Consider the following 57671-nt stretch of genomic DNA (forward strand, 5'->3'; position numbering starts at 1 on the left):
ATCTGCACAGGTTTTCCATCCACTAAGACAAAATTTGTCCGTAAAATTTCATGACGCTGAATAATTTCTTGCAGGCTTTGGGTGAGGGCTGCAATATTTACTTGCCCTGTCAAATTAATCACAATTGGAATATTATAAGCAGGCGTATCTGGTGCTAACTGATGAATAAACCACAATCCCTGCTGAGAAAAAGATAAAGGATGATAATTAGTATTTCTGGCAATTTTAGTGACAGTTACTAATGGCAACTCACCCGCAGTAATTTCGGCAATTATCTTGGTTGCTAATCCTTTGATGCTCAAACCTGCAAAAAAATCGGCGACAGATACAGCAACTTCTACATGATTTTCAATGCGATTTTTTAACTCAAATACTCTTAAAGAATCTAATCCTAAACTACTGACAGGCTGCTGAATATCAATTTGTGCGGGTGAAATTTTCAATACTTGTGCTACTTGCTCAAGTAAATAAGTCTCTAATAATATTTGTGATTCCTGCGGAGTCAAAGACAAAATAGTTGCCCGATTTAACTGAAGATGATATTCTGTTTCATCAACATTCACACTATCAAAAATACTACTATTGACTATTTGTAATTCTCCAGCTAAGAACTCCGCTTTAGTGGCACGGCGTTGAATTTTTCCACTAGAAGTTTTAGGAATAGTACCGGGTTTAATCAGAACTACCCCATATACTTGTACTTCATGTTCTTGGGCTATGGCTTGGCGAATTGCAGCTATGACTTCTTTGCAGTTTGGTTTGGCGCGAAACTCTAATTCTTGCACCACAATCAGTTGTTCTTGATTTTCAACCTCTAGACAAAAAGCTGCATTCCCACCAGCACGCAAGGATGGATGAGCGCGTTCTGTGGTGAGTTCAATATCTTGCGGGTAAAGATTGCGCCCCCGAATAATAATTAAATCTTTGGCTCTACCTGTAATAAAAACTTCGCCTTTGTCTAAAAAGCCTAAATCTCCTGTACGCAGAAATGTTGTTTCTTGTGTATCTGTCAAACAAGCATAAAAAGTTTGTTTTGTTTCAGTTGGACGATGCCAATAGCCTTTACCAACACTGGGGCCAGATACCCAAATTTCGCCTACTTCTCTATCTTGACAACGAGTTAAGGTGTCTGGGTTAACAATCACGACTTGCTGTTGTGGGACACTGCGTCCACAGCCAACTAAGGTGATGGAATTATCGGCGTTAGCATCTGCATCTATCACATAGTTGCGTTCTAAAGCGTTTTTCTGCACCGATAATTTACTCACTAATGCAGATTTGATGCTACCAGATACCATCAAAGTAGCTTCTGCCATACCATAACAAGGATAAAAAGCTTCGGGACGAAAACCGCATTCAGCAAAAGTAGCGGCAAATTTCTCGAGAGTTGCATAACGAATGGGTTCCGCACCATTGAAAGCCACACTCCAACTGCTTAAATCTAAGCTTGAGCGTTGGGCGGGGGTGATTTTTTCAATGCAGAGTTCATAGGCAAAGTTAGGCGCGCCACTGGTGGTTCCTTGGTAATGAGAAATAGCTTGTAACCAACGATAAGGACGCTGGAGAAAGGCGGCTGGCGGCATCATAATACAAGGAAATCCGCCATACAAAGGTTGTATTATGCCACCAATCAGCCCCATATCATGATATGCAGGTAGCCAAGTGACAAATTTACTCTTAGGGCTATGTTCCATATACTGGCGTGTCACTTCTGCATTGTGTAGCAAGTTGCCATGAGTGAGCATTACACCTTTGGGTGTGCCAGTAGAACCAGAAGTATATTGGAGAAATGCCAGGCTATCTATATTAATTAAAGGCTCTTGCCAAGCTGTTTCTATACCTGGTGCGAGGTTATCTGTGGTAAGCCAGTGAAGATGATTTATCTCAAATTTATCGGCAAGTAAGGACTGCAACTGCGCTTTAATTGCGGTTGTTGTCAAAATGACAGCTGTTTGTGCATCGTGTAAGATGGCTAAGATTCTCGGGGTGTTGCGTTGGTTGCGCGGTGGGTAAGCTGGGACTGCTACTACGCCTGCATAGAGACAGCCAAAGAAGGCTCCTAAATAATCAATCCCTGGTGGATAAAGCAATAAAGCACGCTCACCACTTAAACCTAATGTTTGCAGTTGAGAGGCGATCGCTTTACTTTGGCGATCTAATTCTTGATAATTTAAAGTTGCGCTGGGCGTTTCACCATCTGCCAAAAAGGTAAAAGCCTCTATGTTTGCTTGTTCTATCGACCTGTAACGCAGCAGTTCTACCACTGTCGCACACTTACCGAGCATTTCGTCTAGATCGTTGACATCTTGATTCATCGCACTTTCACAGCCCTGATGCACAGAACAAATCCTTAAAATTGACTAGCAATAATCAACTTGCTTGTAGGCAATATTTAGCGACAAGCAGCTTTGCATTGACGCACGCGTTTATGCCCTTTTATTGCGATCGCACTCATCTTTGATTTTCACTTAAGTTATTGCTATTAATTTTCAATTATTTTGTAGCATAGAACAACTTAACTCAGATGGCAAGCACCTATTTATTGTTATCAACAAGACTTATCAGTGTTTTACTACCATCAAAACGACAGCATACATCAAATATACTGCTATAGGAGCAGGAGAAATTTTATTTTTGGCAAATTACAAACAAAAAATTTCTCCTAAAGGTGCTACAAAGGCTGTGATATAAGCATTCGCGGACACGGCGAGAAATTAACATCAGCAATAGACAAGTTTCAATAAATACTTGCCTGCTAAAAAGGTTTATGATAATGTTTCCTAATAGTTCAGGAAGCCTAGCTGCAAATAATTTGCAGCTAAATCTGGAAAAACCTGAAAGAGATAATGGCAAAGTTATCGATAAAATATTGCGTCAATCATATTCAATAAGAATATTTTGCTTAGGTGTGAGGATAAGTATCAAGATGCAAGAACCATTAGTGAAGAGTCTGTTATTTAAAAGTTTAGTTGCAGGTGCAGTACGAATTCAGTCTGGATGGATGAGTGATATCCGCTCGCTCGGACTAACATTAGCGATAATTAGTAGTTTGATACAACCATCTCATGCCAAAGAACTAGATACTATTAATCGTCAAAAATCCTATTCGAGGAATGCCGCACCATTACTTGTGCAAAACAGTAATAATTCAATTACTAAAGTCACAGGCGTTAAACTCAATTCTACAGATAAAGGCATCGAAGTTATTTTAGAAAGTGCTAACACAGAAGCACTTAAACCAGTCAATCACAATCAAGGCAACAGTTACGTAGTTGATATACCCAATGCAGTATTAGCACTACCTGACGGTGGCAATTTTACTCAAAATAATCCGAAATCAGGCATTGTCTCTGTCAGCGTTACGCAAATTGATCCCAATACTGTTCGCGTTACAGTCATCGGCGAAACCAGCTTACCCACAGCAGAGTTATTTGATAGCGATGAAGGTTTGATTTTTGCTGTTACACCAGTTTTATCTGCTACTCAAGTACCACAGCCAACACCAACTGAATCTACCCCTACCAAGATTGCAGAAGTTACAGGAGTCCAACTTAATTCCACTAATAAAGGTATTGAGATTATCTTGGCAACTCCAGATGGCGAAAAATTACAAGTAACGCCTCAAACTGAAGGCAACACATATATTGTGAATATAAATGCGGCGCAACTGCGCTTACCCAACGGTAATACATTCCGCCAAGCGCAACCTATTGCGGGAGTAAGTGAAGTCACAGTCACTAACTCTGATGCCAACACTATCAGAGTGGCCGTCACAGGAGTAGATAGTATTCCTCAAGTAGAGTTATTTGATAGTGACCAAGGTTTAATTTTTGGTATAGCCTCAGCTGCATCCTCTAACCAAGCCAACGCCCAACCCCAAACACCTACAGAATCAACCGCACCAGAACAGCCAGCGACTGAAGAACCAATTGAATTAGTAGTTACCGGAGATCAAGATAGCTATCGTGTCCAAGAGTCATCCACGGCTACAAAAATAGACGCACCACTACGCGACATTCCGGCCTCTGTACAAGTGATCCCTAAAGAAGTAATAGAAGACCGTCAAGTAGTGCGTCTGAGTGAGTTAGCAAACAACGTCAGTGGCGTACAACAACAAGCAGGTTACGGTGGACTTTCTTCTTCCGGCTACTATATTCGCGGTTTTGAATCTGGTTTTGAAGGACTCCGCAACGGATTTAAAGATTTTGGCTTTACTAGCCCGCGCGATGTAGCTAATATTGAGCGAGTCGAGTTTCTCAAAGGCCCAGCATCAGTACTTTATGGTAGTGCCAATAATCCTGGCGGTGTTGTTAATACAATCACCAAAAAACCTTTAGCAGAACCATTTTATGGAGTCAGTTTTACTGCGGGTAGTTATGACTTTTATCGCTCTACTCTAGATTTGACTGGGCCTTTAACCGACGATAAATCTGTATTGTATCGTCTGAATATTGCCTACGAAAATTCTGGTAGTTTCCGAGACTTCATTGACAACGACAGCTTTTTTATATCTCCTGTCGTGACCGTGAATATTGGCCCAAGAACCAATATGACGTTTGAATACGAATATCAAAAGTATAACTATACCTTTGATCGAGGCTTTCCGCCGGGAAGTGTATTTTTACAACTACCAATTAGTAGATTTTTAGGAGAGCCTGATTTTAATAATGCTGAATTTAGATCCAACGTTTTTACCTATAAATTAGAACACGAATTTAGCGATAATTGGAAATTCCGCCAAGGATTTAATGTTACTAGTGTCAATGGCTATACTCGCACAGCACGCAACGCCACTTTTTCTGAACCATTTTTAGAAGATGGTCGGATACTTCCTCGAGTAGCTGAGACATCTGACGAAAAACAAGACAACATTTCGCTGCAAACTGAAGTAAGTGGCAAATTTAATACAGGTTCTATTCGTCATAATGTGTTATTTGGCGTAGAACTAGCAAACTATCGATTTACTTACGATTTTTCTAGCGCGCCCATTGCTGGGATAGATATTTTTAATCCGGTGTATGGTGCAAGACCAGGAACTTTTGAGCGGTCTTTTGCTGACAAATATGGTGGCGAGAGTGTAGCAGTTTATTTTCAGAATCTGATTGAATTAACACCTAATCTCAAATTATTAGCTGGTGGTCGCTTTGATTGGGTAGATTCTTTTTATACAGACTTAGTAGCGAATGCTGACGCTCTTAGAACTTCTGATTCGGCATTTTCGCCAAGAGTTGGTCTGGTTTATCAACCTACTGACACAACTTCAGTTTATGCCAGTTGGACAAACGCATTTAGTCCACAATTTTTTGGACGTAGCCGAACCAATGAACCGTTTGAGCCTGAAACTTCAGAACAGTTTGAAGTTGGGATTAAACAGGAATTTTTTGACAAGCGTCTTTCAGCGACTTTGGCTTATTTTGATATTACAAAAAATAATGTACTCACTACAGATCCTCAAGATTTCAACTTCAGTGTTCAAACTGGCGAGCAAAAAAGTCGGGGTATTGAATTAGATATTGCAGGTGAAATTCTCCCAGGATGGAAAATTATTGCTACCTATGCCTATATCGATGCTTTTGTCAGTGAAGACAACGACCCCACATTGCTTAACAATAGGTTACAAGCTGTGCCATATAACAGTGCCAGTCTCTGGACAACCTATGAATTTCAAAACAACAATTTACAAGGTTTGGGATTTGGTTTGGGACTGGTTTATGTTGATGAAAGAGAAGCAACTTTGCCAAATACTATCAAAATACCGTCTTATGTCAGAACTGATGCCAGTGTTTTTTATCGTCGGGACAATTGGCGAGCCGCTATTAATATCAAGAACCTCTTTGATACTAAATATTATGAGTCTCAAGGTTCTTATATCGTGACAGGTGCGCCGTTGACTATTTTAGGAACGGTTTCTTTTGATTTTTGATGTTAGGTAATTATCAATATAACTGATATCGTATCTGGTGATTCACCAGATACGATATTGTTTTACTTACAGGTAGCTTTGTAGGAGCGGAAAAGGTCTGTCGAATTCACGTTGTTTTAATTAACTAGCTCTCCATCATGGTCTGGGACAATAGTTTCTACATTCCGCAGAATAGGTACAAAAAACCCAATTAGACCAACTAGTAACATACACAAGGAACAAATCACGTATAAAAGAGCTAATCCTGCACCAGGGCTAGTACCAAATAATCCTCCGAGGCTACCCACGAGGAAACCTCCTGGTTGCAAAGCTGGTGTGAAAACTCGATCTGCTAAAGGCCCGGCCATTAAATAGCCTATAGCCGAGGCTGCCTGAACAACTAGCGATCGCGTAGCAAAAACTCTACCTTGAATATGGGGAGGTACTTTAGCTAACCAAATAGTATCTTCTGAACTGCCATTTAACGGGAAATGGAAAGATGAGCAAAATTGTGCTGGAATCCATACCCAAGGAGTTCTACTTAACCCAAAGATAGTTTTACTTAATCCTGCACCCATCATCCCCAATAAAACGCCGTGAATTTTGCGTCTAAAACTACCCCAGGTGCTAATAATTACTGCTCCTGTCACACCACCCAAACCAGCCGCAGAAGCTAAACTACCTAACACCAAACTATTACTATTTGTCCGTGACAAAATCATAGGTGCGTATAAGGCATCACCAACATCATGGGGAAACCAAAATAATAAATTGGCGATTAATAGCGCGAGTAAACTTTTGCGCTGATTAATGTAACGCCAACCCAACCCTAAATCTCGCCAGAGATGAGGAATTTTTTCGGTTTCGCTTGTTGGCTGTGGTTGAGGAATATTTACTAATAGTAAGCTGCTAATGGCGATCGCAAAAGTAAATATATCAATTAACCAAATTCCTAAAAAACCAATAACTGTGTAAAGATATCCAGCCAAAGCGGGTGCAATAATATTGCTGCCGTAACTAGATAAAAACTCTAAACTACTAGCACGGGTATAGTGCTTTTTCGGAATCATCAGCGATATTGATGATGAATATGCCAACTTCTGAAATTGATTGAATGTCCCAACAATCGCACCTGTCAGATAAAAGTGCCAAATTTGTAAATTATTAGTCAGATACAGCAGCAAAATTATGACAGTAGTTAAAACTGCTACTGTATCACCTACCATCATCAATAATTTGCGGTTAAAGCGGTCTACAATCACACCACTAATGGGGGTAATAATAATACTAGGCAATAAACTAAAAAAACTCACTAAAGCAAGAGTCGTTGCCTTACCTGTAATTTCCCATGACCAAATTTCAATCGCAAAACTGGTCATACTACTACCCATAGTAGATACTAGCTGACCAAGCCAGACGATCATAAAATTACGCATACTGGCAGGGGTTGATTGTTGTGACATTTGTAGTAGTTAAATGAGTGTGATTTTAGCTATCTTCAGCCAAGTCGGCTTTCATTAGGGCAATTCTTTCGGGCGTTTCTATCAAAGGACAATTAGAACATTTGCCATCGTATGGAGGAATATAAGCATATAAACAACAAGTGAGTCTAACTGTTACTTGATTAGGTAAACCTGGCTCATTGAGTTGTTCTGTACGTACTAAGTTATAAAGAGGGTTACGACCTGGTAAGACTAAACTCTCAGGCTGTTCATACAAAGCTGAATAATCGGCTTGTCTTGCTTCTTTTGTAGTACATTGACTAAGTTCAAAAAACTGTCCTTCAGAGGCGTTAACCGCATTACCCCACATAGTTTTTTTCGAGAGTTTAGTTAACCTCTGAACCAGGTCAATGATTGGTGCTAAATTGCGTTGAAACAACCCAGTAAATACGAACTGATGTAAATCATCAACACTATTAACTATTTTTCCTGGATAGTTTGCGGGGATATCAATAGCCTTTAGTGAAGCTGACTGAAGATAGCGCTGCGGATAAATAACACTACGACTTAAATCGTGAAACCATAAAGCTTTAGGTTGACTATCTTCTAAAACCAAACTCACATTATCAATAGAAGCATCTAGACCCACACCAGCCCAAGTCATCAGTGCTAAAACACCTGGTAATGTAGCCCAACTATAAACTTTATTCCAGATAGATGCTGCAATACGAATATCTTGGGTTTTTTCGTATTCTGGAGTTGCTTGGATAACAGATAAAAGTCTTTCTGGTTGCAAATAATCTTGGAGTAGGATGACCTCGCTTCCCTCCGGTGGAGGAGTCAAGATGATGCAGTCAGTGTAGAGACTTTCTAAATTATGTTGAGCAGATATGAATACTTGTTCTATAAAATCACACATATAAATGACATTTTCTCGATAATTTTAATGTCGCTATAAGTTTACGCATCTGGCAATAAATATTTAACTAGGTCATCCAAAACTGCATTTGCTGACAAAATAGTGCCAAAAATCCAGTAGCCAGAATCAACAGTATATACCCGATTTTGTTTAACTACATTTAGCGTCTGCCATAAAGGATTATTCTGATATTTTTGTAAATTTGCTTCTGCACCTGGATCTACTGCGATAAACATTGCATATGCTTCTAACAAATCTACTCGTTCTAAGCTAACATTATCGTAACTTACCCGTGAATTACTAACTTGCATTTGTGCCAGGGGAATAGATAAATTTAGTTCATCTAAAATGCTGACGGGAAATGATAATTTATTCAAAAATTGCGTAAATTTTAGGTCTGTATAAAATCGCATTATACAAATTTCTGGCTTACCAAGTTTTTGCGCAAATTCTAGTTTTAATTTTTCGACTCTTTGTTGATATTGCTCTATTAATTTTTCTGCATCTTGCCTTTTATCTAATACTTGAGCAATCTGTTGAAAAATTATTTTCCAGCCAGTTTCGCTAAAACTGAATGAAACTGTTGGAGCTATTTGAGAAAATAATTGATAATCTTGAGGACTAATCCATAAACCTAAAATTAAATCAGGATTTAATTGGACAACTTTTTCAAGATTTATCTGGCTTTCGCTGCCTAAATAAGTAATACCGTCTATTTTACCTTTGAATATACTTTCTTTATGTCCTACCCGATTAGGAACTGTTGTTGCTATTGGTTTTAAACCCAAAGCAACTAAAGATTCTAAACTATCGATGTCAGTGACAACTATCCGTTGAGGATGCAAAGGAATACAAGTTTCCCCTAATTCATGTTTAATATAGCGGCATTCTGACTTTATTGGTTGGACATTTTTAGAATAAATTTGTTGAGGTACAAAGTTATAACATCCTTGAATCAAAATAAGACCCAGAGTGATGAGGAAGAATAATTTGATGTGCTGATAACAGCGTTTATAGAGCATTGTTTAGTGTAGTAAGTATTCGCAAATTCAACAGTTATCCAATTTCAAATTGGTCAGCAACAGGGTGTAGTGAAGACGGTACTGGAGGGACGAGGATGCCCCAGATTGTACAATTGTCTTGACTCATACAGAGCTTGTAACGAAGGCGGTTGTTCGATGCTCTTTATTCCCCTACACCCCACACCCCGCCCCAATGTGGCTTGGTAACTGTTGTCTGTATCAGTTGATCGCATATGGAAAATAACCCGCTTAAACACTCTCCATCGTGAAGGCGATCGCTACACCGAAGCCCAGCAGCAGTAATATGACTATGCCACTATCGCTAAATATTTTGCTGATTTCCATCTGCTAGCCCCTAAAAGTTCAAATGCTCTGTCAAATCCAAAATTTGATGCAATAGATTTGCAATAAACACTAAAATAAAATAGAAACTATGTCAAGTTGAATCATCCAGAAATTCGGATAACTTACTCTTGCAGGCAATAATTTTGTTTGTCAATATCCGTTGTGTGAGGATTTACAGCTATTATTCCCAATTAACTGTAAAAATTTATGGCGCAATTTTGCCCTAAATCATCTCAAGACTAACGCAAAATACTTTCAATAAAATTTTCAGGTATGCTAAAATGTACGTTCATAAAAAAATTCCCAGTAATTCACAGCTGCGAATTACTAGGAATAACAATAGACTATCTCTGGAAGTTAAGCAGAAAAACTATTAGTGGCTTGACGTAAATCGAGGATAATTTGCACAGCACTCACTCCAGCGATGATCCCAATCAACTCCATAGCTGATAAATCTCGACCAGCTACAGCCAGAGCCAAAATTATTGCAGCTGCCACAAACCGATAACCTGCGCGGACTTTGCAGCGTAGTCTAGGGTCTGTACTCAGACCAGTTAAATAGATAATTCCCAAGGTAAAAAAACACAGTGCCAAACTAGCACAAATCAGCCAGCGTTCAGCAATTGCCAACCCAAGACCTAGATCATTGGCAATAGCGTGTTCTACCCCAACCCCAGTAGCTGTAATTCCAATTACTAAGGGTAAGTGCATATAGACCCAAGTTTGATAAGCTCCTATGTGACGACACGCACGCGCAGCTTGAATCGCAGAACCACCAAGGTTGTCAAAATATAACCACCACAAACTAAAAGCAATACTCAGTCCAAACACCGCCGTATAAACCGATGAGAAATGCCACTCTTGTTGAGCCACTCCATTGACTACGGCCAAGACTGCTTCGCCTAACACAATTAAGGTAAATAAACCAAACCGTTCCGGTAAGTGTGAAGCATGGGGAGCTAGTTCTACATGGACAGACTTGCCTGCTGTGGTGACTATGGCAAATTCTAGAGTCAACGCCAAAATCCAAAAACCAAATCGCAGTGGTAAAGGTACAAACACCGACATCAACCAAATTAATGCACCAAGTCCAGAACTAAAGGCAATTCGGTTTGTTAATGGTCGTGCTGTTGTTATGTGCTTTCCAGCCCGGAGAAACTCAATGACTAACAACAGACGAATCACGACATAACAAAGGGCAAAACCAACTGAACTTTTACTCATCCCATCGTGGACATTGACTGCTAAGGCAGCTACCGCCAGCATTTGTAAGCCAATTAAAAGACGATGCCCTAAATCATCGGTGTCAAATAAGTTAGCGTAGAATGTCGCACCAATCCAAGACCACCAAATTGGGACAAAAAGCATCAAAAAGCTCAAAAAACCGGATAATGATACATCCCGACTGAGATTATGAGCCAGTTCGGAAATCACAACCACAAAAAATAGATCAAAAAATAGTTCTAACCAAGTTGCGTGTCGTTCGGCTTCTAAATCTTCACTAATACGTAACTCCGGTGATTTCAACCATTTTCTCATCCGTCCCCTCCTTAACTAACTGTGTACAAATTGCATAACCTGATCTAGTGGTATAAACTGGCACTCCTGACATTCGGATGTTGTTTCAGTTAAAGAGATAGGCAAAATTACCTGAAAGCGGGTATTTCCTGGCTCGGAGAACAAACGGATTTCGCCTTTATGCTTTTCTATAATTCGGTAACTAATGACTAGACCTAAACCTGTTCCTTGACCGACTCCTTTGGTGGTAAAGAATGGCTCAAAGATGCGTTGTTGAATCTCTGGGGGAATGGCTGGGCCATTGTTAGCAATTTCTACGAGGACGCATTTGTTTTCCCGTGCGGTGCGAATCTTAATTTGCCCTTGTCCATTCATGGCATCGATCGCATTATCAATCAAGTTTGTCCAGACTTGGTTAAGCTCGCTACCATACACTGAAACCAGGGGCAAACTTTGGTCATAATCGCGGATAATCGCAATACCGTTTTTCAGCTTATGACCAAGAATTGTCAGGGTGCTTTCAATTCCCTGGTGAATATCTACCTCCTGCATGGGAGCCTGATCCATATAGGAGTATTCTTTAATCGCTTTGACTAATTCGGAAATGCGCCCTGAACTTTGTTCAATTTCGTCTAAAAGCTCAATTCCTGAGAGTGTAGATTCTAGCAAAGCCAAAACTTCAGCGAGGGATTCAGGTGGTAAATTTTCGACAATTCTATCTAGAGAAGAAGTATCTAGGCCTCCCCGAACCAGAGCAGAAACAATTTTCCAACCGTCAGGAACATTGTTTAAATCTAGCCAAGTCATGATTTCTTGTTCACGATCGCTTTGTGCGAGCAAGTCGTCTAATTCACAAGGTGATGCGGCGTGTAAAGTGACTGTTTGCAACAAATTTTCCACAAACATTAGCTGTTGCTGGGTCATTTGCCAATGATTGAGTTTCAGTCCTAAAGCTGGTAATTGATGAAAAACCTGATGTAAATACTTGGCTCCGCGAACAACGGCCGTTGCTGGGTTGTTTAATTCGTGAGCCAAACCAGCCGCTAATGTACCCAAAGCAATCAGCTTTTGGTGGTGTTGGGACATGGACTCTAAAATCTGTACTCGTTGGGCGGCAATGATTAAAAGGTCGCGTGTAATGGAGGGACAGGTTGTGAGCATTTGCCAAAATGTCGTTGTGTCCCACTTCAACATATAGCTAGGCTTAACAGCACGCACGTTAACCAGGTGGTGCGGTGCTTCTAACAAAATCAACTCATGACCTGTATATGTTCCCGCACCAAAAGTCATGATCTGTCTTTCAACATTGCCAACTGTTTTGGTGAACTCTATTTCGCCTGCGATCAAGACGTAGAAATTATCTACAGGTTCGCCCTCTAGAGCGATGTATTCTTCAGGAATCAGACATAATTCCTGACCGTGGTCAGACAACCATTGCAACTGCTCATTTGTCAATTGTGCAAACAGTGACACTTGACGCAAAGCATCTAACATAAACTACACCTTGCTGAGATATTGATGGATAAACTGAATAGCGATCGCACCCTCTCCGACACCGGAAGCCACGCGTTTGACAGAGCCACAACGCACATCCCCAGCGACAAAAATACCTGGGACACTCGATTCCAACAAAAAAGGTGGGCGCTCGAGTTGCCACATTTTGGAATGTTTTTTATTGAGCATCAAGCTTGGCCCACTTAAGATAAATCCTTGTTCGTCCCGTTCGACAATTCCATCAAGCCAATCTGTATGTGGTTTGGCTCCGATTAAAATAAATAGTAACTTTGTGGGAACAGTTTGTTTTTCATGGGTTTTTGTATTAGCGATCGTAATTGCTTCTAAATGCGTCTGGCCATGAGCCTCAACGATATGGGAATGAAATCGGACAGTAATATTTTCTGTTGCTAAAATTCGATCTATTAAATATTTCGACATACTGGTAGCTAAAGAGTGACCGCGTACCAATATCGTTACGTGGCGAGCGTACTTAGAAAGGTACACAGCCGCTTGTCCAGCTGAATTGGCTCCACCTACGACATAAACCTCTTCATTTTGGCAAGAGAGGGCTTCGGTCATGGCCGCGCCGTAGTACACACCAGCCCCAGTCAGATGCTCCATCCCCGGCACATCTAGCTTGCGATAAGACACCCCGGTGGCAATTAACAAGGCATAACAATTTAATTGTGTTCCGTCTTTGAGCTTGACCGTCCGATAACATTCGGAAGAGCGTAAATCCACTACCTCTTGCGGGGAGAGAATCTCTACGCCAAATCGTTTAGCTTGAATCACGGCGCGGCGAGCTAATTCTGAACCAGTAATCCCTTGGGGAAAGCCTAGATAATTTTCGATGCGGGAACTTGTTCCTGCTTGCCCACCTGGAGCTTCTTTTTCAATCAAAACTGTGCGTAAACCTTCTGATGCACCATAGACTGCGGCGGCTAAACCAGATGGGCCACCTCCAACAATCACCAAATCATAAAAGGGCATTTGAGCCTGCATCTTCAAGCCAATTTTTTCTGCCAGTTCGGCGTGGCTGGGTTGGGTCAAATAAGAACCATCCGGACAAACTACCACTGGCAAATGCCGGGGATTGCATTTAATTGAACTGATCCACTGAATAGCTTCTTCTTCACTCTCAATATCCAACCACTGATAAGGCGTGTGGTTGCGAGCTAAGAAGTCTTTAATGTGATGCGTTTTAGGCGACCACCGAGAGCCAATAATCCGAATTCCTTCAAAGGGCGGGCGGTATGAAGAATTCCAATCTTCGAGTAAATCGTTGAGAACTGGGTAGAGTAAATCTTGGGGTGGCTCCCAAGGTTTGAGCAAATAGTAATCAATCTTGGCTGTATTGATAGCAGAGATGGCTGCATCAGTGTCTGCATAAGCTGTTAATAAAACTCGTTTGGCAGATGGAAAAACCTGCATCGCCTGTTCGAGAAATTGAATACCGGACATTTGCGGCATTCGTTGGTCTACTAAACACAACGCAACTGTCTGATTGCGTAATTTTAGCTGTTGCAAAATTTTTAAAGCATTTGCACCTGAGTCGGCTCGGATTACCCGAAAGCGATCGCCATACTCATATCGGAGGTCTCGCTCGATGACTCGAAGAACTCCCGGATCGTCGTCAACAGTCAGTAGTACAGGATTAACCAAGATAGCTCCTTGATAGAAATGAGGTTTGTAATAATTGAACTAGCGATCAAGACTAAGGTTTTGTCAGTCTAGAAAAGTCCAGGAGGCTAGGATGCTGGAAAATAGGACTTACGCAAAATATCTCTCAAACTCTCATTTCTCCGTGAACTCTGCGCCTCTGTGGTTCGATTTTCCGTAGCTTGTGCGTAAGTCCTGGAAAAGAAAAAGCTTTCCTAGCTTGATTGACTCCTTTCAAAAATAGGACTTACGCCATCCATAACCTATTCAAAGTTAGGTGTAGGTTGGGTGGAGGAACGGAACCCAACATTCACGCATACTTTGTTGGGTTACGCTATCGCTACACCCAACCTACTGTTCTCTGAATTCTCCTTCAACAGTGCGTAAGTCCTAAATAAGTCACTTTTTTAACCGAGTTTGATTGAGCTTAGTCCTAATAGCTTTGCATAAACCGCAGTTTCTTGGTTATCACCATGTATTTGCGAGCCAATTTTTAGGACTAGCAAAACGTCTGGGATGACAATTTACACATTTGCCAATTCCAGAGTTTCATACTCATCTAAAACGGTTACACTATCGCAAAATGCACTTTTTAACAAAAATTCTTTGACGTTTTCTGGCGCTCCAACAATGTAGAGTTCAACTTGAGAACCCAGTTTTTGTTTAGTAAAAATCAAAGAGCGCAGACCCGCAGTTGTAATACATTCTAGTTCATGCAAGAGTAAGATTAAACGATTGATTGGCTGTTCTGTAGCTGTGGTAATTGCTTGTTGAAAACGTGTCACACCATTAGCATCTAATAAGCCAGTTAAAGCAATTTTGGCAGTACCATGATTGACTTCTAACAAAGTGGCATCAAAAGATACTTGCGTTGGCAGTATTCTCACTCTGACTTTGATATCTTCTTGGGTCACTGGCAATTTGACTGTCAGATTTGCCGCATCAAAATCTGCATATCTTTGTCCATTGATCCAAACATCCCCAATTCGCACACTACCTGGTGGTAAAATATCTGGCGCAACTCGCAAAATATTATCTTTAAAGCCACCTGGCTTGGGTTTGAAATACAAATCCATTGGCTGTTTAGTAATCAGCAAATTCGTATACACGCAAGCTAGGTAAGCCAATTCAAAAGAGTGATAACCACTCATCGAGTGACTTCCTTTGCCGCGCTCTGTACCTAATAAGTAGGGAATACCGTTAGCCAGAACGTTGAAGTAAATACCACCAGCTACATAATCGAGGAACCAAGCATTATAAAAAGCAGCAGCTTCGCGGGCTTGGCGTTGATACTCTGGCTTATCCAGGGAACCACTGAGAATGAGGTAGGCTAAAATTGCTTGTTCTTGTTGCCACCAAGCTTTGCGGTTATGCCAAACAAAACGATGTGTTTCTTGACCTGGTTTTAAAGTGCGTTCTACGACATCATACCACCCCCCACGCTGTTGGTCGCTACCTACTTTGGGCATAATTTCGGCAATCTTTTCTGCCAAAGCTAGATAATTTTCTTTGGGTTTGAGGTGGTTCATCCGCATTAAATTCCAGGCAATTTTCAGATTGTGACCGACAACTGCGCGATTTTGCTGCCATCCCCAAGTTGTATCGTGACTCCAATCTTCATAAAAGCGTTCTTGGACAAATGGGCTATTGTCATAATCTGGGAACCGCTTTTCAATGGTGTCGAAGGTGTACTCTAAGAAATTGGCGTATTCTTCTTTACCTGTAGCTAGCCAAAGATTAATTAAATAAGCTGGCGCATGGTCGCCGACTGAGTTCCAGTTTTTCTTAGCACGATTGTGTCCTAAAGTCTGGGAGTGGGGGCTAAGAGTAATCGGATCGATATGTGAGAAAAATCCACCTTTTTCGGTTTTGTCTAAGAAATACTTATTAAACAGATTAATTGTTAATTCGATATCTTCGAGGATGCGTGGATCGCCTGTAATGCGATAAGTTTGGGTGGGGCCAGCCAGGGCGTAAATTTGCTCATAGGCGGGAATCGCATCATAATCATCGCCAAATTCTGAGGAAAAGATTTTTTGTTCGTTACCACCTGGGTTAATATCAACGGCATGATACCAATAGCAAATTCCTTCACCTTCATCGAGAAAACGCAAATGTTGGCGCAGATATTCAGTGCCTTTTTCGGCTGCTTCTAGATAGCGATCGTCACCAGTCAACATATAGGCTGTAGCAAAACCATAAACTAGGCGAGAGATAGTGTCTGTTTCTTGCCGATTACTATCTTCTTTAGAACCTACTAAACCGATACCAGTACGATATTTGCGATAGTCAATTTCGCCATCTTCAAACTGAGCTTTGAGATAAAAATTGCCCAAACTGCGTATTTGTTTAACCCACCAATCTGGTCTTTCAAATAAATATTCGTTTTCTGTCCGTCCTAGAAAAACTAAGTGTTTGGCTTCAAATTTATGCTCTCCAGCTTCAGGATAAAAAATGCCATAGACAAACACATAGCGATGCGGCACAAGCATATTACCGATTTGACTAGTGCAATCAAAGAAAGGCTCATCTAAATTGCGGACTAGTTCGGCATAGGTCATAGAAGTCAATGCGACTTCAAAGGTTCTACCATCTGATGTTTTGAGATTAAAACTACCAGCATCTCCTTTACTGGAATTAAAATTGACAACATAACCAGCAATCAAATCTGCAAATGAAAAGTCTATCTTACTCATTGAATTAACTCCTTATGGAAAATTTGGGAGCGGAAATTATTTAGAAATTAAAACCACAATGCTACGCTCACTAACAGGATAAACATGACCAGAAACTAAAGTTTCTGCGCCAGCTTCCACAATATCTATACCCGAAGGAAGAGCAGTATCTACGACTCTAAACCATTGTCTATCTTTGATAGGCGGGATTTCAAAATCGAGATCCTCCCAGTACATATTGAGCATGACGTGAATATCTGCTTCTCCTTGAAAACCACCAAGGGTAAAAGCTAAAACTCTGGCATGAGAGTCGTGCCAACCTGGTTTAAACAATTTGCAACCATGCCAAGCGATGTCTGCTAAACCTCGTTCATTCACTTCACCTGTGAAAAAATAACTCCGGCGTAAAGCAGAATGGCAATAGCATTTGCGGAAATTAATCATCAATTTGAAGAATCGGAAAATATCAGCATTCTTCTCTAAAAGATGCCAATCAAACCAACTAATTTCGTTATCTTGACAGTAAGCGTTGTTATTACCTTGTTGAGTGCGTCTGACTTCATCTCCTGCTACAAGCATGGGTACACCTTGAGAGAGCATGAGAATGGCAGCGAAATTTTTGATTTGTCGGCGACGTAAGGCATCAATTTCGAGATTATCAGTTTCGCCTTCAAACCCACAATTCCAACTTAAATTGTCGTTGATGCCATCTCGATTATGTTCGCCATTTGCTTCATTGTGCTTGTGGTTGTAAGAAACTAAATCGTTGAGGGTAAAACCATCATGGCAACAAATAAAGTTAATACTGTTAATTGGTAAATGTCTACTAGATTGATAAAGGTCAGCACTACCAGCAATCCGCCAAGCAACTGCTCCCACTATTCCTGGGTCTCCTTTGACAAAGCGTCGGATGTCATCTCGAAACCGTCCGTTCCATTCTGCCCAGCGATAGCCGGGAAATTCACCAATTTGATAAAGTCCACCTGCGTCCCAAGCTTCAGCGATAATTTTGGTATCAGCTAAAGTTTCCGAGGTTTCAATGTGCCAAATTACGGGCGGATGAACCATTGGTACTCCGTCTTGGTTGCGAGATAAGATGGAAGCTTCATCAAAGCGAAAGCCATCGACGTGCATCTCTTTGACCCAGAATTCTAGGCAATCTACAATTAATTTTTCTACTATTGGATGGTTGCAGTTAACGGTGTTACCACAACCTGAGTAGTCCATGTAGTATTGCTTATCCCAGGGTACTAGATGATAAAAAATACTGTTAAATAAACCTTTGAAGCTGATGGTGGGCCCTTCATGATTGCCTTCATCGGTGTGGTTGAAAACTACATCCAAAATGACTTCAATTCCGGCTTTGTGTAGTGCTTTGACTAAATCTCGAAATTCTCTAATATGATTGCCGACATCAGGAAAAGCACAATATGAAGCTTCTGGTGCAAAGTAACTGTGTGGGTTGTAACCCCAGTAGTCTTTGAGTTGTTTACCGTTGACTTCTCGAAGAATATTTCTTTCGTCAAAGTCAAATATTGGTAGCAGTTCAACAGCTGTAATGCCTAACTCTTTGAGATAGGGGATTTTTTCAATAATTGCCGAAAAAGTGCCGGGATGTTTGCAACCGGAAGAAGATGATCTAGTAAATCCGCCAACGTGTAACTCGTAAATGATGGTATCACTCATGGGATGATTGAGGGGGCGATCGCCTTCCCAATCATAATTAGATATATCAATAACTACACTCCGCATAGATGTAGTTAAATTGTCTTTGTGACCCAAAGCATCATTGCGCTGCCAAAGAGTGTTGGTGTTTCCTCTAGCGTAAGGATCGAGTAGCACTTTGTTTTTATTAAAGCGGTGTCCTCCCCGATGTAAGTCAGAATTACCATTCACTCGATAAGCGTAGTGAGCGCCTGGTTTTAGCCCTTTCACATAAACGTGCCAAAAGTGAAAGGTTTTATGGAACTTTGGGTTTAATTGAATAATTTTTGTGGGATGGGGGGAATCATCTCGATCAAATAACAAAAGTTCAACAGAGGTGGCGTGTTCGGAAAAGATAGAAAAATTTACTCCATCTTTATCTGGAACTGCACCAAAAGGATGAGAACATCCCGATTCTAATTGATAATCTTGTATGGCTAGTTCAACCTGATGCCTATCTGTAATTACAGTCATTATTGCTCTTTATCCTTCTAGTAATTTGTGGTTTATGTAGCACACTTTTAGCCATCACAAATTCTTGATTGTTGTTCATTAGGATGCTTTGAAAAATTCAGGAATGGCTAAATTTGTTTGAAATTAACTGCAATTTTTGACTACAATCTTGCGACTTATCTGCAAGTCAGACTTATATATTTATCAGTATTTTTGATTAATTGCCGAGTCAAAAATTCGTGAATAAGCTGATAAAATTTGAGTTACTCATTCTGGTAATTAATTGACTGTCAAGTGAATTGTATAAATAAATTGTAATATTTTTTTGAAAATGTTAGTAGGGTGAAATTTTTGGATAGAGTTTGTATTATTTTGATGATGATAGTGAATTAATAGCTGGGAAAATTAAAATATATTATAATAGTTTGTCATGCCCTAAAAGAGTAAAAAAGAGAGCTTTTGATTTTTCTACAGATAAACTAAAACTCTCTTGCTGTGTTTTTGATTACTACTATAAATTTAATTGCCAAATGTGGAAATTATTCTGACAACACTTGTTCTGCACATTGTTGAATTAATTTGGCAATTAAACCTGTCCAGCCAGTTTGATGACTAGCGCCAATTCCAGCACCATTGTCTCCATGAAAATATTCATGAAATAGAATTAAGTCGCGCCAATTTGGGTCAGTTTGGAATTTGTCTACGCCACCATAAAAAGGTCTTTTAGTAGCATCATCTGTGAGAAAAATGGCAATTAGTCTTTGAGATAATTCAATTGACACTTCTTTGAGTGTCATCATTTGACCAGAACCTGTGGGACATTCTACTTTAAAATCATCGCCAAAGTAGTGATAAAACTTTTGTAATGATTCTAGGAGTAAATAATTAATGGGAAACCAAATTGGCCCGCGCCAATTAGAATTACCACCAAACATCGCGGTAGTAGATTCAGCAGGTTCGTAATCAACTCGATATTCCTGACCATCTACTTTTAAAATGTAAGGATGGGAAGCATGAACTTTAGAAACAGAGCGAATACCATAGGGACTAAAAAATTCCGTTGTATCTAACATTTTTTCTAAGATACGGCGGAGTTTTTCTGGATGGGCGATCGCTAATAGCCGACGTTCCCCCACGCCTTGTTTCTGCATACAAGCAATATTGCGGGTTAAGTCTGGGCGATTTTTGAGAAACCATTGCGTTCTTTGCTTAAAGCCTGGGAGTCGCTCTAAAGCCTTTGATTCTAAAATGCTGACAGCACATAGGGGAATTAGCCCAACTAGCGATCGCACTTTCATCGGGAATTGATGATTATCTGGTAAATGTAGTGCGTCGTAATAAAAGCCATCAATTTCATCCCACAAGGATATTTCTGTATCACCAACACCATTCATCGCATCAGCAATGTATAAAAAATGCTCAAAAAATTTGCTGGCGATGTCTTCATAGGTAGAGTTTTCCTGAGCTAATTCTAGGGCAATAGTCAGCATATTTAAACAATACATTGCCATCCAACTTGTACCATCTGCTTGTTGCAAATAGCCACCAGTTGGTAATTGTACGCTCCGGTCAAATACACCGATATTATCCATGCCTAAAAAGCCACCCTGAAAGATATTTTTGCCTTCAAAATCTTTCCGGTTAACCCACCAAGTAAAGTTTAATAATAACTTCTGAAAAACACTTTCTAAAAATTTCTGATCTCCACGACCATAGATTTTTTTCTCAATCTGATAAACTTGCCACGTAGCCCAAGCATGAACAGGCGGATTGACATCACCAAAAGCCCATTCATAAGCAGGTAACTGACCATTAGGATGCATATACCATTCTCTGGTCAAACGGCTTAGTTGCAGCTTGGCAAAATCTGGGTCAATCATCGACAGTGGAATGACATGAAAAGCTAAATCCCAAGCTGCAAACCAAGGATATTCCCATTTATCGGGCATGGAAATTACATCATCGCTAAATAAATGAAACCATTCATGATTTCTGCCATTGAGCCTTGATGCTGGTGGTGGCGGCCCAGCCGGATCACCTTTTAACCATTGTTCAGCAACATAGTAATAAAACTGTTTGCTCCACAACATCCCGGCAAAAGCTTGGCGTTGCACATTTCGTCTATCTTCTAATATGGGAAATGGACAAATTCGCTGATAAAATTCATCCGCTTCTTGCTGACGTTGTTGATAAATAGTATCAAATTCATTTCCAAATGGGGCAACTAAATTTTGTACGTCACTTAAGCGCAATCTAATTGTTTGAGTTTCGCCTGCCCCAATTTGTAATTCGTAACGAGCGGCAAATTTAGTACCAATTCGACTGGGATTAATAGCAGTTTTTTGCCCATTCACTACATAATTATCAATGCCATCTTTAACATAGGGTGACGCATTACTCACGCCAAATAATTTTTGATTATTTGTTTCGTTTTCTGTAAATAGTAATTCTGGCGTTCCCTGACAATACAACCATCGAGTGTCTAAAGTAGGATGATAGGCTTCGATGGTGCTGAGGTCAGAGTTAGATTGACTAATTTTTAACCAAGGTTTTTCTACTAACTCACCACTCCAAGACCAGGTGTTACGAAACCAAAGAGTTGGTAATAAATGTAGAGTTTTTGTTTCTGGGCCGCGATTAATGATATTGATTTCAATTAATATGTCTTCGGGCGTGGCTTTGGCATATTCCACAAAGACATCAAAATAGCGGTCTTGATCAAATATACCTGTGTTAATTAATTCAAACTCTGGACTGTAGCGATTTCTGCGGCGATTTTCTTCTACTAACTGAGTATAAGGAAAAGCCGCTTGGGGATATTTATAAAGATATTTCATGTAGGAATGAGTAGGGGTGTTATCGAGGTAGAAGTAATATTCTTTAACATCTTCCCCGTGATTACCTTCATTCCCTGTCAAGCCAAAAAGTCGTTCTTTGAGAATTGTATCTTCACCATTCCAAAGAGCGATCGCAAAACATAACCTTTGATGATTATCAGAAATTCCCGCAATGCCATCTTCACCCCAACGATAGGCGCGGGAACGCGCATGATCGTGGGGAAAGAAATCCCAAGCGGTTCCGTCGGGACTGTAATCTTCGCGCACTGTTCCCCACTGTCTTTCGCTCAGATAAGAACCCCATCGTTTCCAGTATGCAGTGCGATCGCGGTCTGCGGCTAATCTTGCTTCTTCTTGAGTCATAGCGTTTCCGATTTTGGATGAATGCAAAACTTAAAAATGTTCTGTTGCTATTCACTCGCCCAGCACTAAGTAGGTCGGCGTAAATAATCAATGTTGGGATAAGGCAGGGGGCAGGGGGCAGGGAGCAGGGGGAGAAAGAGTTTGAGCATTATTTACTTTTCTTCACACAGTTTGGTTTTATTGCACCGACTTACTTACTGCTACTTTATATAGACTGGAAAAATTTCACCTTCTCGGCTAATTAATTCAACTCCAGATTTGCAAAAACGATAGAACAACAGAGCCAAAATAAATCATCTATTGTTCATGATAGTTCCGACTCAATCCCCCATCTACATAAAAAGTTGCGCCTGTAATATAATCAGCATCGGCTGAAGCTAAAAAGCCAACTATAGGTGCAATATCTTCTGGTTTGCCTAAGCGACCCAAGGGAATATTTTTTAACAACGCCCCTAATTTCTCTGGGTCATTTAACAGCTTACTATTTATTGGTGTCTCAATAGCTCCAGGAGCGACGTTATTAATTGTAATTCCTAAAGGCCCAAGCTCAACTGCCAGATTACGCATCATCATTTTGACACCGCCTTTGCTCGCACAATAGGCAGTAAAATGAGGAAACGCCATCTCCTCATGGGTAGAGCTAATATTAATGATTTTGCCAGTTCTTTTAGTTGCGATTAAATGTTGTGCGATCGCTTGTGTAGCAAAAAATGTGCCTTTTAAGTTGAGATCAATAACTGCATCATAATCAGCTTCAGTGATATTCCAAAAATCAGCATTACGCCCATCAATACCAGCATTATTGACAAGAATGTCTAACTTACCAAAATATTCAATACTTTGGTCTATAAGTTGACGAATGTCACTAATGACACTCAAATCTGCTTTCACAGTTATGCCTCTACTACCAACCGCTTCTACCTTTGATAGAGTTTCTTGCGCTCCTTCTGGATGAGAGCGGTAGTCAATCACCACATCTGCACCTTGTTCAGCTAAATATATAGCAATAGCTTGACCAATTCCCCCGCTACTACCAGTGACTAAAGCTACTTTACCTTCTAGTTTCTTCATGATTCTTTCCTTCTAGAGTGTTGGATATAAGTGAGAACTAAGACAAAAATTTCTCAAACTCATATTTCTTTGTGACCAAACAAGACAAGGTTAAAAAGCAATACAGTTCAGTTAAGGCAACAACTTATACCAATTCGCAATTCGCAATTCACAATGACGGGACGCTCGTTCCGACGCTCAAAGATTCGCTAACGCTGCGCTATCGCTATCGCAGGCTCGCTAACGCAATTAAGAAATCTAGCTCCAGTAAGAATTTCCTGATTTCTATCTGTCGCATTCTTTTCTTAAATTGGTATTAGACTGGTGTAGGTTGGGTGAAGAAACGGAACCCAACATTCGCGCATACTTTGTTGGGTTACGCTATCGCTACACCCAACCTACTATTCTCTTAACTGAACTAACGCAAAAATCTTTCAAACTTTTATTTCTTTGCTTTTTACTTTTTACTTCTTAACTCCGCTCCTTATTTTTGCCTATTTGTATAACTATTAATGCTTGGGCAAATGTGGTACTTTAACGTTCTTAAAAATACAACGATAATTAGGAACATGAAAAAGTTTGCCTGTTAAAACTTCGCGTTCACCCATAGATATGAGTTGAAAAACTCCCACAGCGATTAATGCACCGAGGGGAGATGCTAGGCAATAAACCCATTGATTTTGCCAAGACCACGCTACAAAAGCTGGCCCAATACTGCGTGCTGTATTTAAACTAGTACCGGAAATAGGCGCGCCTAACCAAACCATAGTTGCCACTAAAAGCCACACCATCACAGGTGTCCAGCGTAAAAGTTGCCGATGGCTTAAAAAAATAAATATAGACAGCACTAACATAAATGTCATAAAAACTTCAGTCAGAAATACATACCACAAGGGATAGCCATTTCCTGGTGAAGTGATGCAATAATTAACGCTAATTAAATAGTTTCTCCAGAAAAACAATGCTAAAAATGCGCCAACAATTGCACCAATAAATTGAGCTAAAATATATCCCACTAAATCTTGCTTATGCATTTTACCTTGTAACCAAAATGCCAAAGATAGGCAAGGGTTAAGGTGTGAACCACTGAGTTTTCCTAATGGAGAAATACTAATTAATGCACCACTGCCAGCAAAAACTAACCCATTAATTAATAACCGTGGACTGACTGCCGGAATCAGATGCTCCATTGGCAAGCCCTTGCCAAAATTGAAGGTGATAATACTAAATCCAACTAAGATATTAAAAGCAGTTCCTACTAACTCTGCACCATATTCAAGCCAATTTAATTTTTTCCAATTTGTGATAACTTGCATCATTTTTTGGCTCAGAAATTTTCCTCTACAAATTGGTTGATAGAGACGCGAAATTTTGCGTTTCTACAAGGGTAATCTGATGAGGGCGTATCACCCCTCATCAGATTACTCTCAATTATTTTCTAGTGGTGGTGGATTATCTTGATCAACGTATCCTTGGCTAATTTCAATGATATTGCCATCTGGATCGGATACCCAAACTGTCCGCCATCCAGGGATAAAGCTGTCAAAGTTGAGTGGCCCTAAAGTTACTTTGGCATCTTGGCCTATTTCCGCTAATTTAGCATCAACATCATCAACCTGAAAACCAAAATGTCTCCAAGCTGGATAAGTAGGCCCGTCATCTGTAGCTAAAGGAACCGGAGTATTTCCTTTGGCTTGAAAAAGTTCAAGATACATATCACCCAATTTGAGAAAAACAATTTGTTCATTGTTACCAATGGGTGCAACTCGCGCGCGTTTAAAGCCGAAATATTTTGTGTAGAATTTTTCAGTTGCTATTGGATCTTTGCAACTAATTGCCATTTGAGAAACTTTGAGCAAAGTCATTACTTTAGTCCTGACTAAAAAAGTAAATTGAATTAGGCGTATGAGCCATCGGGATACTGAACTACACCAGCAAAGTGAACAGCAATTTTGCGATCGCGCAGTACCCAGTTATCATAAAAACTGACTTCGCCTACATCACCATTGATAGTTCTGGTTTTTAAGCTTTCAACTATCATCAGCGTGTTCTCAGTCTCCGCCCACTGGTCAAGTTTGACCTCAAAATCTTCTAAGCTAAAGATGCGACTTTCAAAAAACTCTCTGAGTGCTTGACGGCCGCGCACATAAAGTGGTTTGCGGTTTTCGGTCAAGGTACTAATCAACAACACATCTTCTGTATATTGATTAAGTAAACCATCAACATTTTTGGCTTTAATAAAGCCGATATGCTCTTTATAAAACTTGCCTAATGGTGATGCGGGTGGCTCAGTTTTTGCTGTGCCATTATTGACATAAGTTTTATCAGGGTATTGAATTACACCAGCAAAGTGAATCGCAATTTTGCCATTTTGTAAAAACCAGTTATCATAAAACTCCACACTACCGACTTCACCAGTCTTACTTGTAGTTGTGAGTTCTTCTACCATCATCAATGTGTTTTCAGTTTCCGCCCACTGGTTAAGCCGAATTTCAAAATCTTCTAAACCAAAAATCCGGCTTTCAAAAAATTCTTTGAGTGCTTGGCGACCTTGCACATAAAGTGGTTGACGGTCTTCGGTTAAGGTACTAATGAGTAGAGCATCATCAGCATATTGATTTAACAAACCATCAACATTTTTGGCTTTAATAAAACCGATATGTTCTTTATAAAGCTTGCTGATAGGAGATACGACTAATTGTTCTATGGGTGTACTCATATTCGTCCTCGATTTAGGGTATGAAGGCTCAATAAATTTATAGTTAGCACTAACTTCTATGTTTGATATTTAAAGTTAGTTGCTAACTACAAAGCAGAAATATCACCAGAAATTCGCGCTACTTTAAGAAACCCAAAAACCAAAGTGATAAGCAATTTGTCCATTACGCAAAGTCCAAGCATCTCCAACTGAAACCAAGCCAAGTTTACAGGTGAATTGAGCTTGGAAGAAAATAGCATCTTCGGCTTCTGTAAAATCTAAAGATTTAATATCAATATATTCTATTGTTCTGAGATAATCGTGAAAGAAGGTTTTGATATTTTCCTTTCCTGTAACTGTGATGGGTGCAGGTGTATTTTCAAAACCGTTAAAAAAGGTAATTAATACAGCATCTTCCGCATAATCTCTATCAACCATTTCGTCGATTTTGCCAGCAGAAATAGTTTCTATATGTTTATCAAAAAATTGCCGTCCAGGTGAAATTGTAGAAACTGTCATTTTTTTCTCTCCTGTAATTACGATGGAACTGATGAGTAAGGAGTGCTAATAATTACAGATGATTGTGTTGTTGTAATTATCTGCACTCGCAAACAGAATTGCTGTGAAGATGTCTGCAATTTTAAAGACGAGCAGATCCTTCGTAGTAACTTAGGGAATCAACAATATAGGTAGCAATAACTGGTTTACCAGTATTGGCCGATCGCTTGACTATCCAAGTTTGATAAGCATCTAAAACAATGCGATCGCTTTTCGCGGCTGGAGGATTCCACACGCTTGCTTCCCATTTCACAATCACTTGCACAGTTGCTTCATCTCCTGAGCCGGAAGGCTGAACGTTAACTTGCTTTAAGGTATGAACTTCATCAAAGAAAATCCGAATGACGCGATCGTACCAACCTTGAAATCCTTCAAAACCGTAAACTGTAGCTTCAGGAAAGCGCATTTCTAGCCCTTGTTCTGCCAGAAAAGGAATATACTCTTCTAGCGGCGCGTGAACATCTAATTTTAAATACCACTCTGCTGCTAGCTGCTTAATTTCTGAAGCTGTCAAAGGTGCTAAATTCGCTACGGTCATGATTTTTCTCCTTGTGAATCAGTCAAAATTTCCACCTACTATTGACCACACTTGACACCAATTTTTGTACCGACAATTTCGTTTGTCAGTACTAAATCAATTAAAAACGGGCCATTGTGATTCAATGCTTTTTGAATAGCTGGTGCAATCTGGTCTGGTGTCTCGACTCGCACCGCTTCTACTCCCAAAGACTTTGCTAACTCGGCAAAGTTAATCTCGGGATTGCACAGATGGAAAGAAGCTGGATAATCGTGTTCTGGGATTTCCTGCTCGCGCCAATAGTGCAAAATGTTGAGCTTCAGAATTTGATAACTGTGATTATTACAGATCACAAATTTGGCATCTATGTTGTGGTGAGCAGCAGTCCAAAGAGCTTGGATAGTATACATACTACCGCCATCACCCGTAAAAGCAACCACAGTTTTATCAGGATGAGCCAACTTAATCCCGATCGCACCTGGAATACCTACACCCAACGAACCGCCGCGTGTTTGAAAATACTGTCCGAGTTTGATTGGTGGGATATACCGACAAAGTTCAGGAGAATTGGTAATGGCTTCATCAAAAATAATCGCGTCTGCTGGCAAATAAGCAGCTAATTCCTCGGCAAATCGAGTCATGTGCAGAGGGACTGCATCTCGTACTGCTTTGTCAGCTGCAAGTTGCGCCGTCAATTCTCGTTTTTTACCCTCAGCTATTTTCGTCGCTCTTGCGGTGGCTGCTTGCTTTTGTGCATCTGTCATCGTTGACTGGAGGACAGTGCTTAATTTGCTCAGAGTAATTTTCGGATCGCCCAGCAACCCCAAATCCACCGGGAAATTCTTCGCTATTTCATAGGTATTCAAATCAATGTGAATGACTTTTGCTGAGGGTGCAAAAACACCAGACAACGCAGGAAATACCTCGGGAAAAACGTAGGTTCCAGTAATCAAGATTACGTCTGCTTGCGAAGTCACACGGCGGCTATCATCGCCAAACATGTGACCCAACAACCCACCGAATAGAGGATGGGTAGCACTCATATTGGCTTCTGATGAGTCAGAACCCCAGACTTGTGCGCCAATAGTTTCAGCTACCTCTGTCAATTCAGCCTGAGCATCTGCAAAAGCTACCCCATCACCCATAATAATCAAAGGATGTTCAGCTGCTGCCAATAAATTTGCGGCTGTGGCTAATTCATTGGCTTCTGGGGAAACCCTGGTTATGGGAATCGAAGTCGGAATAACCTCTTCATCGTTAGGAGCATCCAGAATATCCATCGGTAGAGAGACGAATACTGGCCCCATCGGTGGTGTCGCGGCTATTTTGATGGCTCGACGCAAAACACGCAGCAAAGAAGTAGGATCAATTACTCTAGTCGCCCATTTAGTCACAGGCTTGGCCATACTGACCAAATCTGCTGCCATTTGAGCATCCATCGCATCATATCTGACACCAGCTTCGCCAGCTAGCACTACCAATGGTGCATGACCGCGCATAGCTTGGTAAATCATACCTATGCCATTGCCTAAACCAACACCACTATGAAGTTGTACGATAGTCGGCTTTTTGGTAGCGCGAGCATAGCCATCGCCTGCGCCCACTGCGATTGTTTCTTGCAGTGCAAAGATATATTTAAATTCTGGATAATAGTCTTTTAACGCATCTAAGAAGCCCTGTTCCACGGTTCCAGGGTTGCCAAACATATAGTCGATTCCATCAGCTAGAAGTTGTTCGATGATGGCAAAGCGACCATTTCTGTCAGCGACCACAGCTTTGTTGCTGTTCTGTTTGGTCAAACTTACCATCCGTACCGCCTTAGTCCTTTATCGAGAACTTCTACTAATTTCTGACCAGTTGTGTAAGAGTCTGCGGTAGAACGACCTGTGACAAACGGATAATCGACAATTACGGAGATTTCTCTGCCAAAATTACCGTGATAGCCACCATCGGGGCCTGTAGCATCTTTGAGAATATACTCTAGAGGATAGGGAGGTGGCCCCATATTGAGGTCACTACCGACAAATCCTGTACCGTCTTTGTAATCGTATTCTTTGCAATGGCCTGTGACGTGCTTACCCCAAATAATACTTTTACGTTCAATTAAATCGCGCGCAAAGGCGAGGCAAGTTACACCATAGCATTCTGCGGCGATCGCTTTACCTTGTTTGTAAAAGCTGAGAATCAAGTCGTGAACGCGATGGTTGTTGACTAAATCAACAATGGGGCCACTACCACCCACAATCAATAAAGCATCGTATTGTTCTAAATCCTGCTGTATATCGTCGAGTGCATTGTTGTATGCTTCCATTTCCCGGAGAAATTTTTCAGCACTCCAGTAGGGGCGATCGGGCAACCATTGTGACAGAATAATGGGATTATCTAGTCGGGGATTTTTTGGATCATCCAACCGCTTGACTTTTTCCGCCATCTCTTGCGATACAACCGTCCGTCCTAGAGGTGGGTCAATATAAGTAGGGTCTGTGCTGGGAGGAAGGGCTACAGGTCTTTTTCCTGTTGGAGTGGCAAAATCCACCTGATATCCCGCAGCATCGAAAGTTTCTAAAGGGCCTACCAGTTCTTCGCCCCAATAACCATATTCCGATAAAATCACGAGAATTTTCTTCACCAGATTTTCTCCTAGTCATGAACTTGTTTTGAGATAACTAACTTGCGACTTTCAATCGGGAAACAGGCAGAGTTCGTCTACCTGAAAAACGATTTGTAGCAATAGATAACTGCTGAATTTGTTCAGTAATCGCATCAATAAATGGTTCAACCTCATGTTTTGAGCGACCAGTCACCAAGTCGCCATCGACAACAACACCTGTATGTGATGTTGTATAAATTGCACCAGCATTGATAATATCTGCGAGGACAACTTCATGACAGATAACTTGTCGTCCTTTGAGTAACTCAGGCATAGGTGTCAATATCCATAGGCCGTGACAAAGTGCGCCTTTAATAATTCGCGGATTTGCCATAGCTTGGGCATAAAACTGTACAGCCGGTGAACTACGAACTTGTTCAGCACTAATTGGCTGACCTGTTGGTGGCTCAAAATAACGCAAACGTACACTAGTGTAGTTAGCAGACATAATCACAGCTGCATAGTCGTTAACATCTACGTTTTGAAAATCAATGTCTACGTCTATTGTTCGAGGTGTGTTGCCTGTATCTTCATCACTGAAAAAGCGAACACTGGGCTGATTCCAGAGTCTAGACATCAGATGTACTGTTGCTTTGAGTTCTGAGAAACGCTTTTGATATGCTTCAATTTCTTCAGGGATGAATTCACTTTCTACAAGAATTGCAATTTTTTTTCCACCCAGGGATCTAGGTATCATATTGATTCAATATTTTGAGGGTCACTAGATTCTTATTTTGGAATGTATGTGACTTATTATGAAGTCTTTATAAGTAAGTTTAAAGAAACTAAAACCTCACTACAAGGGTGAATATTTGGCAGCAAGGTGACTTTTTTTAGAGGTTATTTATAAAATAAAAATTTTCCTTATTTAGGAGTCACAAGCTAAAATTGCATAAGTTGATTTACATATATTTCAACTTCTTTACCTGCTTGTAAAAACCAAATATTGCTGCGTTGCCGATTAATTTGTGAGATAGCCTGTTGATTACGTTGCGAAATTTGGGGCGAGACATTGCTAATTCCACCTTCTAATAACCCTGCTAATATGTTCCCTCTAGAGTTGTCGCTGGTATATTGGGTGTCATTACGAACAATCGTAATTTGAGAATCAGCACGATTAGATAATTCCCCTGCTTTACCCGCAGCCCCTAAAACAAATTGTCCTACGTCTATTCCAGTAATGGCAGACGCTTGATTGGAGAATCTGTTTGCTATTAAAGGTTTACCGTGGGGAGCGCGGATGATTACAGCATTTCGCGGTAAGCTTTTTTGTATGAGAGTGTGATTATTTTCTAAAATAACGTTGACTATATCTAACTTGAGTAAACCTTGTTGAGAAATCGAAGAAATTTCAGTTAACAATTGTGTGTTAGCGGGTAAAGCAATTTCACCATCTACAGATTTCAACGGTTCTTTCAGTTGTACAACAAATAAATTTTTATTGCTGTCTTGATTTTTGTTAATTTTTGCTTGAGTAGTTTCACCAAATACAGCTGTGGCTAATACGGCTTTAGCACTAGTCCCCACCGCTACAAATTTTGGTTTTGATAATTGTCTTTGGTTGACTATCGCAGTTGCTGGTGATTGACTTTGCTGAGATTGATAGTTTGGTATAGCTTGTACTACCTGAGTATTTTTGATGGGAAAATCTACCTGTCCATAACTACCTAATTTAGCTAATCTCATCCATTCTGTAATTGGGTCTGGTGTGGGTGAAGGAGTTAGATTAACGCTAGGTTGAGTATTTGGTTTTACCGTTGTTGTTGGCAAACTTTGAGGTAGTGTTTTAATTATAGCTATCCTCAAATGAGAAACTTTATGTCTAGATGGTGGTCTAGTTTGCAGTTTTTGATAATTATCTGAGATTGTTAAATTAGGAGTAGATATAATCTGAGGCGACTTTGATTTTTGATTTTGGGATTTTTGTTGTGTGCTTTCTATTTCTTGTGCTTGTTCGGTCAGAGATAATTTCGTTTTGAGAGTTTCTATTTCTGCTTCTAAATCTTGAGAATTGGATGTATTATTTAATTGCGATCGCCTATTTAATCCAATATTACTGCTGGCACTTTGACTACTATTATTTGCCAACAAAAAGAAATAAATAGACGATAAAGTAACTGTCGCTAAAATAGCCGTTCCCACCAAACTTAACTTAACAAATATGTTAGATGAGTGTGGTTGCTGAATCTCAGTTTCTTTTGCTGTAAAAACTGTTGAATCTAAAGAAATATCATCTTCTAAATCTGGTATTTCAATAATAGGTTTGTGTTCTTCAAACCCAACTAAATTCGCTATTTTTAATTCCCACTCTGAAGATTCAGAATATAAAGCTGATACGTTTTTATTAACTGAATTCTTATCCATTGGAAAAATAGGTTGGATTCCATAAAAATATTTATGTTAAAGTCCATAGTTGATAATTTTTGTTTAAAACAATATCAAGCATTAATAAATTAATTGTTTTAAAATTCATCTATAAAATCAACAAAGCCTGCCAAAGCAGACTTTGTTGGTAAAAATGCAAGCCTAAGGATACAACTAAAATTCTCAAATCTGATACCACTCATGCTTGATTGCAAGTAACCATAGGACTAATATTGGATTTGATAAAAAATCAGTATCCTTCCACAAAAGGCTTCTTTCCTACTCCCCACTCCCCACTCCTTGACTACACAACTAGATGTGGAAATCAAACCGAATTCCTATATTACCAAGGTAAAGGAAATGGCCCGCCAAATTTTCTGATTTCTGCAAAAAAGCCACCTTGAGAACCACCATCTGGTAGTGTAGCTAAATAAACTGCTGTTTCTGCGCCTTCTTCTGCTGTTAAAGGTGCGTGTTCTCCGCCAATATCTGTTTTCATCCATCCAGGAGAATAGCTATTGACTAAAATATTTGTGCCTTTTAACTCCTTGGCTAATAAAGCGGCTAGTCCATTTAAAGCAATTTTTGATAGCCGATAGGAGGGCGCAAGAGGATAAAAATCATCACTAATAAAATTTAGTGATGCCATCTCAGTGGACACATTTACAATACGCCCATAATTATGCTCTTTCATGAGTGGAATCAGAGCTTGAGAGACACGTAAAGGGCCAAGGGTATTTACATGAAATGTTGAGAGAACTGTATCTAATTTAGCAGTCAACAAACTACTTTCTTCAGGCTCTCTTCCAGGGTTAACGCCAGCGTTATTCACTAAAATATCTGCTCTGCCATACTGTTTGCGTAATGCAACTACAAACTCTTCAACGCTTTGATTATCTGTGACATCAAGAGGTATGTAATCTACTTCTTGACCTTGTTGGGCTAACTTTTCCCGAGCTTCTAATCCTTTGGCTGTGTCACGACCAGTGATAATCACTTGGATATTATCGAAATTAGCTAATTTTTTAGCAATTTCAAAACCAAGCCCTTTATAGCTTCCGGTAATTACGGCAACTCTTTTTTCTGTACTCATGATTGTATCCTTTGGATATTTGTAAGGTGTAAATTAAAACGTAATCACCAGAGCTTTATACTGGTTCAGCTGCGGGAACAACCAAAAGCCTGGGGATCAGAACATTACCTGGTTGTTCTAAGATGAAACGAACGCAACGAGCAATGTCTTCTGATTGCAGTACACCACCAGAATAGATGAAATTTTTTTGCTCTTCATCCCATTTCTCGTATAAGCCAGTATCTACAGTCCCAGGAGCAATGCTAGAGACACGAATATCAGTTCCTGCCAGTTCAACTCTGAGAGAATCTGTAAAGGCTTCAATGGCAAATTTAGTACCGCAGTAAGCTGCTATTTGTGGGGTGGTTTTTAGCCCAGCAATACTCGAAGTATTGATTAAAAATCCACTGCCAGATTGTTTAAAGTATTTTAATGCTGTGTAAGCTACTCTATAAGCAGATTCAACATTGACGCGAACCATCTGACAAATTGCTTCGATATCAACAGTTTCAATTGCCCCTACAGTCATCACACCTGCATTATTAAAAACTACGTCAAGTTGACCAAAGGTTTGAATGGCAATATCCACTAATTTTTGTGGTAGTTCAGGGTTAGTGATTTCACCAGGTACGACTTTGGCATTTTGTAGTTGAGCAGCGATATTTTCAAGTTTATCTTGCGATCGCGCAGTCAGTACTAAATTCATGCCTGCTGTATCTAATTCCTTAGCCACTGCTTCACCGATTCCACCACTAGCTCCAGTGATAATCACAACTTTATTTTGCAAATTCATAGATCACTCCTGGGAATTTTTTATGTTAATTTTACGGTTAGTGTTTTCTCCCTAGTAGCTAAATTAAAAGTGGGGAAAGAGGTTAGACTGGAGTTGCTGGCTACTTAAAAATTCAAAGCCACGGTGATAATTGAGTAACTTTTGCAATTCGCTATCCTCAATTTTGCAAAACACAGCCATAAAAACAATGGTGAAAATTTTGACGGAAGTTTGTATTTTTTCGGTTCTACTGGGGACGGATATCTAATCCTAAAGTGCCAATATCTAAACGAAATATCCCCCCGGAACCATCTTCTGTATTTATCCCGCCAGTCACAAATAGTTGGTCGAGCTTTGTACCTGCAAAAGCACAATTGCTAGTAGTGAGATTACCAGTTGCATATCGGCGGATTAACTTCCCTTCTGGATTAAGAACCTGCACTTGACCCATACCATAGTGAGCAACATAAAGGTTGCCCTTTGCATCGAGGCAAATGCCATCGGGTTTGTTGTCGATTTGCTCTTTCTCTTTCGTAGGTAGTTGAGCAAATACTTTCTGTGCGCCTACTTTTCCTGGTGATAATATGTCATAAACTAAAACTTGATTTTTATTGCTTTCACTGACAAACAACCTTTGGTGATTGGGACTCAAGACAATCCCATTAGCAAAAGCTAATCCACTCACAACTAAGTTGATTTTTCCGGCGGAATCTACATAGTAAATTGCGCCGTTTGGCGTTTGTGGATTGGAGCTACCAGAGTCTGTGAAATAAAAACTGCCTGTGGGTGAATCAATAGTTATGTCGTTGGGATATACCAAGGGTTGACCATTAAAATCTCTGGCGATAACCTTCAAGAGTTTGCCGTTAGCATCGAGTTTTACTATAGAATTTTTAGCAGCTACAATATGAGTGCGATCGCGCATAATTTTGTGACCGTTAGCACCAGGAACTTTCGCCCAGATTTTAGTCAAGCCTTCAGGAGTAATAACTGTAATTGTCCCAGCTTTAGTTTGAGAAAAGTAGAGATTGCCTGCACTGTCTAAAACAATTCCTTCAGAATATTGATCGCTTTGCAACACCTTAATTGGTGAAATTAAATATGCTGGAGGTAGTGTAACTTCCGATGAATTGACAGCTACAGGTGTTTCGGTAATTTGGATTGCTGCTTGTGCAGATGTGTCATGATAAGAGGTATAACGGCAAGCACTCAATAACAATATTTGTACGCAATTTAAAGCCAATAAAGAAAATTTCCACATAATCAGAAAGCTATTTTTATGGTAATTTTGTTAATTAATTCCGGGTAAATATTAGAATTAAACTCTTGTTCAAGAATGTATTTAATTAAACAAAAAAACAGTATACACATATCTTGCACCAAGCGACTGAAGTCGCAGCTACACAGACAAAACCCGCCTGCGCGGGTTCCAAACCCTTGATATTGCGTTAGTCCGCGTAGGCGGACTTCGTTTGTATAGCCGCGAATTCCATTCGCTGGGGCTAGGTGCAAGATGTGAATATATAAATTCTCACTTTAAGTGAGGTACAAAATCAATATTTAAAACGCAGAGTAACGCTGAGGAAAGCGGCAGAGGCACACTGAGTTTTGCCCAATTCTATGAGCGATGTTCTTAGTAAATCAGCAAATTAAGAAACGCTATATAAGATGATTTAACATCAAAGTTAAACTTTTAATTACTGAATAAATGTGTATGGCGATCGCTACATATCCAAAAGAGTTTTTGTGAAATGGCTGAAAAGCAGTACTCACAATTCAAGTATTTGGTACAAAAAATTTGTGCAACGCCAACCCAGCCATTTAAGATTAATATTTTTATCGAGGATGTAATGTCATTTGAATGCCGTAGCGAGGTGTAAACGACTTTTGAGGATATGGTTCAAGATGTTGATCAGGCACTAGTCGCGCTTGCCACTGCTGTGCTAGGGTTGCCAATACTAGTGCGTCTTTTGTGGGCGCAAAGTCTCGACCAGCGCATTGTCGAGGGCCAGCACTAAAAGGAAAATAAGAATATTCTGGGCGAGCGCCTTCTGCTTCTTTTGTCCAGCGCATTGGATCAAAACGATCAGGCTCGGGAAAGTAACGGCGATCGCGGTGCATTATTCTTTGGCTAAACAGTAAAATTGAACCAGATGGGACGCGATAATCACCAAACGACACATCATCCCGAACAAAACGTCCCACACTCCATACAGAAGGATACAGCCTTCGTACTTCTTTAAGTACCATCTCTGTGTAAGGAAGGTTGGGCAAATCTTCAAAGCTAGGTGTACGTCCATTTAACACCCTTGTTAGCTCGGTGTGTAACCGTGCATCAACCTCAGGATATTGTGAGAGTAAATACCATGCCCACGACAAAGTTGTGGCCGTCACCTCATGCATGGAAAACATGATTGTCAATGCCTGATTAGCGACTTGTTCATCACTAATAGCTTGACCATTAACTTGTTGTTTTAACAACCAAGACAACAAAGACCGCGAATCACCTGAATTAGCACGCTGAGTCTGTACCAGTTCCAACATCAATTTCAACATATAGGAACGGGCGGCCTCTGCTTTTGGTGTCAAAAACACTGGTGTAGTAGGTACTAAGTCATTGATCAATGCCGCAATGGGGTCAAAGCCGTAGCCAACATCCATTGTGAGAATTGCATCCACAATTTGTCCCGCTTCAGCTTGCACATCCGCTTGAAACAGTGTCTGAAACACAATCTCCAGCGTAATCCGCATCACTTCCTTATAAATATCTACTCTCAAATGGCCATGTTCTTGGTAAATAGCTTCCCAACGATTACGTGTATGTAAGGCAGCATCAACCATAATTGGGGCATAGGTAGTACCTAATTGACCCTCAAATAGTGGTAATATCCCACTGATTTGATGTAAGTAATTTCCTTCTGCATTTGTATCTTTGCGTTTAGCAAAATAGCTAGATTTATTTACGAATACATCGTGAATAAAGTCAGGATGATTTAGCAAATAAATATCTTGAGTCCCAAAAGGTAAACGTACAATATCGCCATAAGTATCTACAAGCTCGGCAACAAAAGAGACTGGATCATAGTTGCGTAAACCTTGTAAGGTACTCTCAAAAGTTGCACCTGTCGGACTTGGCACAGTTGCGTATGTGACTGGCATAGAATTATCCTAAAATTTTCAATTACATAGTCAAGCTAGGGGGTTTTATCTAACCGAAGTCTTTGTCTGAAATCAGACTTCGGTTGAGGCTTTAGCTTCAAACTTTGTCAGCCATAGCCACTACTCGTGATTCTTTTTCAACCTGCTGAGACAGCCCAAGCCCCAAGGAAGCAGCAGATAGTTCATTACTGTAGCGTTGCGCTCTCACATCTGAGCCTTGGGAAATCATATCTGCGGCTTTTTCACCAATCATCAAGCAAGCAGCGTTTGTGTTACCACTCACAACGGCAGGCATGATAGAAGCATCTGCAACTCGCAGCCCCTCAATACCGTACACTCGCAGTTGAGGATCGACTACGGCCATTTCATCACGTCCCATTTTGCAAGTACATGAAGGATGCCACTCAGTTCTACACAATTGACGAATACTTTCACGTATTTGCTGTTTTGTTTTGACCTCTGGCCCTGGTGATAATTCTTTAATTCCTATTTTCTCAAAGGGAGCCGTATTCATAATTTCACGGCTAAGTTCAATTCCCTTGAGCATAGTTTCCATATCAATATCAAACTGCATATAGTTCGTTCTCACAACTGCCAAATCCCTTGGATTGTTAGAACGCAGTGTGACGCTACCCTTACTCTGTGGTCGTAAAAGAGTTGGTACACAATTAAAATGAGTACCTCCAATAAAGAGTTCTTGTTGACCAAACATAAAAGGACTGAACTCAAACTGTAAATCTGGTGCAGTATTTTCTAGACCACTACGACTATGAGTAAATAAACCAACTTCGGTGATTACAGGTGGTATAGGCTGTGCTTGTTTGCATTCATATCCTATGTCAAGCAGCACATGATCTTGTAAATTTTGTCCAACCCCAGGTAAATCTACAACAACAGGAATAGCATGGGCTTTTAAGTGTTCAGCTGGGCCAATTCCCGCTAGCATCAACAATTTGGGTGAGACAAATGGCCCAGCACTCAAAATAACTTCACGCTCTACCACAGCTGTATGCAAAATACCTTCTTGAAGATATTCAACTCCAATAGCGCGTGTACCTTGCAACAAAATACGAGTGACATAAGCCTTTGTCTGGAGTGTTAAGTTCGGACGCTCTAGAGCAGGGTCTAAGTATGCTACAGAAGCACTGCATCGCTGACCATCTTTGGTGTGGGCATATTGATACATACCTACACCACCTACTTGTTCTGCACCGTTAAAGTCCCAAGGTGGAGATTTAAATCCTAGTTGCACTGCTCCTTCTATGAAGGCTTGAGAGACAGGCGATGGATTTGTATAGTCAACAATCCGAATCGGCCCACCCACACCATGATATTCTGAAGCTCCGCCTGCATAGTCTTCCATTTTTTTGAAGTAAGGCAAAACTTGACGATAGCTCCAGCCTTCACAGCCAAGGTAGTTCCAGTAATCGTAATCATGTCGGCTACCCCGTACATGAATCATGCCATTAATGGAACTGCCACCGCCGACAACTTTACCCTGAGAAATGGGTAATTTGCGTCCACCAATATACTTTTCTTCCTCAGTGATATATTGCCAGTCAGCTTCTGTATTCCACGCCTCGGTAAAAAAAGAGCGTAAGTCTGAATTACGGAAAGCTGGTTTTCTATCTGTGTCTCCAGCTTCCAATAGCAAAACGTTAATAGCTGGATTTTCACTGAGGCGACTGGCAATAACACAGCCTGTTGTACCAGCCCCAACGATGATATAGTCAAACGTTTGATTGCTCATAGGATTCAATTTTAATTCTCAGATTTGCTTGTTTAAGTTCTAAAAAACTCTCAGTATTATCTAACTTGGAGAGCTATTTTACCGCGCACATGACCGCTTTGACTCAATTCATGAGCTTGACGCACTTGCGAAAGGGGTAAAACTTTATCCACCAAAGGCTTGAGCTTGCCAGTATCAATTAAAGTGGCAATTGCTTTTAATTGCTCGGCGTTGGGTTGGACAGCAATTCCTTTGCCGTAGACACTATAATTAGCTCCATCTTTGTCAGATGGAAAAGGTGGCACAGTAGAGACTAAACTACCGCCTTTTTTGATCACTTGCCAAGAACGTTCTCGTGTTTCGCCACCAATTAAGTCCAGTACAATATCTACATCTTTGACTACATCTTCAAAGCGTGTTGTCTTGTAATCAATTACTTCATCAGCACCAAGTCCACGTAAAAACTCGTGATTGTTTGCTGAGGCTGTACCAATTACTTGAGATCCTTTAGTCTTAGCTAATTGAACAGCCATCGAACCGACTCCACCAGCTGCTCCGTGAATCAGAACAGTTTGTCCGGGAGCTAAATTACCTACCTCAAACAAAGATTGCCAAGCTGTTAGTGCTGCTACTGGCACGGAAGCGGCGGCAATAAAATCTAAAGAGTTAGGCTTTGCTGCAACATCAGACTCACTAACTACGGCATATTCCGCATACATCCCAATTTCGGCTTGGGGCATACCATAGATAGCATCTCCAACTTTGAACTTTGTTACACCCGTTCCTACAGATTCGACAATGCCAGCTAAATCACATCCTAAAGTGATTGGCATAGGAAAATCCATAAAAGAGCGCATATATCCAGCACGCAGTTTCCAATCTATAGGATTAACAGTAGTAGCATACACACGAACTAGTAATTCACCCGCATTTGGGTTAGGACGAGGTGCATCTTCATAAACAAGTACATCTGACTCTCCATATGAATGTATGCGTGCTGCTTTCATTGTTTCCATAGGTTGTCTCCTGGTGTGATTATTCAAGTCAAAGAATTTGTACGGATTTAACTTTATGTTCTGTTGCTAACTCTTTGTTTGTAGTTAAAGGATATTTCCTTGAACCATCTCGATAAGTTCACCATCAAGACCTTGACAGTAGGCAAGTCGAACTGTGATATTTGCTTGACCATTTATATCCCCGCTCAAGATGAAGTTAGCGGGTTCACCATTCCAAGTTTTGCCATTAAAGACAAAATTGAAGGGTTTTGCACCAGCATTGATGGCACGTTGGTAATAAAAATCGGTGTTATCAGCTCGCAGTGCCAGATGATTCCAGATGTCATATCCGACTCGTTGGTTAGCTGGTGTTCCTCCAGCAACGATTTCTACATAGTTACCATCGCCTATATCCATCAGTTGGACGCGTCTGACGACATCAAACAATTCTCCATTGGGCAGAATAGTTTGTGCTGAATTCCAACCATATCTTTTGCGCGCATTAAAACCTTTTTCATAAAAGCGAATTGTTGCGTCAATATCGTAAGCAAGTAGGGCAGAGTGATGTAAACCAGGGCCTTCTATGCGATGTATTTTCTTTTTTTTCCATTTTCCTGACAATTCTAGGGAGTCATCCTCATCTTTATCTTTCCCTAATGCTGGCTTAGAGTCTAATGTCGAAAAGCCTGTAGTGCTAGCGACTAATCCTGCTAAAAATGACCCACCCATCAGTAATTGCCGACGACGCGTGAATGGATTTTTTTTACTGCCTTGGATTGTTTGTTCTGAGTTTTCCATGTAGGTTAATTTTTAAGTATCTTGTGGAAAAATTGAAATAATCAGAAGTTAAGTAAGTCAGGGATAATAATTCTTCTCAACCTCTTGGACTAATTTTTTTGATGTTACTTACTCTGTGGCTTAATCAAGCATTAACTCATAAGTTAGACTTGGTTAATATGGATATTCTGGCTTAGTTAAAGTAAGTTGCCCTGAATTAGTTCAATTAGTTCGCCATCAATGCCTCGACAATAGGCAAGACGGACGTTAATAGTTGGTTGGCCATAGAGACTGCCAGTTACTTCAAAGTCAGCAGGTCTACCATCCCAAACTTGGTCTTTGTAGACAAAATTGTAAGGTTTAGCACCAGCATTTATGGCACGTTCGTAATAACGGTCGGTGTTGTCGCAACGTAGGGCGATGTGATTCCACACATCATATCCGACACGCTCGCTAGCAGGTTTACCGCCGGAAATGAGTTCTACATAGTTACCGTCGCCCATATCCATTAGCTGAAGTCTTCCGATTACATTGAATACTTCGCCTGTTGGTAAAATTGTTTTAGCAGAATTCCAATCATATCTTTTACGCGCACCAAAGCCTTGCTCATAAAAGCGAATTGATGCGTCAATATCGTATGCCAGTAGGGCAAAATGATGCAATCCTGGGCCTTCTATACGGTGTATTTTCTTTTTTTTCCAACCTGCTAAATCTTGTCTGGATTCGTCTAGCTCTTTTGAAGATGCAGGTTTACTACCAAAGGTAAATAAAGTTGTACTACTAGCAAATAACCCTGTAAGGAATGAACTGCCAATCAGCAAATTACGCCGAGAGAAAGTTTGATTGTGAGTTTTAGCACTGCTTGGGGATGTGTTTTTCATGAAAGGTAATTTTACCTTTTATCAGATTATCTATGCTTGAGTATATAGAGTAGAAAAAATCATTCACAATGGTTGATATTTTGGCAGATGGTTAGCTTTTTTAGTTGATTGAATGCGATTGAAAACCAATTTAGAATTTAATTTACTAGACAAAGTGGAAAGCGATCGCCTTCCACCTCGTCTAGAAAAAAGCTACTATTTATGCTGTACTCATCAATTGCAGCAGTAGGAGTAACGCTTGCTCAACTCTCAATAATTTTTGCGTTAGCTAATTTTTAAATAGGACTTACGCACAGGCTACGGAAGAACGAACCACAGAGGCACAGAGTTCACGGAGAAATGAGAGTTTGAGAGAGTTTTTGCGTAAGTCCTATTAAAGTCCAATTAAATTGGATGGGTTGAAGTATGATTGCTTGAAAAACTCAACATAGCTGTGTAACGTTTGTTTTTAGAAATATGGGGCAGTTGTTTTAACAAGTTACTAAACAAGGTAAATATTTGATTAGCTAGTTTTGACTGCACTTTATCTTGACTAAACAAGAACCAAGATAATTCTAAATAAATCAATATTAATCCGCCTAAAGTCACCGCCATTTTTAATAAAAACGGTTGGGCAATTTGGCTAAATTGACTATTTGATTGCAAATGTATAGGATTGTTTGCAATTAACGTTGTAATAGCGATTATCAACACTAATAAAGCTATAACTATCAGTTGGGGGCCAATTTTTTTTCTGGGTAATTTTTGCATTTTGGTAGTTAATTATTTGTAGAGGCCAAATTAGAGACTGGTTTTAGGTTGAAAGGAACGCAGGCGTAAGGCATTAGTCACAACCGAAACTGAACTAAAAGCCATTGCTGTCCCAGCAATAATGGGGTTAAGTAACCAGCCATATAAAGGAAACAAAACTCCAGCCGCAATCGGAATTCCCGTGAGGTTATAAATTAAAGCAAAGAAGAGATTTTGACGAATGTTGCGAATTGTGGCGTGACTTAGCTCAATTGCGGTTACAGTTCCTTGTAAGTCTCCAGAAATTAAAGTGATATCGCTGGCTGCGATCGCTACGTCTGTTCCTGTACCAATTGCGATACCGACATCTGCTTGAGCCAAGGCGGGAGCGTCATTAATGCCATCACCCACCATTGCCACAACTTTGGATTTAGGTTGGGTAATTCTTGCGGTTTTTCCTTGCAGAGATTTAATCATCGCCACTTTTTCCTCTGGTCGGACTTCTGCAAATACTTTCTTGATGCCGACTTGTTGAGCGATCGCTTTTGCAGAAGCATAATTATCCCCGGTTAACATCACGACTTCTAAACCTAACCGACGTAATTTGCCAACCACTGCTGCTGATGAAGGTTTAAGACTATCTGACATAGCCATTAAGCCTTGAATTTCCCCATCGACTGCAATCCAAACTACAGTTTTACCTGCTGCTTCTAAAACAGCTTTGTTTTCAGCCAAGATGCGAGTTTTGATCCCTAATTCTTCAAACCAACGTTGTGTGCCAATTTGTACTAAGCAATCTAAAACTACACCTTGAACACCTCTACCTGCTAATGCCTGAAAATTCTTGACTTCTAGAGGATTTATCTTTTGAGATTGAGCATATTTAACTATTGCATTTGCTAAAGGATGCTCAGAATTCTTTTCTACAGAAGTTGCTAATTGCAAAAGTTTTAGCTCGTTGCTGTCTCTTGTGCCTTTAACAGTAATAAAGTCTGTAACTGTAGGCTTGCCTTCTGTTAAAGTTCCAGTTTTATCTAAGACAATTGTCTGGATTTTATGTGCTAATTCTAAGCTTTGGGCCCCTTTAATTAAAATGCCATTTTCCGCGCCTTTGCCTGTTCCTACCATCACAGACATGGGTGTAGCTAAACCTAAAGCACAAGGACAAGCAATGATTAGCACTTCCACGGCGGTGATTGTTGCTAGACTAAGATTGCCAGTCACATCAAACCAGATCACAAAAGTAGCGATCGCAATCATTATCACCACTGGTACAAACCATCCTGTGACTTGATCTGCTAAACGTTGAATAGATGTTTTGCTACCTTGAGCTTGTTGTACCAACTTAATAATTTGCGACAAAACCGTATCATGTCCGATTCTGAGTGCGCGAAATTTTAAAGCACCTGTGCCATTAATCGTAGCTCCAATTACCTCGTCTCCAGGTTGCTTTAAAACTGCCTGACTTTCACCTGTCACCATCGCTTCATCAACACTAGAAGAGCCATCGATAACTTTTCCATCTACAGGAATTTTTTCGCCAGGACGCACTAAGATAATATCGCCTATTTGAACTTCCTGAACGGGAATACTAGTTTTCTTGCCATTGCGAATGACACGAGCATTTTTAGGTTGCAAACTAATTAGTTTAGTAATAGCTTCGTTCGTTTGCTTCCTAGCACGACTTTCTAATAGCCGACCAAGTAAAATTAACGTAATGACAATAGTTGCAGCTTCATAGTACAAATCAGGCATTAAACTACCAGAGTTAGAAAACACCGTAAAAAACAGCGAATAAAAATAAGCAGCACTGATGCCTAAAGTCACCAATGTGTCCATAGTTGCTGTATGACATTTAAAGGCTTTCCAACTATTCTGATAAAAAGACATACCACACCAAAATTGTACTGGTGTGGCTAGCACTAACTGTACCCAAGGATTGTAAAACCATGCTGGAATAAAGGGCAGAGTTAACCCTATCATCTGTGGCAATGATGCTAAGACAATCAAAGCACTAAAAATAATTCCCACGATAACTTTGCGTGTGAGATCGCGTGATTTTGCCAGCCGATTTACTTTATCGGTACGATCTTCAACTGTATAGATGTCTGCATTAGATTGGGGAGAAGATGAGTATCCCGCAGCATCAACAGCAGCTTGAATTATCTCTAAATTAGTTTGCTTTTGATTGTACTGAATAGTAGCTAGTTCTGCACCAAAGTTAACATTGCAGCTAATCACTCCAGCAACAGAGCGAATAGCTTCTTCAACGCCACAAGCGCAGGCTGCACAACTCATACCTCTGAGTTTTAGGGTGAGAGTATCCATATAAGATAAATTGCTTGAACTGAAGTCCTAAAAAATGAATAACTAAGCAGCTAAATAACCAATTGCTGCTAATGCTTCCTTAATTACGCTTTCTGATACTTGAGTTTGTATACTCACCAGCTTTGTTTTTGTATTTGTTTGAACTGAGGCATTTGTATCGATAGATTTGATGGCTTTAGTAACTCTGTTAGCACAGGCAGCACAAGCCATATTTGTGATTTTGAATTGTAGTGTCATAGGTATTTAGTCCAAACGCAGTTTTAGGGTGTAAATTTGAGAACTATAGGAATCGTACTTGAATATTGCTAAGTATACTGAGAAACGAACCTTTGTATGGCAAGCTTCTAGCCAATTTGGTTTTTCAGAAATCAAATATGAGTCCTATAAGACATAAGAAGTGTAATTTATTAGCAGATAGTTTTTTGAGTTTTCATCCGATTAAAGAGCTTTGTTTGCTGGTTGGTAATGTGATTTTATTCAACAATAACTTTGCTGCAAATAAAACTATATCTAATTTTTGCCAGCATAGTTTTAGATAAGCTTGCTGCATAAAATTGAGCAGAGATAAATTGATAGCTAACCAGACTGTAAATAATACAGAAGGTAAGCAACAAAAAGCTGATAAAAACTGGGTAAAGCAATGAGAACACATCATATTAATTCACTTGGTATAATTGATAAAATATTGTTGGATTCGAGATGTAATACCAACTTGGATTTGATATTTTGGATGGGAATTAGTTGTTATATTGACTTTAGAACCAATCCATCGATCGCAATCATTTTTCCAATGGGTATAAGCTTAGATAGTAATTAAGATAAGAGCAATGGCCAATTTTTCTCAGTAAGGTTGTATTTTTTAGAAAAATAAGCTTGTTCGTAAAGTCCCAGTAATAATCGTACCGTTGCTGTCTTGATTTCCAGGATTAGTAATTACCTGAATCACAGGTGAAATCCGAATATTGTCACTGAGTGGTAAGTTATAAAATGCTTCAAAGTTCATTTGTGTAGTGTTACCTACTTTACTTTCTACAAATGGCTGAGATGCGGCGATGCCTGCTAATGTGCCAGGAACGAATACATCTCTAAAAGAAAGACCAGCCATCCAATAGTTGGGGTGGATGTCACCAAAAATAGTATTGTCATAACTGCCATATCCGTAGCGACCAAAAATAGCTAATTGCTTTGACAGAGCTAGTTCAAAGTTGGCTCCAAAGACATCAAATTGATTACCAAATACACTACCGTTGCTGTATTGAAGACGTACAGCAAACGTAGTAGAGGGGGAATAGTTCACTTCAACGGTTGTTTGATAGGGATTGGCGAATAAGCCATTATCGCTATTGCCAGTAGGATATAAGAGCCTAATGAGCGGTGAACCACCTGCAAAAGAACTGTTGTTGGGATTAGCGGCTCCAGGAGCTATATACTCGGCACGTATTGTAAATGGGCCGGAATTTGGGTTCCATTCAATTACGGCTCCTGCACCTAAGTCTTCAAAAGGAAAAAGAAGATAATTATTGCTTAATGCCAGAGTTAAGAAGTCTAAAAAACTGAGATTGGCATAGCTATTGCGATCAAAATAGTCTGTAGGTGATAAAACTGGGCCCAAGGTAGCTGTGAAATCTTTAAATGGTGTAAAAGTGTACTGTAGCCTAGCTATTTGAAGTCGTTCGTCAATGGCTGAACGCAAGGAAAAATCTACAGCACTGCCAAAGCTTGGTTCGAGAAGTCCTGCTGCATTATCTTCCCCACCAGGGCTACCTGACTCTAAACGTACTAACAGTCTATCTGTACCGCTAAAGCTGCTGGTGAGATTTAAAGAGGCGCGAAAGATGACAGTAGCATTGGGGTTTTGATGGGCAATTTCTTTACCAGTAGGATCGATGATGCTACTGCCACTAAAGCCCCCAGCAGTGACAGCAGCGACAACTAGTCCTGTCAACTTGGTGGTAGTGGAAAATTGGTTAGCTTCTAGCTTGGCTGTATTTGCTGCCAAATTATCTACACGACCTTGCAAATTTGCAAGTTCGTTGGCAAACTCTGTTTGCAGCTTGTCTAATGTTAACAAGTCTTCACGGCTGACTGGTGCTTCTACTCCCGATGCTATTAATTCTTGTACTCGTTCCAGCACTGCGTTGATTCCAGCCGCAAACTCATAACGAGTCATCGCTGCATAACCTCGATAATTGCCATTCGGATAGCCTGTAATTACTCCATATCGCTCAATCAAAGATTGAAGTGCCTGAAAAGCCCAATCAGTAGGCTCTACATCAGCCAGTTGGTTTACAGAAGTAATTGTGTCTGTTGAAGCAAGTGTCTGAGTCATTTCATCCTCAGGAATAGTTTCAACTACTTCCTGATTCATCAGTGTAGATATTTCTGAAGTTGGATTTATTTTTTCAATAACGCTCGTTAATTGCTCAGAAGTGGTGATAGGTTTTGATATGTCCGCCAGTGCCGAAACATTTTGAAAACTTAGAAACAGTATGCTTATACTTGGAGCAAGGAATAAATAGCTATTTCTCATTACTGATAGATTTCAACCTGTTAGCTTATAAGAATTCAAGTATTGTTTTCACTAAAATATAAAAATCAGGTTGCTAAACTTGAATTGGCTAACCTAGGCATTTTAGAGAAACTCTTTTTCTGGAAATCAAGCTCTGTGAGCATCAGACCTAGGCTAGATTTCCAGAATTTATAAAAGATGCAATATAGTTACAATGGTGATTTTTTTGGTAAAAGGTAAGATTTTTTGGAATCTCTAATTTTTACCGAAAATTATCATCTGCTCGGCCAATATAAACTAATTACCGACTAGAGTAGGGTGATTTTATGCCTTAATCTGTTGAAATATAGATTTATGGTTTAAAAATTTTTCCCGATGAGATATTTTATCAAAAAAACAAGAACCAAAGAAGACAAACTTTAGCCCAAAAATCAACCTTTGCATATAATTTTTATAACTTTTAATATAAGCTCGTCAATCGTAAGATAGATTCATATCTTGCATACATTCTTATATTATTTTCTCCGAGCAAAATCATGCTGTAAACCAGTAGTTCATAGTGGCTCAAATGCGCTGTGTCGTATAGGAGATTTGCCAAATTTATTTTAATATGAGTAGTTTTTTGACACGATTAATCAAATCTCAAAAACAGGCGATCGCAATTTGCATCAATTTTGTAATTTATTAACTAGAGGTAGATTATGCCTTTTCCTAGAACTAGTGGGATTTTACTGCATCCGACTTCTTTGCCTAGCCGATTTGGTATTGGTGACTTTGGGGCGGAAGCTTATCAATTTGTTGATTTTTTAGCCGAAAGTAAACAACAGCTTTGGCAGATACTACCACTTGGCCCTACTGGCGATAGTAATTCTCCTTATGCTTCTTATTGTGCGATCGCAGGAAATCCCTTATTAATTAGTCCCGATTTGCTATATAAAAAGGGTCTAATATCTGAAGATAGTTTAACAAATTTACCCGACTTTCCTGCGGAAACAGTCGATTTTACCAAGGTAATCGCCACAAAGCTCCCCATACTAAAAACAGCTTGCAACAACTTCAAAACTCATGCAACTTTAAATCAACAACAGGAATTTCAAGACTTTTGTCAGAGTCAGGCTTACTGGTTAGATGATTATGCTTTATTTATGGCTCTCAAACAAGCTCACCACGGTAGTAGTTGGCATAAATGGGAGAGTGCTATTGCCCAGCGCAAACCAGAAGCACTGGAAAAATGGCAGCAACAACTAGCAGAGGAAATTTTTTACCATCAATATCTACAATTTGAGTTTTTCTGGCAGTGGTCTCAACTCAAACGCTATGCTAACCAGCGAGGAATCCAGATATTAGGAGATATTGCCATTTATGTAGCTCATGATAGTGCGGATGTTTGGGCTAATCCTGGCAATTTTTGTCTTGATGAGTCCGGTGAGCCAGCACTAATGGCAGGCACGCCTCCAGATTACTTCAGTAGCACTGGGCAGTTGTGGGGAAATCCAGTTTATAACTGGGTACGTCTCAAGCAAGACAACTTTCAATGGTGGGTGCAACGTTTTCAATCTATGCTCAATTGTGTGGATTTGATTCGCATTGACCATTTTCGAGGCTTTCAAGCATACTGGGCTGTCAATCAAGGTGAAACTACTGCCACAAATGGTAGGTGGATTGAAGCACCTGGAGAGGCTTTTTTTCAGGTATTGAAACAAGAGCTAGGTCAGATGCCAATTATTGCCGAAGATTTAGGAGAAATCACCCCAGAGGTATACGCGCTGCGAGATAAATTTGAATTTCCAGGGATGAAAATATTACAGTTTGCGTTTGGCGAAGGTTTACAAGCTGAAAAACGCTTTTTACCGTACAATTATGAGTCAAATTCTGTTGTCTATACAGGTACTCATGATAATGACACGACAGTTGGTTGGTTTCAACAATTGTTACCTCCAGAAAGAAAACAAGTTTTGAGTTATTTAGGTTGTCATAATGAGTCGGAAATAAACTGGGATTTAATTCGATTGGCATTGAGTTCGGTAGCTAATCAGGCAATTATTCCTCTACAAGATATTTTGGGATTGGGTACTGAAGCTCGAATGAATTTTCCTGGAAAAGCTGTAGGTAGTTGGGGGTGGCGATACCAGTCTACCGCTTTAACACCCGAAATTAGCGATCGCCTCAGAGCTATGACACTAATGTATGGAAGAGTATCTCAAGACCTCTTGTAAACGACTCCTGCAAGCAGTTTATTCTTCAATGTTGTATTACGCATAAAAACGAAAAATCAATAGTATGGGGTGCAAGAGTGTACATATTCAAAAAATTTACACCCTTACACCCCTTAACCCATTTTCAACAGACAATCTTTGTGCGGAAGTTTTTTCTTTTCAGCTAAAAAACATCTATTTTGCATATTGCAATTACATCAAACTCTTGTGGGGTAGACATCTTTTCCGCCCATTTGATGCAAGTTAAATATATATAGCAATCCTAAATCATTTGTGAAATTCTCTTTCTTCTCTTTCTTTGTGTCCTTTGCGTCTTTTGCGGTTGGTTAAAAAGAATATTTTTCACAACTCAGATAGGATTGCTATAAAAGCTTACTACGTGTCTATAAATAATACTTTTTTCTTCTCCAAATTAACAAATTGCGATAAGTTGTCAGCTTTTTTTTGGGTTGAACTGTCTAATTTCTGTAAAGGTATTTCTAACCAGCAGTTTCGGCAGAACCAATACACTTGGTTATGACTAACGTGTTGTAAAAGCCGATGAGAGCAGCAAGGACAGTTTTTCATATAATATTTGCAGCATTGACTTTTTACTGCTAGCTACTGGTTAATTTCAAGAATAAAAATTTCTGACCTTGACACCCATACAAATATTTACAAGGAGTTCTAACAAACTCAACAAGACTCACAAGTTGGGACAAAGGTTATTTGTATTAAACCATTGTCAATTTTTGCTACAGAACCGTTTTCACTTTTAAACATTAGTACTTCATTCACCACATTACTCTGATGAAAAATTGCCACAATCTCTTGAATACAAGCTTGTAATCTTTGCGCCTCTGCAAAAGCCACAGTTTTAGATTCTTGGTTGATGGTTTCCGTTGAGTTTGTTGTTTGTGGAACTTTTTGCCAACGTGGGGTATTGTTACTACGATATGACCTGCGCCATGTTTGCGGCGTTGTATTGTGGAGTCGGAGAAATTGACGACCAAAGTGTCGTCTATCTAAATAGCCTACGGCTTCCGCAATTTGTTCTACTGACTGGTCTGTTTCAATTAACAACCGACGCGCCTCTACCATACGACGCTCCACAATCCAACAGAGTACAGTTTTTCCGGTTTCTCGCCGTACAAGATCAGTGAGATAAGCAGGAGAACGACTGACAGCTTCAGCCACTTCTCTTAAACTAATTGAATTATGATAGTTCATCTCGATAAATCGAAAAACTCGACTTAACAAAGGTTGGGACTGAAGCAAGAACTTTTCAAAATTTGTGAGTATCGCTGTATTAATAGCGATGTTAACTTTATAAGAGTCAATCCCATTTAATAAGTAATTAGATTCCATCACTTTAGCCTCGCTCATTGTATTAAACACACTTAGATAGCATTTCAAATGATTTTAACTACAGTAATGCACTTGAACTTTGGAAATTATTGATATTGTTAGAAAATAGAGTTATAGCGTTTCCTAGTCTGCTGAAGTACAAATCTCTGCGTACCTCTGCGCTTAACTCTGCGACCCTCTGCGTTTCAAAATATTACCTGTACCTCACTTAACTGGGAATCGCTATATTACCTCACATTCCTGGCATTTTACTTATTTTTCAATACATATTATGATTAACGTCTGATCCAATACAACAATTCATTAGCAGCATAAACATCACGAAAAAAACTCAGTTGCTCGCATTTTAAGTAGCACGCACCTCGATGTCCACGGCGCAATAAGGTTTCGTTACCTTTAGCAATAACTTCGTGCGTTTCATTATCAAAACAATTCCATTCAGAGTAGATGACTTCACCATTAAACATAATGATTGGCCAAGCTATTGTGACAGTTGGTTGAGCAAGAATCGCCCAACGATTTACTTCTCTATTTGTAGCTGAAGCTTTACCATAAAATGGCCCATCAGCGCAGAAATATACCAGATTATTCGCATATTCACCTGCTAAAATGTCGCCACGTCCTTGTCTTAGTGCTTCACAGTGAGTCGGCCACCAATGTTTATTTTCTTGTTCTATTTGCTCTAGGCTATATTCTGGAGTTATTTCCGGTAAGTTATCGTTGCGTAAAGAAAAATATGTCTCTGCATCTGTGAGTATTTGTGTTGCTAGTTCAGGGGAAACTAGCTCTGGTTTAGAATAATCAACTAACAGATTACTGTAGTAATTGGTTCGCTTCATTATTTAACTCTCTACAGGCTTCAACCAAATTTTTCTATGCACGTACTTGATCATGAATACCCACAATTTTTGTTTAATAATAGTTGGGTTAACTCAGTTTTATCTGCCATTTCCTTGAGCATCATTGTGAATGTGGCATTATTGAAGACTAAGTAAGTCAACAACTCCTATACTTGATTGTGCGGTACTCATTTTTTCGATACCGTTAACTTAAATCCATAAATACAACGCTTGACACAGAAAAAATTAGGAGAAGTTTGACCAGGTTGAAAGGACTGGTTATCACAAGACCAACATGAATGAAGAAAATTGTCAGACGGATTGAACTTTTTTGGAGATGTGCTAGTGTGGTTTTCCTTCTGAAGTTGTAGTTATGTTGTGCAAAAACAAATTGACTTTTGTTTCAGGATATGGTTTCTAGCCAAAAGTAAACTGCTCTCGAGAATGAGAGGGAAAAGCCCCCATATATCAATTGGGGGATATAACCGAGTAAGTTAGTGGTAAGAGGTCTTGAGAGTGAGTATTGCTCTCAAGGGCTTTGGGTATAATTATGTAGTTCAAGATTGATTTTCGCCAGTTAAGATAGAAAACTTAAGAGAAAATTTTTAGATTTGATTTTTAATTTTGACAAAGTTATAACTAGCAAGGTTTCGAGTCGAGATGAAGTGTAAATTGTCAGTGCAACTAACTTTACTAAAAGTTATATCTAGCAATATCCTGTCATAGCGGATGATTTAGATAATGTTTACTAGGTGCGATGCTCGATTTTCTGTCTCTAGAAGAATTTGAGAAATCGCAGAGCGTAACTTATTGGTTGCGATCGCATCTAGTTCGCTTTAATGAATTTCATTTAAATATGATCCATATATATTATGCTTTAACAAGCTAGTTTTGTTCTCTGGCAAGATTTACAACAATCAATTTGTACTATTCCTGAGTTATCAAGATTTTCAACTTATATAGTACATATGTATGTACAAATCAAAAGTTGCTAGTGCTAAAGTCACTAAAAAAATTCCTTATCTTTATCTTAAGTTGCTTATCTTGAGTTGCAGAAGTTGTTTAAAGTTAGCAAACTAAAGTGCATCAAGCATCTACATAACTACAAAAACGAGGGTGCGTATGATGAGCAAGCAATACTGCAAAACTTATAATGATTCTACATTGCATCTAGACACAACCTTATGAAGAAGGTTTGTGTTTGTAATTAAGATTTTTTCTCTTTACCGCAACTATAGTTGTAGCCATCTCGTTTAGGACAATTTTGATGGCTTAAAGTCTTGATAATACTGAGTTAACATTCAGTGGTACTTTGCTGTTAAAAAGTAGTTTGGGTTTTGTTTGACATCTAATGGCTAAACTAGCAATTTTGGAAACTTGTTGCTTCATAACGTCTCCAATAGCCTGATTTAGCTTATTGAGCAACAACTCTATTGAGCATCACCAAGACGAATAACACCCTAAATTCTGTTGCAACCATCAGCAAGGAAATTAACTATGCGTAATGAATTTTTTAGTCCTGAATCAACAGGTTTTGTATCTGACGAAATAGCACTCAAACAAAGTTATAGACAAACTTCTGTGCATAGCAATTACTTTACTGCAAATATGAATTATGCAGAGAGAGTAGCTCAAACTCAGAAGTTATTAGATAATGCGATCGTCTCTGCATGGCACACAGTCAAAACCAATCGCCGTCCACCAAAACTGACTTGTACTCGTTGGGTATGGCAAATGGCAGGTGCTTATCATTCCAGTTGCCATACCTCTCGCCTAATGGAAGAAGCTGCTCAACGCTTTGCTGCATCTGGTCGCCAAATATTGGCACAGTGGGCTGCACAGAAAGCCAAAGAAGAAGCCGGTCACGATCAACTCGCCCTGCTTGATATTCAGTCGATGGGATATAAAGCAGAGGCTGTAGTGCAAGTAATGTTTCCTAATGCCATCAAGTCTTGGTTAGATTACTTCATCCAAAGTGTGCAAGTGAGTGATCCAATTAATTGTATTGGTCATTCCTATACAAGTGAACGCTTAGGGACATTTCAAAGAGAAGATTATATTCAGAGTATAGACGCTTTGTTCCCTCCAGGTATTTATGCAACACGATGGTTACGGGTACATAGTGGCATAGGTGCTGAAGTCAAGCACATTGAGGATACAGTTAAGATTGTTACAGAGCTTACTCTTTCAGAGCGTATTTCTGTAGCGAGAGCTTGTTATGAAAGCGCAATATTACGCTTTATGCCGCCAAAAGAAAACTACATATCAGATGAAGAACTTTTGAAAGTATTGAAACCCCTAGAATTAAATGCTTGTTTAGGAGTTTGAACGGATTTAATAACCTAGAATTCTAGTAATTTGAGTATCTAAAAAGGAATTTTGGCTGGTTATTAGGGCTTAAGTATAAAAAGGTTTGGAGAAAGTTGCAAGAGTATTGGAGTGGCTGTATATGCTAGGTTTTCAAAACCTATTAACCCTAAACCTCTAAACTCCTAAGCCCGGACTCACTAGAACTATGTTTCAGTCATAGTTATTCTAACTGTCATGTTTCATCTATCAGGAGAAAAAAGATGCAATTTCGGATTCTCAAATTTGGATTTTGGACTTTAGTGTGTCTAGCTTCGGGGTTTGTTGATGAAAATATTTTCTCAACTATCTTTACCCATAAAAACAAAACTATAGCTATTGAGCAAAAGTCTTCAATATCAGATATCAGCAATTATTTTCTGGAGGCCGGATTAAATTTATTAAATGACATGGAGCTTGAAGATTTGGGAAGTATTATCACTAATGAGTTTGGAAATGGATTGCCAAGTGATACTACACTTAATCTATTTTAGATTTAGACTCTTATTTCATTGAATAATCTAAAAATTGCATAGTTTATATCCTTGATTGTCTAGTTTTTAGCCAATAGTCAAAGTAAGTTTAATAATAGCTTTGACTGCAACAATAACTTGACATTCAAGGATTTTAACTTACCCAATCCCAATATTTTCTATTCATTGAATTTATTTTTTAAGTAAGGTTTGCAACACATCAATCTCTAACTTAGTGAAATTCATCCGATTTCATCTAGCTGCATATCAAGACTGATTTTAGTCAGTAACTGCCCCCAATATTTTTAATGTAGCAATAGTAGCTGTAGTTAAACCTGTAACTCCTATGATATTCATACGTTCATAGGGCGGTTTTGCTTTTATACTTTTTATACATTCACCTGTTACTATATCCCATAGTCTAATTGTCTCATCATCACCACTACTAGCGAGAATCTGGCTATTAGGACTAAAGGCAACTGACCAAAGCCTACTTGTATGTCCTTGCAAAGTTCTGAGACATTTATCTTTACTCACATCCCATAATTTGATTGTATTATCTTGACAAATAGTTGCCAGTATTCGACTATCTGGACTAAAAGCAAATGATGGCAACCAACCTGTACTTGCCTGGAAAACCCTGATATATTCACTGGATCTGAGATTCCATAACATTAATGTTCCATCCAAACTAGCACTAGCTAGTAGTTCTCCATCTGGACTAAAAGTCACACAAGAAACCCAAGTCGTATGCTCCTTGAGTGTTATTGTACACTCACCTGTACTAATATCCCATAATTTGACTGCCTGATCTAAAGAGCCACTCGCTAGCATCTTTCCTTGGGGGTTAAACGCCACTGACCAAACCGCAGCTTGATGTTCCTGGAAAATTTTCAAACATTGACCAGTACTGACATTCCATAACCTCAAGGTTTTATCATCGCTGCCACTGGCTATTGTTTGACCAGTGGGGCAGAAAGCGACAGACCAAACTAGAGCCTCATGCCCTTGGAATATTTTGAGGCATTGACCACTATTAATATCCCACAACCTGACTGAAAAGTCATGGCTTCCACTTGCTAATGTCCGACCATCTGGATTAAATGCGGCAGATTGGATAGCAGCACTATGCCCTTGGAATATTTTGAGGCATTTACCACTATTAATATCCCATAATCGCATTAAAGAGTCATGACTACCACTTGCTAAAGTCTTCCCATTTGGACTGAAGGCAAGTGATAATACTTGATTTGTATATCCCTGAAAGGTTTTGAGACATTCACCAGTCTGAATACTCCATAATTTGACTGTTTGATCATAGCTACTACTTGCTAAGATATTACCCTGCGGGCTAAAGGCAACACTAAATACCCAACCTGAATGTCCCGGAAAAGTTTTTATGCATTCTCCTGTTTGAATACTCCACAATTTCACCATTTGGTCAAAACCGCTACTAGCTAAAATATCATCCTGAGGGCAAAAGGCGACTGAATAAACTTCATTAGAATGTCCTAATAAAGTGTTAAGACATTTACCAGTTTTGATGTTCCATAATCGGACTGTCTGGTCTTCACTTGCAGTTGCTAACATTTGACCATCACGACTGATGGCAATTGATCGTATTCCATCAGTGTGACCTTGAAAAGTGTTGATGCATTCAGCCGTTTTGATATCCCATACCCTAACTGTTTGGTCATCACTACCACTGATCAATGTTTTTCCATCTGGACTGAAAATAACACAGCATACCCAACTTGTATGTCCTTGGAAGGTTTTATGGCATTCACCAGTCCTAATATTCCATAACTTTATTGTCTGGTCATCACTAGCACTAGCTAATAATTCACCATCTGGACTGAAGGCAACTGACCAAACTTCATGTTTGTGTCCTTGTAAGGTGTAAAAGCACTGACCTGTTTTCACATCCCATAACTTTATTGTCTTGTCACTACTACTACTAGCTAGAATAGTACTATTGGGGCTAAATGCTATTGACAAAACCCAGTTGGTATGTGCTCTACAAAACAAAAGTTGTTTCCAATCTGAAACTTGGTATAAGCGAATTTCACCATTAGTATCACCTATAGCCAATAATTTTCCATCAGGGCTAAAAACTACTGATAAAACCCCACCGAAGGTTTCAGCAAACACAGATTTATCAAAATTGGCATTTTGAAAATTAACATTGTGTAATTTCAAACACCTCAAATCTGCTTGCCAAATGCTCAGATATGAAAAATCATAGCAGCTGAGATCGGCTTCTAAATAGCATAGGAGATTGAGAACATTTCCAGCGGTATAACTTTGTTCTAAAGGTGATGTCTTGCGTGAATTTGCAATAATTTTAGCTAGTTGATTTTCCAGATTCCTTTTCCCTTTCAATGCAGTGATTAACCTATCTCTCACTGGGTTAAGAATTAGGCGAGTTTGAATTTCTCTTACATAGTCTTTCGCGGTTGCTTTCATCAACGCATGACATCTGAACAAATCTATTTGGTGAGTGACAATCTCTTGACAAACTATTTCTATCAATCGCTGAGTCACATACTCCATGACTACAGGTTGTAGGGTGAAAAGTGCAGCATTTTTCTCAACTAAAGAACGCCTTGTTAGAGATTCTAGAGCTTCTAGTAAGTTTTGGGGTGGGATTGGTGATACTATATCTTCTCGAATTTCTGAGAGTGAGACTGGCTCACGATTGATTGCTAGCCAGTACATAATATCTTTTTCTAAGTTGGCCAAGCGAGAAAACTGCTGGTCTAGCAGATCCCGAATGCTGCCAAAAACAGCTGTGTAATGTTGCAGAAATTCAGCGACGTTGCTATCAAAAACATCTTGGATGGTTGTGGCAACTATTTTCAATGCTAGGGCATTGCCAGCGTAACGCTCAACTACGGCGGGTAATTCTGACTCAGAACCAGAAAAACCTTTAGCGGCAAAGATTTTTTGGCCTGCTAACACTTCTAAGCCACTCAGTTGTAAAGAGCGAACAGCGAGCGCTTCTCCTTCTAAGGAGGCGATGTCTTTGGGTTTTTCCCGAGAAGTTAATACTAAGGTGCTTTGATGTCTGACTTGCCCTAATCGTTTAATGATTAAACCATAATCTTCATAACCTTCTCGATAGCAACCTGCATAAGCTCCTGTTTGGAGAATGGTTTCTAGATTATCTAAGATGATTAGACAGGGTTTTTGTTGCAAATATTCAATAAGTTGTGATATTCTGCCATTTACAGTTTTGGGCAATTCAGCTTCTAATATTTGTTCATCAGATAAAAATTGAATTAAGTTAGCTAGCAGATCAAATAGGGGCGGAGCATTGTAAAGCG

General features: G+C 39.7%; 40 protein-coding genes (2 of these 40 only partly in view). 4 read left to right on the forward strand and 36 right to left on the reverse strand.

Annotation, left to right across the window (positions count from 1 at the left end; genetic code table 11):
- Positions 1–2315, reverse strand: partial view of a non-ribosomal peptide synthetase gene (locus H6G69_RS03595; protein ID WP_190682035.1) — the 5' portion only. The gene continues 3007 nt to the left of window position 1, outside the view; only the first 2315 of its 5322 coding nucleotides appear in the window; its start codon is at positions 2313–2315; its stop codon lies off the left edge, out of view.
- A gap of 611 nt (positions 2316–2926) precedes the next feature.
- Between H6G69_RS03595 and H6G69_RS03600 the strand changes: the two genes are divergently transcribed.
- Positions 2927–5923, forward strand: a complete 2997-nt coding sequence (locus tag H6G69_RS03600) for a TonB-dependent siderophore receptor (RefSeq protein WP_242071965.1) — start codon at positions 2927–2929, stop codon at positions 5921–5923.
- Positions 5924–6039: 116 nt separating this feature from the next.
- Here H6G69_RS03600 and H6G69_RS03605 read toward each other — a convergent pair whose 3' ends face one another.
- The 32 genes from H6G69_RS03605 to H6G69_RS03760 all read right to left on the reverse strand — a co-directional run bounded on the left by H6G69_RS03605 (position 6040) and on the right by H6G69_RS03760 (position 46983).
- A complete protein-coding gene (locus H6G69_RS03605) occupies positions 6040–7338 on the reverse strand; it encodes an MFS transporter (protein WP_242071966.1) in 1299 nt (432 codons plus the stop codon).
- A gap of 52 nt (positions 7339–7390) precedes the next feature.
- A complete protein-coding gene (locus H6G69_RS03610) occupies positions 7391–8263 on the reverse strand; it encodes a ferric iron reductase (protein ID WP_190681688.1) in 873 nt (290 codons plus the stop codon).
- Between the two features lie 41 nt (positions 8264–8304).
- On the reverse strand, positions 8305–9285 hold the full coding sequence (locus H6G69_RS03615) for an iron-siderophore ABC transporter substrate-binding protein (RefSeq protein ID WP_199335701.1): 981 nt from the start codon (positions 9283–9285) through the stop codon (positions 8305–8307).
- A 702-nt stretch (positions 9286–9987) separates the two neighbouring features.
- Entirely contained in the window at positions 9988–11169 is a 1182-nt protein-coding gene (locus H6G69_RS03620; RefSeq protein WP_190681690.1) for a low temperature requirement protein A, read from the reverse strand.
- A 15-nt stretch (positions 11170–11184) separates the two neighbouring features.
- Positions 11185–12642 (reverse strand): ATP-binding protein, encoded by a 1458-nt coding sequence (locus tag H6G69_RS03625; protein ID WP_190681693.1) that lies wholly within the window; start codon positions 12640–12642, stop codon positions 11185–11187.
- A 3-nt stretch (positions 12643–12645) separates the two neighbouring features.
- Positions 12646–14307 carry an FAD-dependent oxidoreductase gene (locus tag H6G69_RS03630; protein WP_190681696.1) on the reverse strand — a complete coding sequence of 554 codons (1662 nt, stop codon included), beginning with the start codon at positions 14305–14307 and terminating at the stop codon, positions 12646–12648.
- A gap of 521 nt (positions 14308–14828) precedes the next feature.
- Positions 14829–17000: an AGE family epimerase/isomerase gene (locus tag H6G69_RS03635; RefSeq protein ID WP_190681699.1), complete on the reverse strand. Its 2172-nt coding sequence runs from the start codon at positions 16998–17000 to the stop codon at positions 14829–14831.
- 36 nt (positions 17001–17036) lie between these two features.
- Positions 17037–19157 carry a glycogen debranching protein GlgX gene (gene glgX, locus H6G69_RS03640; protein WP_190681702.1) on the reverse strand — a complete coding sequence of 707 codons (2121 nt, stop codon included), beginning with the start codon at positions 19155–19157 and terminating at the stop codon, positions 17037–17039.
- A 518-nt stretch (positions 19158–19675) separates the two neighbouring features.
- The gene (locus H6G69_RS03645; protein ID WP_190681705.1) at positions 19676–22336 is read right to left on the reverse strand and encodes an MGH1-like glycoside hydrolase domain-containing protein; all 2661 of its coding nucleotides are present in this window, start codon (positions 22334–22336) and stop codon (positions 19676–19678) included.
- Positions 22337–22633: 297 nt separating this feature from the next.
- The gene (locus H6G69_RS03650) at positions 22634–23407 is read right to left on the reverse strand and encodes an SDR family NAD(P)-dependent oxidoreductase (RefSeq protein WP_190681708.1); all 774 of its coding nucleotides are present in this window, start codon (positions 23405–23407) and stop codon (positions 22634–22636) included.
- Between the two features lie 488 nt (positions 23408–23895).
- Positions 23896–24705, reverse strand: a complete 810-nt coding sequence (locus H6G69_RS03655) for an MIP/aquaporin family protein (protein ID WP_242071967.1) — start codon at positions 24703–24705, stop codon at positions 23896–23898.
- 108 nt (positions 24706–24813) lie between these two features.
- Positions 24814–25251 carry a VOC family protein gene (locus H6G69_RS03660; RefSeq protein WP_190681711.1) on the reverse strand — a complete coding sequence of 146 codons (438 nt, stop codon included), beginning with the start codon at positions 25249–25251 and terminating at the stop codon, positions 24814–24816.
- Positions 25252–25283: 32 nt separating this feature from the next.
- Positions 25284–26105: a nuclear transport factor 2 family protein gene (locus H6G69_RS33505; protein ID WP_199335709.1), complete on the reverse strand. Its 822-nt coding sequence runs from the start codon at positions 26103–26105 to the stop codon at positions 25284–25286.
- Positions 26106–26228: 123 nt separating this feature from the next.
- Complete coding sequence (locus tag H6G69_RS03675; RefSeq protein WP_190681714.1) at positions 26229–26603, reverse strand: nuclear transport factor 2 family protein; 375 nt, start codon at positions 26601–26603, stop codon at positions 26229–26231.
- Between the two features lie 121 nt (positions 26604–26724).
- On the reverse strand, positions 26725–27180 hold the full coding sequence (locus H6G69_RS03680; RefSeq protein ID WP_190681717.1) for a hypothetical protein: 456 nt from the start codon (positions 27178–27180) through the stop codon (positions 26725–26727).
- Positions 27181–27218: 38 nt separating this feature from the next.
- A complete protein-coding gene (locus H6G69_RS03685) occupies positions 27219–28967 on the reverse strand; it encodes a thiamine pyrophosphate-binding protein (protein WP_190681720.1) in 1749 nt (582 codons plus the stop codon).
- Positions 28961–29788 (reverse strand): type 1 glutamine amidotransferase domain-containing protein, encoded by an 828-nt coding sequence (locus tag H6G69_RS03690; RefSeq protein ID WP_313950119.1) that lies wholly within the window; start codon positions 29786–29788, stop codon positions 28961–28963. Before H6G69_RS03690 ends, H6G69_RS03685 begins: the two co-directional genes overlap by 7 nt.
- 37 nt (positions 29789–29825) lie before the next feature.
- Positions 29826–30506, reverse strand: coding sequence for a DJ-1/PfpI family protein (locus H6G69_RS03695; RefSeq protein WP_190681723.1), 681 nt, complete (start codon positions 30504–30506; stop codon positions 29826–29828).
- A 185-nt stretch (positions 30507–30691) separates the two neighbouring features.
- Positions 30692–32173, reverse strand: coding sequence for a TrbI/VirB10 family protein (locus H6G69_RS03700; protein ID WP_190681726.1), 1482 nt, complete (start codon positions 32171–32173; stop codon positions 30692–30694).
- Positions 32174–32516: 343 nt separating this feature from the next.
- On the reverse strand, positions 32517–33266 hold the full coding sequence (locus tag H6G69_RS03705; RefSeq protein ID WP_190681729.1) for an SDR family NAD(P)-dependent oxidoreductase: 750 nt from the start codon (positions 33264–33266) through the stop codon (positions 32517–32519).
- Between the two features lie 55 nt (positions 33267–33321).
- Positions 33322–34038 (reverse strand): SDR family oxidoreductase, encoded by a 717-nt coding sequence (locus tag H6G69_RS03710; RefSeq protein ID WP_190681732.1) that lies wholly within the window; start codon positions 34036–34038, stop codon positions 33322–33324.
- Between the two features lie 226 nt (positions 34039–34264).
- A complete protein-coding gene (locus tag H6G69_RS03715; protein ID WP_190681734.1) occupies positions 34265–35278 on the reverse strand; it encodes an SMP-30/gluconolactonase/LRE family protein in 1014 nt (337 codons plus the stop codon).
- 2 nt (positions 35279–35280) lie between these two features.
- A complete protein-coding gene (locus H6G69_RS33625; protein WP_206757634.1) occupies positions 35281–35529 on the reverse strand; it encodes a hypothetical protein in 249 nt (82 codons plus the stop codon).
- Positions 35530–35853: 324 nt separating this feature from the next.
- The gene (locus tag H6G69_RS03720) at positions 35854–37176 is read right to left on the reverse strand and encodes a cytochrome P450 (protein WP_190681748.1); all 1323 of its coding nucleotides are present in this window, start codon (positions 37174–37176) and stop codon (positions 35854–35856) included.
- 97 nt (positions 37177–37273) lie between these two features.
- On the reverse strand, positions 37274–38926 hold the full coding sequence (locus H6G69_RS03725; RefSeq protein ID WP_190681752.1) for a GMC family oxidoreductase: 1653 nt from the start codon (positions 38924–38926) through the stop codon (positions 37274–37276).
- Between the two features lie 56 nt (positions 38927–38982).
- Positions 38983–39921: an NADP-dependent oxidoreductase gene (locus H6G69_RS03730; RefSeq protein WP_199335711.1), complete on the reverse strand. Its 939-nt coding sequence runs from the start codon at positions 39919–39921 to the stop codon at positions 38983–38985.
- Between the two features lie 84 nt (positions 39922–40005).
- Complete coding sequence (locus tag H6G69_RS03735; protein WP_190681755.1) at positions 40006–40698, reverse strand: VOC family protein; 693 nt, start codon at positions 40696–40698, stop codon at positions 40006–40008.
- 176 nt (positions 40699–40874) lie between these two features.
- Entirely contained in the window at positions 40875–41558 is a 684-nt protein-coding gene (locus tag H6G69_RS03740) for a VOC family protein (protein ID WP_190681758.1), read from the reverse strand.
- Positions 41559–41942: 384 nt separating this feature from the next.
- Positions 41943–42308: a hypothetical protein gene (locus H6G69_RS03745; protein WP_190681761.1), complete on the reverse strand. Its 366-nt coding sequence runs from the start codon at positions 42306–42308 to the stop codon at positions 41943–41945.
- A 30-nt stretch (positions 42309–42338) separates the two neighbouring features.
- A complete protein-coding gene (locus tag H6G69_RS03750) occupies positions 42339–44615 on the reverse strand; it encodes a heavy metal translocating P-type ATPase (RefSeq protein ID WP_190681763.1) in 2277 nt (758 codons plus the stop codon).
- Between the two features lie 42 nt (positions 44616–44657).
- Positions 44658–44852, reverse strand: a complete 195-nt coding sequence (locus tag H6G69_RS03755) for a heavy-metal-associated domain-containing protein (RefSeq protein WP_190681766.1) — start codon at positions 44850–44852, stop codon at positions 44658–44660.
- A 622-nt stretch (positions 44853–45474) separates the two neighbouring features.
- Entirely contained in the window at positions 45475–46983 is a 1509-nt protein-coding gene (locus H6G69_RS03760) for an iron uptake porin (RefSeq protein WP_190681770.1), read from the reverse strand.
- 842 nt (positions 46984–47825) lie between these two features.
- On the opposite strand from H6G69_RS03760, the gene malQ reads away from it, so the two are divergent.
- Positions 47826–49340 (forward strand): 4-alpha-glucanotransferase, encoded by a 1515-nt coding sequence (gene malQ, locus H6G69_RS03765; protein WP_190681773.1) that lies wholly within the window; start codon positions 47826–47828, stop codon positions 49338–49340.
- Positions 49341–50015: 675 nt separating this feature from the next.
- On the opposite strand, the gene H6G69_RS03770 is transcribed toward malQ, so the two are convergent.
- On the reverse strand, positions 50016–50687 hold the full coding sequence (locus tag H6G69_RS03770; RefSeq protein WP_190681776.1) for a helix-turn-helix domain-containing protein: 672 nt from the start codon (positions 50685–50687) through the stop codon (positions 50016–50018).
- Positions 50688–50962: 275 nt separating this feature from the next.
- On the reverse strand, positions 50963–51526 hold the full coding sequence (locus H6G69_RS03775) for a hypothetical protein (protein WP_190681779.1): 564 nt from the start codon (positions 51524–51526) through the stop codon (positions 50963–50965).
- A gap of 1497 nt (positions 51527–53023) precedes the next feature.
- Between H6G69_RS03775 and H6G69_RS03780 the strand changes: the two genes are divergently transcribed.
- Positions 53024–53854 (forward strand): hypothetical protein, encoded by an 831-nt coding sequence (locus tag H6G69_RS03780; protein WP_190681782.1) that lies wholly within the window; start codon positions 53024–53026, stop codon positions 53852–53854.
- Between the two features lie 242 nt (positions 53855–54096).
- Positions 54097–54366, forward strand: coding sequence for a hypothetical protein (locus tag H6G69_RS03785; protein WP_190681784.1), 270 nt, complete (start codon positions 54097–54099; stop codon positions 54364–54366).
- Between the two features lie 258 nt (positions 54367–54624).
- Here the strand turns inward: H6G69_RS03785 and H6G69_RS03790 are convergent, their stop codons facing one another.
- On the reverse strand, positions 54625–57671 hold the 3' portion of the coding sequence (locus tag H6G69_RS03790; protein WP_190681787.1) for an NB-ARC domain-containing protein. The gene runs 508 nt beyond the window's last position; only the last 3047 of its 3555 coding nucleotides appear in the window; its start codon lies beyond the right edge, outside the window; it ends in the stop codon at positions 54625–54627.

It is taken from the genome of Nostoc sp. FACHB-110, assembly GCF_014697425.1.
GTDB lineage: Bacteria > Cyanobacteriota > Cyanobacteriia > Cyanobacteriales > Nostocaceae > Nostoc_B.

Excerpts from the sequence above, each read along its gene's own strand:
- H6G69_RS03600 (WP_242071965.1), top strand. The coding sequence starts at position 2,927 with ATGCAAGAACCATTAGTGAAGAGTCTGTTATTTAAAAGTTTAGTTGCA.
- H6G69_RS03605 (WP_242071966.1), bottom strand. The coding sequence starts at position 7,338 with ATGCGTAATTTTATGATCGTCTGGCTTGGTCAGCTAGTATCTACTATG.
- H6G69_RS03610 (WP_190681688.1), bottom strand. The coding sequence starts at position 8,263 with ATGTGTGATTTTATAGAACAAGTATTCATATCTGCTCAACATAATTTA.
- H6G69_RS03615 (WP_199335701.1), bottom strand. The coding sequence starts at position 9,285 with ATGCTCTATAAACGCTGTTATCAGCACATCAAATTATTCTTCCTCATC.
- H6G69_RS03620 (WP_190681690.1), bottom strand. The coding sequence starts at position 11,169 with ATGAGAAAATGGTTGAAATCACCGGAGTTACGTATTAGTGAAGATTTA.
- H6G69_RS03625 (WP_190681693.1), bottom strand. The coding sequence starts at position 12,642 with ATGTTAGATGCTTTGCGTCAAGTGTCACTGTTTGCACAATTGACAAAT.
- H6G69_RS03635 (WP_190681699.1), bottom strand. The coding sequence starts at position 17,000 with ATGAGTAAGATAGACTTTTCATTTGCAGATTTGATTGCTGGTTATGTT.
- glgX (WP_190681702.1), bottom strand. The coding sequence starts at position 19,157 with ATGACTGTAATTACAGATAGGCATCAGGTTGAACTAGCCATACAAGAT.
- H6G69_RS03645 (WP_190681705.1), bottom strand. The coding sequence starts at position 22,336 with ATGACTCAAGAAGAAGCAAGATTAGCCGCAGACCGCGATCGCACTGCA.
- H6G69_RS03650 (WP_190681708.1), bottom strand. The coding sequence starts at position 23,407 with ATGAAGAAACTAGAAGGTAAAGTAGCTTTAGTCACTGGTAGTAGCGGG.
- H6G69_RS03655 (WP_242071967.1), bottom strand. The coding sequence starts at position 24,705 with ATGATGCAAGTTATCACAAATTGGAAAAAATTAAATTGGCTTGAATAT.
- H6G69_RS03660 (WP_190681711.1), bottom strand. The coding sequence starts at position 25,251 with ATGACTTTGCTCAAAGTTTCTCAAATGGCAATTAGTTGCAAAGATCCA.
- H6G69_RS33505 (WP_199335709.1), bottom strand. The coding sequence starts at position 26,105 with ATGAGTACACCCATAGAACAATTAGTCGTATCTCCTATCAGCAAGCTT.
- H6G69_RS03675 (WP_190681714.1), bottom strand. The coding sequence starts at position 26,603 with ATGACAGTTTCTACAATTTCACCTGGACGGCAATTTTTTGATAAACAT.
- H6G69_RS03680 (WP_190681717.1), bottom strand. The coding sequence starts at position 27,180 with ATGACCGTAGCGAATTTAGCACCTTTGACAGCTTCAGAAATTAAGCAG.
- H6G69_RS03685 (WP_190681720.1), bottom strand. The coding sequence starts at position 28,967 with ATGGTAAGTTTGACCAAACAGAACAGCAACAAAGCTGTGGTCGCTGAC.
- H6G69_RS03695 (WP_190681723.1), bottom strand. The coding sequence starts at position 30,506 with ATGATACCTAGATCCCTGGGTGGAAAAAAAATTGCAATTCTTGTAGAA.
- H6G69_RS03700 (WP_190681726.1), bottom strand. The coding sequence starts at position 32,173 with ATGGATAAGAATTCAGTTAATAAAAACGTATCAGCTTTATATTCTGAA.
- H6G69_RS03705 (WP_190681729.1), bottom strand. The coding sequence starts at position 33,266 with ATGAGTACAGAAAAAAGAGTTGCCGTAATTACCGGAAGCTATAAAGGG.
- H6G69_RS03710 (WP_190681732.1), bottom strand. The coding sequence starts at position 34,038 with ATGAATTTGCAAAATAAAGTTGTGATTATCACTGGAGCTAGTGGTGGA.
- H6G69_RS03715 (WP_190681734.1), bottom strand. The coding sequence starts at position 35,278 with ATGTGGAAATTTTCTTTATTGGCTTTAAATTGCGTACAAATATTGTTA.
- H6G69_RS03720 (WP_190681748.1), bottom strand. The coding sequence starts at position 37,176 with ATGCCAGTCACATACGCAACTGTGCCAAGTCCGACAGGTGCAACTTTT.
- H6G69_RS03725 (WP_190681752.1), bottom strand. The coding sequence starts at position 38,926 with ATGAGCAATCAAACGTTTGACTATATCATCGTTGGGGCTGGTACAACA.
- H6G69_RS03730 (WP_199335711.1), bottom strand. The coding sequence starts at position 39,921 with ATGGAAACAATGAAAGCAGCACGCATACATTCATATGGAGAGTCAGAT.
- H6G69_RS03735 (WP_190681755.1), bottom strand. The coding sequence starts at position 40,698 with ATGGAAAACTCAGAACAAACAATCCAAGGCAGTAAAAAAAATCCATTC.
- H6G69_RS03740 (WP_190681758.1), bottom strand. The coding sequence starts at position 41,558 with ATGAAAAACACATCCCCAAGCAGTGCTAAAACTCACAATCAAACTTTC.
- H6G69_RS03745 (WP_190681761.1), bottom strand. The coding sequence starts at position 42,308 with ATGCAAAAATTACCCAGAAAAAAAATTGGCCCCCAACTGATAGTTATA.
- H6G69_RS03750 (WP_190681763.1), bottom strand. The coding sequence starts at position 44,615 with ATGGATACTCTCACCCTAAAACTCAGAGGTATGAGTTGTGCAGCCTGC.
- H6G69_RS03755 (WP_190681766.1), bottom strand. The coding sequence starts at position 44,852 with ATGACACTACAATTCAAAATCACAAATATGGCTTGTGCTGCCTGTGCT.
- H6G69_RS03760 (WP_190681770.1), bottom strand. The coding sequence starts at position 46,983 with ATGAATCAGGAAGTAGTTGAAACTATTCCTGAGGATGAAATGACTCAG.
- malQ (WP_190681773.1), top strand. The coding sequence starts at position 47,826 with ATGCCTTTTCCTAGAACTAGTGGGATTTTACTGCATCCGACTTCTTTG.
- H6G69_RS03770 (WP_190681776.1), bottom strand. The coding sequence starts at position 50,687 with ATGGAATCTAATTACTTATTAAATGGGATTGACTCTTATAAAGTTAAC.
- H6G69_RS03775 (WP_190681779.1), bottom strand. The coding sequence starts at position 51,526 with ATGAAGCGAACCAATTACTACAGTAATCTGTTAGTTGATTATTCTAAA.
- H6G69_RS03780 (WP_190681782.1), top strand. The coding sequence starts at position 53,024 with ATGCGTAATGAATTTTTTAGTCCTGAATCAACAGGTTTTGTATCTGAC.
- H6G69_RS03785 (WP_190681784.1), top strand. The coding sequence starts at position 54,097 with ATGCAATTTCGGATTCTCAAATTTGGATTTTGGACTTTAGTGTGTCTA.